52 protein-coding genes and 3 pseudogenes are annotated in these 57,671 nt (G+C 54.7%); 21 read left to right on the top strand and 34 right to left on the bottom strand.

The window, feature by feature from the left end; all coding sequences use genetic code 11:
* Positions 1-198: 198 nt before the first annotated feature.
* From rpmI to RBB80_RS10185, 3 genes are all read right to left on the bottom strand, one after another.
* Entirely contained in the window at positions 199-396 is a 198-nt protein-coding gene (rpmI, locus tag RBB80_RS10195; protein WP_179636493.1) for a 50S ribosomal protein L35, read from the bottom strand.
* Positions 397-557: 161 nt separating this feature from the next.
* Positions 558-1,088: a GNAT family N-acetyltransferase gene (locus RBB80_RS10190; protein ID WP_433969608.1), complete on the bottom strand. Its 531-nt coding sequence runs from the start codon at positions 1,086-1,088 to the stop codon at positions 558-560.
* 9 nt (positions 1,089-1,097) lie between these two features.
* A complete protein-coding gene (locus tag RBB80_RS10185; protein ID WP_433968074.1) occupies positions 1,098-1,508 on the bottom strand; it encodes a hypothetical protein in 411 nt (136 codons plus the stop codon).
* A gap of 291 nt (positions 1,509-1,799) precedes the next feature.
* Here RBB80_RS10185 and gyrB point away from each other — a divergent pair, with 291 nt between their 5' ends.
* Positions 1,800-4,451, top strand: a complete 2,652-nt coding sequence (gene gyrB / locus RBB80_RS10180) for a DNA topoisomerase (ATP-hydrolyzing) subunit B (RefSeq protein ID WP_433968073.1) — start codon at positions 1,800-1,802, stop codon at positions 4,449-4,451.
* A gap of 525 nt (positions 4,452-4,976) precedes the next feature.
* On the opposite strand, the gene RBB80_RS10175 is transcribed toward gyrB, so the two are convergent.
* Entirely contained in the window at positions 4,977-5,537 is a 561-nt protein-coding gene (locus tag RBB80_RS10175) for a hypothetical protein (protein ID WP_433968072.1), read from the bottom strand.
* Between the two features lie 324 nt (positions 5,538-5,861).
* Here RBB80_RS10175 and RBB80_RS10170 point away from each other — a divergent pair.
* Positions 5,862-5,924: pseudogene (locus tag RBB80_RS10170) on the top strand (YopX family protein); the annotation flags it as partial.
* On the opposite strand, the gene RBB80_RS10165 reads toward RBB80_RS10170, so the two are convergent.
* Positions 5,921-6,391 (bottom strand): hypothetical protein, encoded by a 471-nt coding sequence (locus tag RBB80_RS10165; RefSeq protein WP_433968071.1) that lies wholly within the window; start codon positions 6,389-6,391, stop codon positions 5,921-5,923. The pseudogene RBB80_RS10170 and the gene RBB80_RS10165 sit on opposite strands and share 4 nt — an antisense overlap.
* 48 nt (positions 6,392-6,439) lie before the next feature.
* Here RBB80_RS10165 and RBB80_RS10160 point away from each other — a divergent pair, with 48 nt between their 5' ends.
* From RBB80_RS10160 to RBB80_RS10145, 4 genes are all read left to right on the top strand, one after another.
* Positions 6,440-6,721 (top strand): hypothetical protein, encoded by a 282-nt coding sequence (locus tag RBB80_RS10160; protein ID WP_433968070.1) that lies wholly within the window; start codon positions 6,440-6,442, stop codon positions 6,719-6,721.
* Positions 6,722-6,993: 272 nt separating this feature from the next.
* Positions 6,994-8,016, top strand: a complete 1,023-nt coding sequence (locus RBB80_RS10155; protein ID WP_433968069.1) for an AAA family ATPase — start codon at positions 6,994-6,996, stop codon at positions 8,014-8,016.
* Between the two features lie 787 nt (positions 8,017-8,803).
* Complete coding sequence (locus tag RBB80_RS10150; RefSeq protein WP_433968068.1) at positions 8,804-10,621, top strand: hypothetical protein; 1,818 nt, start codon at positions 8,804-8,806, stop codon at positions 10,619-10,621.
* A 204-nt stretch (positions 10,622-10,825) separates the two neighbouring features.
* Positions 10,826-11,806 carry an AAA family ATPase gene (locus RBB80_RS10145; protein ID WP_433968067.1) on the top strand — a complete coding sequence of 327 codons (981 nt, stop codon included), beginning with the start codon at positions 10,826-10,828 and terminating at the stop codon, positions 11,804-11,806.
* On the opposite strand, the gene RBB80_RS10140 is transcribed toward RBB80_RS10145, so the two are convergent.
* From RBB80_RS10140 to RBB80_RS10100, 9 genes are all read right to left on the bottom strand, one after another.
* Positions 11,772-12,911, bottom strand: a complete 1,140-nt coding sequence (locus RBB80_RS10140; protein ID WP_433968066.1) for an NAD(P)-dependent alcohol dehydrogenase — start codon at positions 12,909-12,911, stop codon at positions 11,772-11,774. The two genes, RBB80_RS10145 and RBB80_RS10140, sit on opposite strands and share 35 nt — an antisense overlap.
* A 12-nt stretch (positions 12,912-12,923) precedes the next feature.
* The gene (gene wrbA, locus RBB80_RS10135; RefSeq protein WP_433968065.1) at positions 12,924-13,523 is read right to left on the bottom strand and encodes an NAD(P)H:quinone oxidoreductase; all 600 of its coding nucleotides are present in this window, start codon (positions 13,521-13,523) and stop codon (positions 12,924-12,926) included.
* A gap of 64 nt (positions 13,524-13,587) precedes the next feature.
* Positions 13,588-14,580: an amidohydrolase family protein gene (locus tag RBB80_RS10130; protein WP_433968064.1), complete on the bottom strand. Its 993-nt coding sequence runs from the start codon at positions 14,578-14,580 to the stop codon at positions 13,588-13,590.
* A 69-nt stretch (positions 14,581-14,649) separates the two neighbouring features.
* Positions 14,650-16,104, bottom strand: a complete 1,455-nt coding sequence (locus RBB80_RS10125) for an aldehyde dehydrogenase family protein (RefSeq protein ID WP_433968063.1) — start codon at positions 16,102-16,104, stop codon at positions 14,650-14,652.
* A gap of 148 nt (positions 16,105-16,252) precedes the next feature.
* Positions 16,253-16,618, bottom strand: coding sequence for a cupin domain-containing protein (locus RBB80_RS10120; RefSeq protein WP_433969607.1), 366 nt, complete (start codon positions 16,616-16,618; stop codon positions 16,253-16,255).
* Between the two features lie 14 nt (positions 16,619-16,632).
* Positions 16,633-17,115, bottom strand: a complete 483-nt coding sequence (locus RBB80_RS10115) for a carboxymuconolactone decarboxylase family protein (RefSeq protein ID WP_433968062.1) — start codon at positions 17,113-17,115, stop codon at positions 16,633-16,635.
* A 37-nt stretch (positions 17,116-17,152) separates the two neighbouring features.
* Positions 17,153-17,614, bottom strand: a complete 462-nt coding sequence (locus tag RBB80_RS10110; RefSeq protein ID WP_433968061.1) for a nuclear transport factor 2 family protein — start codon at positions 17,612-17,614, stop codon at positions 17,153-17,155.
* Positions 17,615-17,686: 72 nt separating this feature from the next.
* Positions 17,687-19,405 (bottom strand): GMC family oxidoreductase, encoded by a 1,719-nt coding sequence (locus RBB80_RS10105; RefSeq protein WP_433968060.1) that lies wholly within the window; start codon positions 19,403-19,405, stop codon positions 17,687-17,689.
* Positions 19,406-19,551: 146 nt separating this feature from the next.
* Complete coding sequence (locus RBB80_RS10100) at positions 19,552-20,643, bottom strand: GlxA family transcriptional regulator (protein ID WP_433968059.1); 1,092 nt, start codon at positions 20,641-20,643, stop codon at positions 19,552-19,554.
* Positions 20,644-21,066: 423 nt separating this feature from the next.
* Between RBB80_RS10100 and RBB80_RS10095 the strand changes: the two genes are divergently transcribed.
* Positions 21,067-22,194, top strand: a complete 1,128-nt coding sequence (locus RBB80_RS10095) for a sensor histidine kinase (protein ID WP_433968058.1) — start codon at positions 21,067-21,069, stop codon at positions 22,192-22,194.
* Positions 22,119-22,937, top strand: a complete 819-nt coding sequence (locus RBB80_RS10090; protein WP_433968057.1) for a response regulator transcription factor — start codon at positions 22,119-22,121, stop codon at positions 22,935-22,937. Before RBB80_RS10095 ends, RBB80_RS10090 begins: the two co-directional genes overlap by 76 nt.
* 63 nt (positions 22,938-23,000) lie before the next feature.
* On the opposite strand, the gene RBB80_RS10085 is transcribed toward RBB80_RS10090, so the two are convergent.
* The 5 genes from RBB80_RS10085 to RBB80_RS10065 all read right to left on the bottom strand — a co-directional run bounded on the left by RBB80_RS10085 (position 23,001) and on the right by RBB80_RS10065 (position 27,632).
* A complete protein-coding gene (locus tag RBB80_RS10085; RefSeq protein WP_433968056.1) occupies positions 23,001-23,132 on the bottom strand; it encodes a hypothetical protein in 132 nt (43 codons plus the stop codon).
* 204 nt (positions 23,133-23,336) lie between these two features.
* Entirely contained in the window at positions 23,337-23,546 is a 210-nt protein-coding gene (locus RBB80_RS10080) for a winged helix-turn-helix domain-containing protein (RefSeq protein WP_433968055.1), read from the bottom strand.
* Positions 23,450-23,926 carry a response regulator transcription factor gene (locus RBB80_RS10075; RefSeq protein WP_433968054.1) on the bottom strand — a complete coding sequence of 159 codons (477 nt, stop codon included), beginning with the start codon at positions 23,924-23,926 and terminating at the stop codon, positions 23,450-23,452. Before RBB80_RS10075 ends, RBB80_RS10080 begins: the two co-directional genes overlap by 97 nt.
* A gap of 279 nt (positions 23,927-24,205) precedes the next feature.
* Entirely contained in the window at positions 24,206-26,038 is a 1,833-nt protein-coding gene (locus tag RBB80_RS10070) for a hypothetical protein (protein ID WP_433968053.1), read from the bottom strand.
* A gap of 970 nt (positions 26,039-27,008) precedes the next feature.
* Positions 27,009-27,632, bottom strand: coding sequence for a carboxypeptidase-like regulatory domain-containing protein (locus RBB80_RS10065; protein ID WP_433969606.1), 624 nt, complete (start codon positions 27,630-27,632; stop codon positions 27,009-27,011).
* Positions 27,633-28,194: 562 nt separating this feature from the next.
* On the opposite strand from RBB80_RS10065, the gene RBB80_RS10060 reads away from it, so the two are divergent.
* Both RBB80_RS10060 and RBB80_RS10055 read left to right on the top strand, forming a co-directional pair.
* Complete coding sequence (locus tag RBB80_RS10060; protein ID WP_433968052.1) at positions 28,195-28,515, top strand: alpha/beta fold hydrolase; 321 nt, start codon at positions 28,195-28,197, stop codon at positions 28,513-28,515.
* Positions 28,516-28,640: 125 nt separating this feature from the next.
* Entirely contained in the window at positions 28,641-28,988 is a 348-nt protein-coding gene (locus RBB80_RS10055) for a ferritin-like domain-containing protein (protein WP_433968051.1), read from the top strand.
* An 852-nt stretch (positions 28,989-29,840) separates the two neighbouring features.
* Here the strand turns inward: RBB80_RS10055 and RBB80_RS10050 are convergent.
* The 9 genes from RBB80_RS10050 to RBB80_RS10010 all read right to left on the bottom strand — a co-directional run bounded on the left by RBB80_RS10050 (position 29,841) and on the right by RBB80_RS10010 (position 38,977).
* Positions 29,841-31,493 (bottom strand): c-type cytochrome, encoded by a 1,653-nt coding sequence (locus tag RBB80_RS10050; RefSeq protein WP_433968050.1) that lies wholly within the window; start codon positions 31,491-31,493, stop codon positions 29,841-29,843.
* A 51-nt stretch (positions 31,494-31,544) separates the two neighbouring features.
* Positions 31,545-31,838 carry a DUF1259 domain-containing protein gene (locus RBB80_RS10045; RefSeq protein WP_433968049.1) on the bottom strand — a complete coding sequence of 98 codons (294 nt, stop codon included), beginning with the start codon at positions 31,836-31,838 and terminating at the stop codon, positions 31,545-31,547.
* Positions 31,748-32,449 (bottom strand): DUF1259 domain-containing protein, encoded by a 702-nt coding sequence (locus RBB80_RS10040; protein ID WP_433968048.1) that lies wholly within the window; start codon positions 32,447-32,449, stop codon positions 31,748-31,750. Before RBB80_RS10040 ends, RBB80_RS10045 begins: the two co-directional genes overlap by 91 nt.
* A 9-nt stretch (positions 32,450-32,458) precedes the next feature.
* Entirely contained in the window at positions 32,459-33,385 is a 927-nt protein-coding gene (locus RBB80_RS10035; protein ID WP_433968047.1) for a YncE family protein, read from the bottom strand.
* A gap of 168 nt (positions 33,386-33,553) precedes the next feature.
* On the bottom strand, positions 33,554-35,641 hold the full coding sequence (locus tag RBB80_RS10030; RefSeq protein ID WP_433968046.1) for a TonB-dependent receptor: 2,088 nt from the start codon (positions 35,639-35,641) through the stop codon (positions 33,554-33,556).
* Positions 35,642-35,778: 137 nt separating this feature from the next.
* A complete protein-coding gene (locus tag RBB80_RS10025; RefSeq protein ID WP_433968045.1) occupies positions 35,779-36,117 on the bottom strand; it encodes a carboxypeptidase-like regulatory domain-containing protein in 339 nt (112 codons plus the stop codon).
* Between the two features lie 32 nt (positions 36,118-36,149).
* Positions 36,150-37,445 (bottom strand): sensor histidine kinase, encoded by a 1,296-nt coding sequence (locus RBB80_RS10020; protein ID WP_433968044.1) that lies wholly within the window; start codon positions 37,443-37,445, stop codon positions 36,150-36,152.
* 121 nt (positions 37,446-37,566) lie between these two features.
* Complete coding sequence (locus RBB80_RS10015; RefSeq protein WP_433968043.1) at positions 37,567-38,250, bottom strand: response regulator transcription factor; 684 nt, start codon at positions 38,248-38,250, stop codon at positions 37,567-37,569.
* A 106-nt stretch (positions 38,251-38,356) separates the two neighbouring features.
* Positions 38,357-38,977, bottom strand: coding sequence for a class I SAM-dependent methyltransferase (locus tag RBB80_RS10010; protein WP_433968042.1), 621 nt, complete (start codon positions 38,975-38,977; stop codon positions 38,357-38,359).
* Positions 38,978-39,060: 83 nt separating this feature from the next.
* Between RBB80_RS10010 and RBB80_RS10005 the strand changes: the two genes are divergently transcribed.
* The 7 genes and pseudogenes from RBB80_RS10005 to RBB80_RS09975 all read left to right on the top strand — a co-directional run bounded on the left by RBB80_RS10005 (position 39,061) and on the right by RBB80_RS09975 (position 46,049).
* Positions 39,061-39,339 carry a metal/formaldehyde-sensitive transcriptional repressor gene (locus RBB80_RS10005; protein WP_433968041.1) on the top strand — a complete coding sequence of 93 codons (279 nt, stop codon included), beginning with the start codon at positions 39,061-39,063 and terminating at the stop codon, positions 39,337-39,339.
* 83 nt (positions 39,340-39,422) lie between these two features.
* A complete protein-coding gene (locus RBB80_RS10000; RefSeq protein ID WP_433968040.1) occupies positions 39,423-40,643 on the top strand; it encodes a TolC family protein in 1,221 nt (406 codons plus the stop codon).
* On the top strand, positions 40,640-41,851 hold the full coding sequence (locus RBB80_RS09995; protein ID WP_433968039.1) for an efflux RND transporter periplasmic adaptor subunit: 1,212 nt from the start codon (positions 40,640-40,642) through the stop codon (positions 41,849-41,851). The genes RBB80_RS10000 and RBB80_RS09995 overlap by 4 nt, the downstream gene beginning before the upstream one ends.
* A gap of 2 nt (positions 41,852-41,853) precedes the next feature.
* Positions 41,854-44,953: pseudogene (locus tag RBB80_RS09990) on the top strand (efflux RND transporter permease subunit).
* Positions 44,954-44,962: 9 nt separating this feature from the next.
* Positions 44,963-45,256, top strand: coding sequence for a hypothetical protein (locus tag RBB80_RS09985; protein WP_433970151.1), 294 nt, complete (start codon positions 44,963-44,965; stop codon positions 45,254-45,256).
* A complete protein-coding gene (locus tag RBB80_RS09980; RefSeq protein ID WP_433969605.1) occupies positions 45,208-45,555 on the top strand; it encodes an EamA family transporter in 348 nt (115 codons plus the stop codon). Before RBB80_RS09985 ends, RBB80_RS09980 begins: the two co-directional genes overlap by 49 nt.
* Positions 45,556-45,881: 326 nt before the next feature.
* The gene (locus tag RBB80_RS09975; RefSeq protein WP_433968038.1) at positions 45,882-46,049 is read left to right on the top strand and encodes a hypothetical protein; all 168 of its coding nucleotides are present in this window, start codon (positions 45,882-45,884) and stop codon (positions 46,047-46,049) included.
* 32 nt (positions 46,050-46,081) lie between these two features.
* Here RBB80_RS09975 and RBB80_RS09970 read toward each other — a convergent pair whose 3' ends face one another.
* Positions 46,082-46,417, bottom strand: a complete 336-nt coding sequence (locus tag RBB80_RS09970; RefSeq protein WP_433968037.1) for a hypothetical protein — start codon at positions 46,415-46,417, stop codon at positions 46,082-46,084.
* Positions 46,418-47,171: 754 nt separating this feature from the next.
* Here RBB80_RS09970 and RBB80_RS09965 point away from each other — a divergent pair.
* Positions 47,172-47,342 (top strand): annotated as a pseudogene (locus RBB80_RS09965) (IS110 family transposase); the annotation flags it as partial.
* A gap of 354 nt (positions 47,343-47,696) precedes the next feature.
* On the opposite strand, the gene RBB80_RS09960 reads toward RBB80_RS09965, so the two are convergent.
* From RBB80_RS09960 to RBB80_RS09950, 3 genes are all read right to left on the bottom strand, one after another.
* A complete protein-coding gene (locus tag RBB80_RS09960) occupies positions 47,697-48,656 on the bottom strand; it encodes an IS5 family transposase (RefSeq protein ID WP_433964127.1) in 960 nt (319 codons plus the stop codon).
* Positions 48,657-48,956: 300 nt separating this feature from the next.
* Positions 48,957-49,931 carry a TniB family NTP-binding protein gene (locus RBB80_RS09955; protein WP_433968036.1) on the bottom strand — a complete coding sequence of 325 codons (975 nt, stop codon included), beginning with the start codon at positions 49,929-49,931 and terminating at the stop codon, positions 48,957-48,959.
* Positions 49,931-50,602 carry a hypothetical protein gene (locus RBB80_RS09950; protein ID WP_433968035.1) on the bottom strand — a complete coding sequence of 224 codons (672 nt, stop codon included), beginning with the start codon at positions 50,600-50,602 and terminating at the stop codon, positions 49,931-49,933. Before RBB80_RS09950 ends, RBB80_RS09955 begins: the two co-directional genes overlap by 1 nt.
* Before the next feature lie 950 nt (positions 50,603-51,552).
* On the opposite strand from RBB80_RS09950, the gene RBB80_RS09945 reads away from it, so the two are divergent.
* Both RBB80_RS09945 and RBB80_RS09940 read left to right on the top strand, forming a co-directional pair.
* Positions 51,553-51,732, top strand: a complete 180-nt coding sequence (locus tag RBB80_RS09945; RefSeq protein ID WP_433968034.1) for a hypothetical protein — start codon at positions 51,553-51,555, stop codon at positions 51,730-51,732.
* Between the two features lie 51 nt (positions 51,733-51,783).
* A complete protein-coding gene (locus RBB80_RS09940) occupies positions 51,784-51,969 on the top strand; it encodes a hypothetical protein (RefSeq protein ID WP_433968033.1) in 186 nt (61 codons plus the stop codon).
* A 94-nt stretch (positions 51,970-52,063) separates the two neighbouring features.
* On the opposite strand, the gene RBB80_RS09935 is transcribed toward RBB80_RS09940, so the two are convergent.
* Together RBB80_RS09935 and RBB80_RS09930 are read right to left on the bottom strand one after the other, a co-directional pair.
* Positions 52,064-52,825 (bottom strand): hypothetical protein, encoded by a 762-nt coding sequence (locus RBB80_RS09935; RefSeq protein WP_433968032.1) that lies wholly within the window; start codon positions 52,823-52,825, stop codon positions 52,064-52,066.
* A gap of 615 nt (positions 52,826-53,440) precedes the next feature.
* The gene (locus RBB80_RS09930; RefSeq protein ID WP_433969604.1) at positions 53,441-53,653 is read right to left on the bottom strand and encodes a helix-turn-helix domain-containing protein; all 213 of its coding nucleotides are present in this window, start codon (positions 53,651-53,653) and stop codon (positions 53,441-53,443) included.
* Positions 53,654-54,307: 654 nt separating this feature from the next.
* Here RBB80_RS09930 and RBB80_RS09925 point away from each other — a divergent pair.
* A complete protein-coding gene (locus RBB80_RS09925; RefSeq protein ID WP_433968031.1) occupies positions 54,308-56,275 on the top strand; it encodes a TniQ family protein in 1,968 nt (655 codons plus the stop codon).
* Positions 56,276-57,671: the final 1,396 nt, after the last annotated feature.

The raw sequence follows: 57,671 nt of genomic DNA, 5'->3' as shown, positions 1-57,671 counted from the left end.
GTGGGTGTCCTGAAGGGGACTCGTGAGAACGACGATGGTGGCCTCTTCACTCGCTATGCAACTTCAAGTCTCGGTGGAATCGCTAACGCGATTCCAGGGGCCGGAACGCTTTGCTGGCCCTTTGCTTTTGAGCGGCTCGACTTGAAAACTTGTGCTTCTTATTTCCGAGGGAAAGACCGTTTTATGGTCTTTCTTGACTCAGGCGTAAGGAAGCATCCGGGCAACCTTGTGATGATCCGCATCGGAGATAAGCACCGACCCGCCTAGCTTGCGCTTGGTTTTGGTGGCCTTCGATGTGAGGATGTGGCGCATCTTGGACTGGCCACGCTTGAACTTGCCGGTGCCTGTCTTATGAAAGCGCTTGGCTGCGCCGCTGTGTGTCTTCAACTTTGGCATGGTGTTCCTGACGAAAACTGTGTTCTGGACAACTTTCTAAGTATATACGAGGGTTGCGATTACAGGCCGATCTATTTGGACAGCAGTGCGAAGCACTCGAGCCTACCACCGCGAAGCCGTGAAAATAAAAGACTTGCTTGATAGTTAGACTTCGTGGTGAGTTAATAAACGAGGGTTTTCTCGAATACTTCGAAGTTCAGGTCGTCACGAAGCGGCATCCCGAAGCGTTGATCTCCGTATGGGAACGGCTCTGTCTTGCCGGTGCGACGATATCCGCGGCGCTCATACCACTCGATGAGCGTATGACGAAGCCAGATCACGGTAATCCTGACTCGCTGCGCTCCACGGGCTTTCATATAGTCCTCGGCATGAGACAAAAGCGTCCGGCCAAGTCCGTCAGCCTGACGTTGAGGGTCTATTGCAAGCATCGAGAGATACCAGACTGCCGGTTCGTCAGTAGGCTCAAGCGACACACACCCTGCGAGCGGGGCCTTGTCGTCGTCCCGCATCAATAGAACGGTGGTTTTACCGCTTGCGAATGTCTCGGCAAGCATGGTCGAGTCGATTCTCTGCCCGGCTATCACCTTAGCTTCGCTGGCCCAACCAGCTTCAGAACTTTTGCCTCGATAGGCACTGTTGACGAAGGTGACGAGTTCGTCGACGTCAGCATAAATAGCAGGAACAAAGATCATCTCCAACAATTATGCCTTCTTCCGGCTGGGAAGCAGGCTCTGGATGAAAACGGAGTTCGTGCCGGAGCAACAAAATGACCCTCCGAAGAGGGTCATCGTTGGGCTCTCGCGAGCGTTTGCCAGGTGGTTAGGATTACGTATTCCGTTATCCCCCTTCGGACCAGTGGAGGGTGGGGTGGTAGTGGAACCGCCGCCACCAGTGCTGCTGCCACCATGTCCAGGGCAGTTACCGCCGCTACCGGTGTTGCCTCCGCCGTCATGTTCGTGGTCGTGATCATGGTCGTGGTCGTGATGGCACCAGCCGAACCAGGACCACGAGCTGCCACTGTCGTGATCATGATCACAGGCGAAGGCTGAGCTGGAGGTTGTGAGCAGTGAGAATCCAACGATCGACACAGCGATCAAACGGTTCAATTTCATTGGTTCACCTCGGGGAGTTACGAGCCGAAGCATAACAAGCCGCATGGGTTAGAGGAGTACAACTTTCGGAGCAGAGGCGCTGGTTACCGATGGGCCAGAGATTGCACTGCGGGCGGGATCAGCGCAGGTGCCGGGAGGGGTACAACACCTCTTGTGCGTGCTATACTTAAGACACTGAGAGTCAGGCTAGAACGTGTGTAAAGCGCTGTAACGGCGCGGGTTTTCGCGGATCGCGCGGACACGGGACGGGCTGAAAATCCTGCAACTTCAGCAACCGCTGAACGGAGATACATGGCATCGACTGCAATCCCCACCGAAGGTGCTCTTTTAGAGCTTGAAGCCGGCAAAATTAAGGACGCTCCTGCAAAAGGAAAAGAAGGCGGCGGCTATTCGGCTGAGAACATTACTGTTCTGGAAGGTCTGGCGGCGGTTCGGCTGCGACCGGCGATGTATATCGGCTCGACCGGTGAGCAGGGGCTCCATCACCTGGTGTATGAGGTGGTCGATAACTCGGTCGACGAAGCGCTGGGTGGGCATGCCACGAAGATCGATGTGACGATCCATGTCGATAATTCGATTACGGTGGTCGATGATGGCCGTGGCATTCCGGTCGACGACAAGGTGATCAACGGGGAGAAGATGCCGGCGGTGCAGGTGGTATTGACCATGCTGCACGCAGGCGGTAAGTTCGACGCGTCGAACTATAAGGTTTCGGGTGGTCTGCACGGTGTTGGCGTGAGCTGCGTCAACGCGCTGAGCGAAGAGTTTGACGTCGAGATCTGGCGCGATGGTCATGCGTGGGAGCAGGACTACTCGAAGGGTGCGCCGATCAGCAAGCTGCGTAAGATGGGCTCTTCGACACGGAAGGGCACGAAGGTTCATTTTCTGCCGGACAAGTCGATCTTTACGGTGACGGAGTTCAACTACGACACGCTGGCGCAACGTTTGCGGGAGCTCGCCTTTTTGAATAAGGGGCTGGAGATCCACCTGACGGACCAGCGGACGACGGACTCGAAGACCGGGGAGTACAAGCACCAGGAGTTCAAGTACATTGGCGGCATTGCGGAGTTCATCAAGCACCTGAACAAGGGCAAGGCGGTGCTGCATGACAAGCCGATCTACATGGAAGCCGAGCGGGACAACGTGGCCATGGAGATTGGGCTGCAGTATAACGACGCCTACTCCGAGACTGTGTTTACCTTCGCGAACAACATCAACACGGTGGACGGTGGAACGCACCTCTCGGGCTTCAAGACGGCTCTGACCAGGACGATCAACGCCGCAGGGCAGTCTCTGGGTCTGTTCAAGGACGTGAAGGAGAACCTGAGCGGCGACGATGTACGCGAAGGTCTTGTTGTTGTGATCAGCGTGAAGCTATCGCAGCCGCAGTTTGAAGGGCAGACGAAGGGTAAGCTGAACTCGGATATCGCCGGTACGGTGCAGGCGTTTGTGAATGAGCGGCTGGGTGCATTTCTCGAGCAGAACCCCTCGGTTGCGAAGAAGATCATCAATAAGGCGATCGATGCGGCGCGAGCACGTGAGGCTGCGCGCAAGGCTAGGGATCTGACTCGGCGTAAGGGGGCTCTCGATGGCGGCGGGTTGCCGGGTAAGCTGGCAGACTGCTCGGAGCGTCAACCGGATCGGTGCGAGCTTTATCTCGTCGAAGGAGAGAGCGCCGGCGGAACGGCCAAGCAAGGGCGCGACCGGAAGTTCCAGGCGATTTTGCCGTTGAAGGGAAAGATTCTCAACGTCGAGAAGGCCCGTTATGACAAAATGCTGGGCCACGAGGAGATTCGCGCCATGATTACGGCGCTTGGCTGCGGCATCGGTAAAGACGACTTCGATGCGAGCAAACTGCGGTATGGCAAGTTGATCCTGATGACCGACGCAGACGTCGACGGATCGCATATCCGCACGCTGTTGTTGACGTTTTTCTTCCGTCATATGACGGAGCTGATCAAGCGTGGACATGTTTATATTGCTCAGCCGCCGTTGTATCGCATCAAGAAGGGCAAGTTCGAGCAGTACATCAAGGACGATCGCGAGTATGTGAGCGTGATGGTGAAGCGTGCCTCGGACGGCATGGTGATTCGTTACGGCAACGACGGCGGCAGGCTCGAAGGCGCTGCCCTGACCAAGTACATGGGTCAGTTGAACGACTATCTCGGCTTCTTCGATAAGGTGCAGAAGCGGTTGCGGAATGATGACGTGACACAGGCGTTCGCTGAGTTGTTTGCGCATGAGGGCAAGGATTCTGTGCGACGCGTAGACTTCGAGACACCCGCCAAGGTGGAGGCCATGCGGCAGCGGTTAGCCAGTATGCAGAAGACCTATCAGTTCAAGAGTGTTGGCGATGTCGTGATGGATGAGGAGCACAGGAGCTACTCGGTCAGCTTTACCGACGCGCAGGGCGCAGTGAGAACGATCGACTGGGCGCTGGCTTCCGCTCCGGAGAGCAGGCAGATGCTGGCCAAGCATGCACAGATCAAGGAACAATTGGTGGCGCCGTTCTTTATTGAGTATGCGACGAAGACCAAGGCCGAGGCTGCAGCAGAAGAGGCTGAGGAGATTGCTTCGGAAGAGGGCGTTGCTGAGATCGCCGCGGCCCCGGGAACAGTGGCTGAGGTGAAGCCGTCCAAGAGGGTAAGCAAAGCATCGCAGGATCCAGTGGAGAAGAAGACGGCGCGCGATGTGTTCGAGTATGTGATCGAACAGGGCAAGAAGGAGTATCAGGTTCAGCGGTACAAGGGTCTGGGCGAGATGACGGCTCCGCAGCTATGGGAGACGACGATGGATCCGGAGCGACGTACGCTGCTGCAGGTGAAGCTCGAAGACATTGCGGCCTGTGAAGAGATCTTTACGACCCTGATGGGTGAAGACGTAGAGAGCCGGCGCAAGTTCATCGAAGAAAATGCCCTGGACGTGAAGAACCTGGATATCTAGCTTCTCGATATGCATGGAGGCAGTCAAAAATACTGCAATTCGCGTCAGATTAAATGCAACTTTTGCGCCAGAATAAATGTAAGTCTAGCGAAACATAGCAGTTATCGATGCCTGCATGCACCGAATCGAGTGCATCGCAAGCATCTTGCTTTCGGCTCGGTCTGGGGTGTGAGGTGGAGCAATTTTGTAGGTTGACACATAACCTGGGATTATTGACACATAAAGTGGGATTCCTTGACCCATAAAGTGAGATAAACCTACGAGCTGCACAGGGGGACACATAACCTGGCGCACGGAGCTGATTTGAGGAAGGCCAAATCGACAAATCGACTCCCGTCGCCCTGACAGCAAAAGTGCAACTCACTGAGCATTCTGAGCCAACGCTCTACGCCGACATTCTCTCTCAGGCCGCTTGCTTTCTTCTGTGTCAGGTATTGCAGAAAGGGGTCCCGTCAGAAAACGGACACTAAAGCACGTTTAGCGTTTCCTAGTCCGAAGCGGCGCGCCTCACGGCCGCGTGTCTTTTCAGAATTTTGCGGCTTCAGCAGCCTTGTTGCGCGGCGTTGCGTTCACTATAGCTTGATCGCGCCAAAGGAGCCTAAAATCCATCATCTTCATCACCAGATGAATTGGCGCTCCATAGCCGCCCTCAAGCATTGCAGAGAGGCTTTCTAGTTCTCGGGGATTTGTGCCGTTGTTGTCCGTAACCATTGCTTGCAGGTCCCAATCAATCGGGCCACCTGGAAGCATGTTGCTCTTCGGTGGACCGAACTTTTCGGTCAATTTGCTGGTCAAGGTAGCCGCAAATGTGAGATCAGGCGCAAAGGAACCAAGCGGCTGATCGGAGTCGATTCTGTAGAGGTGGCCCAGTGGCGAAAAGCCAAGATCGAACTCGGTGTGATTGAACTCTAGCTTGAAATCGCCGCGTCCTAGAGGGCTAAGACGGGCGTGAGTGAGTTGTTCCACCTCACCGGGCGTCATGTCGAGTCGGATGCCCCGCAAGTCGCGTGCTCTGAAGCCCTGTGCTCCGCACACGTTCGTCAAAATCGCAAAAACTCCGATAGCGGCAAAGATGACTGCCTTCACTGAAAGTGTCCCCTTCTATAGAAAAGGCTAATGACCGCTGCATTCATATCCCACGAAGGTGTCAAACGTGCTTCCCTCATTTACGGAAATGAAAGGCCTCGCATTTCTGCGTTGTCGGAGGATCGGCGAACTCAGTTTGAAGGTCGCCAAACGATAGAGGGGTGCCGTTAGAAAACGGCCAGCTGACACGCTGGTTTCCTGTGTTCGACCTTCTCAGCTCTGAGAAAATTAGAATACTCACTCATCAATAGCACCTCGATCCGTCCCGGTGCTGCATTCAATCCGATCCCAACGATACTCAGCTTCAAATAGGGCCACTTCCGGCCCTATGTTCCGTTTGAGGTCATCGGCAACATCCACGAGAACCCTGAACTTCTAAAACGCTAGTTCGCCCATGAAGGCTTGTCTTTCGGGTATTCGGAGTAATAAGCCTTTCCGGTACTATCTTCCGCCATCGCGCGGATCTTGTCCCAATGCCCCTTATGCTCGGCCATCTGGTCGTAGTTCACCGTGAACCCTTCAGGCTTATCGCCTTCATCGAGCCGCTTACCTTTTATCGAATCGTTGAGGATCATTGCGCGGTATTTATGGTCTGCATTGATTTGCAAAGCGACAATACTGAGATGTACCGGGCGTCTGCCCACATTGGCCACCTTCACAATTCCCATCATTCGTCGAGTACCGATCTCCTGCATATCCCATTTGAGCGTGACCTTGAGCTGCGGCTTGTCCCGTCGATAGTTCAAGATCGAGATGACGAGGGCCGCGCCACCGAGCAGCGAGCCGAGAATGCCCGTGATGAGGATACCACCTGCGTAGCGTATGTCATAGAATTGACGGCAATTATAGCCCAATAACGGGTAGCGAAGACTATACTTTGTATATCACCGAGGAGATCAATCGTGGCGACAGATGTCATCGAAGGTAAGGGAACGCTTCGCACAACGAGCGGCGAAGCCAAAGAGTGGGCAGTTACCTATCGGTTTATCGTCCACACGAACATTATCCAGCGACCCGGATTCCCTCCCGCCGTGGGAAAGAGCAGGTCGGAAGGTGCAATTTCAGCGGTGGACGGCGATGCCATTCCCGCAGGGTACTTTCAACTGACTGCCCAGGACGGCGAGAGTCTGCGGGTGCAGAGTCATGGCTTTGGTCTGTGGTACATACTTTCGCCTATGGCGTAGTCATCTTCCGAGATCCTTGCCGAAGTAGAGAATGACAAGTACGCTGGGATTCTGAACATGGGCTGGCGCAATCGGCGTTTAGCGTTACCCGATTCTTAATTCGGAATAGGTGCAATGGTAGCCGAGATCGGCATCCCGCCATAACCTCCCTTTTATGTGTTAGATAGGCTTTTATGTGGTACCATTTGCGAGATTATTCCTCCGGACAATTAGACAACCTGTTATCGAACAGCCGATCTCATCGCGGAGAATTCAGGGAGGCAAGAGGCTAGATGAAACTGGTTAGTTTCCATGTGCGCGACTTCAAGTCGATTTACGACTCGGGCCCTATCGATGTTTCGGATGTCACTTGTTTGGTGGGAAAGAACGAATCAGGGAAGACCAGCCTCTTGCAGGCCCTTTACAGGCTCAATCCCATAATCCCCGAACATCAAAAATTCGACATAACCGATGATTATCCTCGCGCCGAGGTAGAAGACTATCGGCAGGCAGTTGAGGCGAAAACACGTAGGCACAGCATCCCGATTTCTGCAACATTCGAGGTGGAAGATCAGGAGTTACATGCGATCGAAACGGAGTTCGGCAAAGGGGTCCTGACACAGAAGCAATTCAAGTATGAACGCACTTACGAAAACACAAGCCTCGTAAGTGTTTATGTCAATCAGAAGATCGCTGGTGCCACGCTGCTCAAGCATGCGGGCATGGAGACCGAGGTTCCTTCAGGGACCTGGATCGATTTAGAGACTCTGCTTAAGGCTTGGAATCTTCGGGCGGAACAGAAGACCAAAGACGCCACCGCTGCGATGGCAGCAGCAGCGGGTATTGTGGATGCAGATCAGAAGAAAGCTGCCGAAGCTGGTGCAAAGGCCCAAGAAGAAACGAACGCGTCGCAAGAAGGACGGGCCGCTCTCCCCAAGATTGTTGAGCGGGGATTGTCGTTGCATATCTGGGACAAATTTCTGAAGACAAGACTTCCGAAGTTTCTCTACTTCGACGAGTACTACCAGATGCACGGTCATGTAAACATCGAGGCGCTCAAAGCGCGTCAGACCAGCAAGGCTTTACTGGACTCAGACTACCCGATGCTTGGGTTAATCGATCTGGCCCGCCTAAAGGTCGATGAACTGCTTAGTTCGAAAAGAATTTCGACATTGGTCCGGAATCGTACCGGGTCCAGCGTACACCGGCGCAGGTGCGACCGCGCCGGCGGGGTAATGGTACTACGGAAGATCCACCCACTGCGACGCTCTGGGGGCGGACGGGGGTCATCGATCCGAATGTTGAGGGCGAAGTAATAGCCTCGCAGCCGACAAACGTGACGGCCAAGGTTACTGAACTGCTCGGCTTCGAATGCAGCCAGTTCCGCCAAGTTGTTCTCTTGCCGCAGGGCGAGTTCAGGAAGTTCCTATCAGCCACGTCCCGTGAACGCGAACAGATACTGGAAGTCCTGTTTCAGACCGAAGCTTTTCGCCATATCGAAGAGGAATTGAAGTTGAAGGCGAAGGCGTTGGAGGAAGAGATCCAAGCGGCGCGACAACGGCAGGGTAACTTCCTTGAGGCTGCTGAGGCTCAGTCGGAGGACGAACTGCTGCAGCGTCGGAAAGCTGCGCAGTTACGGCTGCAGGAACTCGACGGTCCGCTGGAAGCCGCCCGCAGAACCGAGATCGCTGCTCAAGAGGCATCGGAAGCGGCTCGCTCGGCCGCCGAAAGGCTGGGGGAATTGCAAGCGGCCGAGAATGCATCCTCTACCGTGAAGGAACACGAGACCGAAATAGCCTCCACTCGGCTTAAGCTGACTTCCGCAAGTAAAGCGGAGCAGCTGCTGGATCTGGAGCGTACAGTTCTTGAGCGTGGCAAGGAACATGCTAGCGCAGTAGAAGAGCAAACTGATCGCCAACGGGAACGTGCCCACGCGGAACAAGCTGAGTCGAAAGCTCGGGAACGCTTGGCAGTCGAAGAAAGATGCAGCGAAGAACGGGGGACTTCAGCCCGTGAGTTGCAGCATCTCTCCGACATGGGGGTCGGGTGGACAAGATCGCCCTTGCTGCCACCGAGGCTACCGCGGCTGAGAAGGCGCATGGCATGGAAGCCGCCGAGCAGGCGCGCCTTGACCGCGAAGTGCAGCGGCTTGCTCAAACAATCGAAGCGCGTGATCAGCGCATCGCAACCCTTCAGGTTTCTGCGCAGCGGGTCGACTTCCTCTCGCTAACAGTACAACAGCTGGAGGTGTTGCTTCAGAATCGGAGGCGGCTGGACCGGTCAACCGAGGAATTCGGCGGGGCGCGCGACCGGTTTGATCAGACGAGCGCTGCCCTCTCGACAATGCATGCCAGCCTGCTGGCGGCCCGACAGCGGTTTGATGAGATGCAGACTGACTGGCTCTCTGCCCAGGCGACAGTTTTGGCAGCTAACCTCATGGTTGGTGCTCCCTGCCCGGTCTGCGGATCGGTTGATCATCCGATGCCGGCAACTTCTGAAGTTCCGCTCCCCGAAGAACGGGAACTCAAGCTGTTTCAGAAATGTGTCCGGCAACTTGAGGCCGAGTCCGCCTCACTGCGCGACAAAGCCGCCATCGCGCAAAGCGAAGTTACCCGTCTTGAGACAGAGACCGGCAATCTCATTACTCAGCTCGGCGCGGCCGCGTCCACGCCTCTGTCCCAACTGACGGGTCAGCTTCAAGACGCACTCAACGAGTTAGCCGCTTCTCGCAGGGCTGCCGAAGAGGCCGGGCGCACCACGGAAGAGCAGAATAGTGATCGCGCCAATCTGGCAAGCCTGTCTTCCCAATTGGACGCAGCCCGCTCCCGCATGCAGACAGCTTCCAATCGCCTGGCCGCTGCGCACCAGGCACTTGCTGAGCGTCAGGACGGGGTGCCTGAGTATCTTCAGACGCCGTCGTTACTTAAAGTCGCGATTAGAAATGCCTCCGGTCGTGTAGCAGAGTTGACAACAGCTTATGAAACCGCTCGCACCGAGGTCGAGGAAACCAGCCGCGCGACTACTGGATGTGTCATGGCCCACAGTTCCGCGCAGGAGAACGAGCAGACAGCGGCAGATCGGGCGCGTCAGGCCCGAGAAATGTTCTCGGAGCGATTGGTGCAAGTCGGCTTCAATACCCCGGCTGATTTCGATTTCGCGAAGACGGAAATCTCGAACATCGGCCGAATGGAAGGAGAGATCAAACAGTTCGAAGCCGACCTTTCCGCCGCCCAGTCTCGACTCCACCGTGCCCGCCAAGCAGCCGCCGGGCTTGTGCCGCCGGACCTACCAGCTATTGAACTGGGATTGTCGATCGCGAAAGAAGAGGCTGCAGGTCTCGTACAGGAACAACACCGGTTATCGGAGAGCGTCCGATCCGCCGAGCGGTTCCTTGAACAGCTGAACGAGGCGCAAAGGAAACTCCGGTTGCTTGAGACTGCCCACAGTGTGTACGGAAAGATCGCCGGCGTTGCCTGCGGTGACAACCAGATGCGGGTCACATTCCAGCGCTACGTTCAAGGTGCGCTTTTCGAAGACGTACTTCAAGCTGCTTCATTGCGGCTGCGCAGGATGAGCAAAGGTCGCTTCGAACTTCAGCGTGGAATCCGCATTGGCGACGGGCGCCAGTCTGGTGGTCTAGACATTGTTGTTGTTGATAGCCACACCGGAACCACTCGCCCGGTCTCCTCGCTGTCCGGGGGCGAGGGATTCATGGCGTCACTTTCACTGGCGCTGGGTCTCGCAGATGTCGTGCAGAACCACACGGGGGCGTGCGGCTGGAGTCCCTATTTATCGACGAAGGTTTCGGGTCGCTCGACTCCGAGGCACTCGATCAGGCTCTGCAGGTTCTTACCGACCTGCGTCAGAGTGGTCGGTCCATCGGCATCATCTCGCACGTCACTGAACTCAAAGAAAGGATAAGCACCCGTATTGAGGTCGTACCCCATGCGAGGGGCAGCTTCGCGCGAATTGTTGGAGGCATTCTAGTGACTCCCTGAAGGAGTCTGTCGTGGGTTATTTTCAGCAAATGGGCGAACGTACCCGTCTGTTATTTATCCTAGTTTGATGGATTCTCCTAACGGCGATCCGATGGTAGCTCACACAGAGTGATAACGAGGATCATCATTGAAACTTCGAAGAGCACGCGTTTCGAATTTCCAGTCGTTTGGGCCCCAAGCCACAGACATCAGATTCGACGATTTAACTTTCCTGATAGGACCGAACGGTGCCGGAAAGACTGCGGTTCTTCAAGCACTGTGCAGATTATTTGCCTTCAACCCCGCCTTGAGGCGCATCCAGAAGTCGGACTTCCACACGTCCGGACAGAGCGCGGGGACGACCACTCTCGAAGCGAATTCGATGTATATCGAGGCAGAATTCGAATTTCCGGAGTGCGCCGACGACCATGAGGCGAATCCTTCGATTCCACCGAACTTCGCTCATATGCGCCTGGACAGCGCCGACGGTATCCCACGGGTGCGGTTCCGACTCGATGCCAGCATCGATATTGAGGGCGAAATCGAGGAAGCGCTCAAGTATGTTCTCGAAATTGATGAGGACGGCAATCCGCTGACAAGTCAGCCTGTGCCCCGATCGGACAGAAACAACATTCACGTACACTACCTTCCAGCCCGCCGCGATCCAACCGAACAGATCTCATACACTGCCACGTCGCTTCTGGGGCGTGCGCTTCGTTCAGCCGACTGGCAGGCACAAAAGAAGGTCGTAGCAAGACACACGAAAAAAATCAGCGACAGTCTAATCGCCAATGAAGCTGTATCATCTCTCAGCGCACAGCTCGCGTCGAGGTGGAAGGACCTTCACAGAGGCTCGTTCTTCTCGGATCCTGAAATCACATTTCTGAATAATGAGATCGAGACCCTCCTGCGACACTTGACCGTCTCATTCTCTCCGGGGCACAACGAGAAGTTGGTCGATTTCACTCGGCTCAGCGATGGCCAGAAATCCATGCTCTATCTGTCAGTAATCTTGTCCATGCAATCGATCGGACATGATGCTCTCAGGGGTAAACAAAAGGCATTCGATGTTGAAAAGCTGAAGCCTGCGATTTTTACCATGGTCGCAATGGAGATAAAGGCGTACTGACTTTCAACACTGCTTTGATCGTTTGGCCCTTTTTGATGTCTTCGATAGCCTCATTTATCTCTGCGAAATCGTAAAAACGAATAAGTCTGTCGAATGGAAACCGGCCGGCTTGGTAGAGATCGATCAGTTTGGGAATAAATAACCGTGGGACAGCATCACCCTGAATGATGCCTCGTACCGTCCGCCCATTAAGTAGTTGATTCATGTCGATTGAGGCCTCGGTGCCGAGAGGTGCGCCTCCGATCAATGCGGCTGTGCCCTTGGGTGCGAGAACATCGACGGCGAGCTTGAGCATCTCAGGACGTGCTGTTAACTCCAGCACATAATCGAGGCCAATTGGCACAATGGACTTGATCTGTTCTGAACTGGATTCCCGTTTGCTGTTGATGGTATGCGTTGCTCCTAACTCACTGGCTAAAGTCAGACGTTTGTCTTCTATGTCAATGGCGATGATCTTAGAGGCTCCGGCCGCTTTCGCGGCCATGATGGCAGCGAGTCCCACAGCCCCTACACCAAAGACTGCGATGCTCGAATTCACTTGGACACGCAGCGAGTTGAATATCGCCCCCGCGCCAGTCTGAAATCCACATCCCAGCGGTCCCAGAAGCTCCAGGGGTGCATCGTCCGGAACCTTAACTACGTTACTTTCCAGTGCGATGGAATAAGCTGCAAAAGACGACTGGCAAAAGAAATGACCATGTACTGTTTCTTTCTCGCCTTTCGTGGAGAGACGATGCAAAGCATTACTGCCGTCGAGCCGTTGACCGCCGAAACAGAGCTCGTAGGCGTGCAAGCAGTAGGCTGCGCTTCCGCTCAGGCAGGGACTGCAATGACCACAGGACGGAAATGATAAAACTACTTTGTCGCCAGGCTTGATATCACTTACACCCGGACCAACGTTCTCGACGATGCCAGATGCCTCGTGACCCAACACGATCGGGAATGGCACTGGATATTCCTGATGCTGCATATGAATATCGGTCTGGCAAATGCCTACCGCAACGATTCTAACCAGCACCTCGTTTGCACGAGGGGCATCCAACTCCAATTGTTCAATGGTGAATGGAGCACCCTTCTGTTCAATTACTGCGGCTCGTATACGCATATCGTTGTTTCCTTACCCGAATATCTTCGCCGCTGTTTTGGCGACCAGCATGCCCTGGTGACGTGCACCGGCGAGATCAATCTCTGTCGGCTGTCGTGATCCATCCCCACCAGCAACGGTGGTTGCTCCATACGGCGTGCCTCCAACAATTTCGGTTGTGCTCATCATGCCTTGATGGCTATAGGGGAGGCCCACGATAATCATGCCAAAGTGCAACAGATTGGTAATCAGAGAAAACAGTGTGACTTCCTGACCGCCATGCTGGGTCCCCGTTGACGCAAATGCGGCGCCAACCTTGCCATTCAAGGCGCCGCGCATCCAGAGAGAGCCTGCCTGATCGAGAAAGGACGCCATCTGAGAGGAAATACGTCCGAAGCGCGTACCTGTACCAACGATAATCGCGTCATAGTGTTCGAGATCGGCAATCGTGCCAATAGGTGCTGCCTGATCTAGCTTGAAGTGAGCGCTTCTGGCGACATCGTCAGGCACGGTCTCCGGCACCCGCTTAATATCCGCTTGAGCCCCGGCACTGCGAGCGCCTTCAGCGACTGCCTGAGCCATCGTTTCGATGTGGCCGTAGGTTGAATAGTAAAGAACAAGCACTTTTGCCATATTGGGTAGCCTTTCGAGTGAATCGAGAGTGAGGGTTAGTTATAAAAAAGAGTCTGTCGTGGTTTTACAGACGGAATAGAGTCTGTGCGTTAGTTCGACCGATCTTCTCTCGATCATTTGTGCTGAGAAGCGCGTTATCGAACCACTGACTCGCCGTGACCATGCTCTCGTAGGGATAGTCCGCCGAGAAGAGTAAACGGTCGGCGCCAATTTCGCTGATCGCATCCAACAAGCCTTTCGTGTGAAAGTGGCCGCTGGTGGTCAAGTAAAAATTGCGACTGAAATAATGACTCACGGGTAACTTGGCACTGCCTAATCCCTGACCATCCCGTTGCATCCAAAGCCGATGCTCAAGGCGCGGTAACATGAGAGGCAGACCTTCTCCAAGGTGTCCGAGAATGATAGTCAAGTTGGGATATTTGTCGAACAGCCCACTCAACATCAGACGGATCGCATGAGTTGCCGTTTCGTGTGCGAAGCCCCACGCCGAACCGATGAGGGAAGAATAGCCCTCATAAATCCGTCGCTGATTAGGCAGCGGTTCACGGGGATGCAGATAGACTGGGACGTTTAGTTGAGCGACGCGGTCCCAGAACTCCCATACCGGCGGTTCATCCAGATACTGCGCAGTATCGGCATTTCCGATGTTGGTGTACCCGTTTATCAATGCTCCCATGAAACCCAGGCTGGTAACTGAACGCTCCAACTCGTCTGCCGCAGCTCTAGGTGATTGCATCGCGACGGTCGCAAAAGCGCGAAACCGATCTGGGTGTTGAGCGAGGAGATGTTCGGCGATATGATCGTTGGTCTGTTTGGCGAAATCGGTTGCTTTTCTCGTATCGAGTAACGATTGCGCTCCTGGTGAGGTAAGGGAGAGAATGGCTATGTCAATGCCACATTGATCCATCTCCACGATGCGTCGTTCGGTATCCAGCAGCTTACCTTCGACATCCTCCATGTACGCTTTCCCGTTACGTGCAGACTCTCCAGACGCATCCCAAAGACTATTGTTTAGTGCCGTTGTGAGGTGCTCTTCAAGAACGATCTTGCCTTTCATTGCTTCTTTCCTCCTGGTGTATGTGAGTGAAATCGCAGCTTGCATAAGAAGTCGCCTGTGCCGACGCAGCTAATCAGCGGTGGAAAGCGTAATGTGCTTGTACTCGATGAAATCGTCAATCGCAGCGACGCCGTTGAGGCGCCCCAGACCGGACTGACGATAGCCACCCTCTTCGAACTCGTCGTAAACTTTGGCCCAATCGTTGATCCAGACTGTGCCGCTTTGTAGTTCTCGCGCTACCCGGAATGAGCGTTGTATATCGCGCGTCCATATACCAGCAGAGAGACCGTATTCGCTATCGTTAGCCAAGGAGATTGCCTCGGCCTCGGTATCGAACACCTGCATGGTAAGCACTGGTCCGAACGTTTCTTTCTGCACGATATCCAGATGTGGGTCGTCTACCTCCAGCAGAGTTGGTCGATAGAATGCGCCCCGAGCGAGTTCCCCTTCTACGATTGGGCCACCACGCACCACGATGCGGGCACCTTGAGCGATGGCCTCCTCTACCGCGTGATCGACACGTGCAACGTTGGGCTTGTCGATCAGAGGGCCCATGTCGCTTCGCGGGTCGGAGGCCGGACCCACTTTCAAATCGAGCAAACGGTTAGCGAGTTTCGTGCGCACTTGATTCGCTACCGCTCGTTGTACCAACAGACGCGATCCGGTCATGCAGAACTGGCCAGCGAATACAGTGAGTGATTTCTCTAGCACCGGCAGTGCCGCATCGATATTGGCATCGTCGAAAACTAGATGTGGTGTTTTACCGCCCAGTTCCAGGCCGAAGCGTTTGAGATATTGTGCGCCCACTGCAGAGATTGCGCGCCCCGTGGCGGTGGAACCCGTAAAGCTGATTACTGGCACCGCTGGCGAGGCCACCAGGTGCTTGGAGCCTTCTGCGCCCAATTCGCTGAAGAGATTTATTACGCCGCACGGAAGCGACGGCGCTTCCGACATGACCCTTGCGATCAGCGCATTGGTCTGCGCGGTCTGGCCTGGCATTTTAATCACTACTGTCGTGCCAGCGGCCATAGCAGGAGCTAGTGAACGGATCATCAGCACTACAGGAGAATTCCAAGGTACGATGATGCCCGCAACCCCCATCGGTTCACGCAAAACGATGGACAATACATCTGGCCTGGGGGTGCCGCTGTGCCCGCGTTCGACGCGGGCCAGCGCGGCATAGTAGCGCAGCTTGGACGGCACCATATTGACTTCAAAGGATGCCTCCGGCCTGACCTTACCGTTCTCCAACGCAAGTTGCTCAACCAAGGAGTCGGTATGCCGCTCAAAGGAAGCTGCTAGCTCCTCCAGAACTCGTGCACGCAGTGAAGCGTCACGTTTCCATTCGGTCGTTTCAAAGGCGCGACGAGCTGCAGCGATCGCCGCAGCAGCTACCTCTACGCCGCCATCGGCGTAACTTCCGATTACCTGATATGTGGCTGGATCGATGGACTCTCGATGCGGGCTCGAATCCATCCACTCTCCGTTGATCCAGTGCATCGCAATTTTTTGTGTGGTCATCATTTGTCTCGGTCGAGGTGGGATGTATCTGTTAATGTCCGACTCTCATTTCTCCTAAGCAAGTTTCGTAGCTGGAGAGTGATTGAGGACGCTGCCGGCGCCGATGCAGACCTGAAGGGCATGGCAGACTTACGGGCCACGGGTAACCGCTCTATTGAGCGGGAATAAGAGACGGAGCGCCCTTATCCTTCACAAAGAAAACAAGGAACTTCGCGTGTTTCGTCTTACTGGCGTTGCGACCCACGACGTGTACGTCCTGTGGACTCTCGTAGAAGGTTTGGCCTGGGACAAGCGTTACTTCCTTGCCGCCTCGGACTTGCATCACAACCGACCCTTCAAGAACGTAGACGAAGACATGGGCGTTATGACGGTGGATCGCGTCCGTAGCTCCTGGTGCGTAGTCAACCGTAATCATCAGGCCTTCCTTCCCAGGAATTCCGGTCAGGTCCTTCGACAGAAGCGGCGATACCTTTAGTTCTTGAGCCACCAGTGTTCCGGTCAGAAGAATTGAAACCATAAGTATGCGTTTGATCACTTTGAGGTCTCCGTATTATGCGTTCTTGGCTGGTAGTCTCCTGGCACCGATCGAAATGAAATCGCGAGACGGTTCCAACCGTTGATAGTGATGACAGCCAGTGTGAGATTCACGAGTTCCTCATTCGAGAAACTCTGCTTCGCTAACTCATAGATGTCATCCGGCACATGGCCCTCCGTAATTAAGGTCAGCGCCTCGGTCCATGCTAGAGCCGCGCGCTCTCGTGCGCTGAAGAATGGTGTCTCGCGCCATGCGCTAAGCGCATACAGACGCTGTTCCGTCTCGCCCTCGGTGCGGGCATCTTTGGTGTGGATATCAATACAGTAGGCACAACCATTGATCTGTGAGGCGCGAACTTTCACGAGTTCGACAAGCGATGGTTCGAGTTTGGATTCTTTTCGAACAAACATCTCTAAACCAATCATGGCTGCGTAAGCCGCTGGAGATGCTTGCTGAGCATTAAGCCGTGCTTCCATCATGAGTTCCTTTCTTTAGCGCGTTATTATTCGATCCCTATCAGATCTCGATCTCCTTTCCGTTCGGATCGCTATGAAATATCGAACTTCCGCCGGATTTGAAGCTGGCTGCCGTCGCGAAGGTGTCCTCCATGAACTGGAAGTAAACGATCTTGCCATCGTGCACGCGGGAAAGAATCGAGAAGGGAGATTCGACAGTTTTCCCCTGTGTCTTCGATTTGTAGGTGAATCGGCCAAAGACGGCGACGTTTTCACCAACACCGAACAGTTCTTCGGGAGAGAAAGCCAGAATCTGCCAGAACTGACTGACGCGCGTAAACGTGTCAATGAACGCCTGTGGACCCTTGCCCGTGCCGGCCCACGGCATAATCTTTTTGAGATCGGGATTGTCATAGTTGAGGGACACGTAGGTCGCATCCTCTGCAACGAGACGTTTGACAATCGTTGGATTTGTGGTGCTCGCCAGGAATTGCCTTACGACTTCTGTGGGGGTCTGAGTCATTGTTTTGTTCCTCTTTCTTTTTGGTATGGACGGTCCGTTGAGGGTGCGAAAGTCGGAAGTTTCAATTCACTCTCAAGCCGAAAGCATTTCTGCCATACGCTCGCCGATAATGACGCACGGCGCATGGGTATTCCCTGTGGTGACTCGTGGCATGATGGAGCCGTCGGCCACCCTGAGGTTCTTAACCCCATAGACACACAACTTCGAGTCGACAACGGACATATCGTCCGTGCCCATTTTTGCAGTGCAGGTCGGATGATGCATCGACATCGCTCCGTCCCGAATAAGCGCGTCGAGCGCTTCGCCGTCTACATCGCCCGGTAGAATCTCGCGTTTCCTGAAGGGGCGCAGCGCTTCCGAGTTCCCGATCTCGCGACATAGTTTTATGCCAACTCGAAGCGCGGCGATGTCCCGTGGATCGCTCAACAAATTCGCGTGAATTGCGAGCGCCTTGTGAGGATCGGCGGATTGGAGGCGCAGAAAGCCGCGGCTCTCGGGCCTTACCAAGCCCGGCGAGATCGACCACGTTGCGGGTACAGCGAGTTTGCCCGTCACCTCCGAGGCATAAGGTCCTTCGATATGCCAGCAATGTAGATCGGGAGTCAAAAGGTCCGAGCTACTCTTCGTCAGAAAATTAGCTTCTGCGCTATTGTTGCGTCCTGAGATCGGCTCGTCGCCCTCCCACATGGCGCTTCCGATGATCGGATGATCCTGGAGATTCTGGCCGACGCCTGGACGATGCGAGACAGTGGGAATACCGAAGCGACCGAGCTCAGCCCGATCTCCAATACCTGAGCGCATAAGGATTCCCGGCGTGTTGATCGCGCCTGCGGAAAGAATGACTTCAGTGGACGCACGGATCGTACGCGTTTCGCCTTGATACTCGAACTCAACTCCGGTTGTTGTCGCATCTTCGAAGGTGATGCGGCAGACATGAGCCCCAGTCAGTACCGTGAGATTTGGTTGGTGCATGACCGGATAGAGGTAATCGGCCGGAATATTGCGACGGCGGCCATCGCGAATTCGGACATTGGTGATGGCCGCACCCCCGTCCCCTTCCAGCAGGACTCCATTTTGATCGTCGAAGGTCGCGATCCCATGCGCAGCAGCTCCTTGCAGAAATGCATGAGCGATCGGATGAGGATCGGGTGCGGGCTGCACGAAGACATTGCCACCCGTTCCTCGGCGGGACGGATCAGCTGGGCCTTGCCAAGCTTCAATGCGCTTGTAGATCTCAAGAATATGGTTGTAGTCCCACGCACTATCGCCAACTTCCTTTGCCCAGTAGTCGAAATCGTTCTTGTGGCCCCGGGCCCACACCATGCCGTTGATGCTGCTGCCTCCGCCAAGCACCCGGCCCATGGCCTGGTGTATGGAGCGGCCATTGACGGAATCGCTGCGCTCGGCATTGAAGCTCCAGTCAAATTTTCCGCCTTCGTTGGTAAACCAAAGGACGGTCATCAAAATTTCCGGCTTGAGATCGCTTCCTCCATCCTCAAGCAATAAGACCTGTGTAGCGGGATTCTGAGCAAGGCGCCCCGCGACTACAGAGCCAGAAGCTCCTGAACCGACCACGATGTAGTCATAGCTCTTCTTCAGCGATGCTCGTAGTTGGGACTGATTCGAGGCGATTGCCAAATACCGGTCAGCTTCGGTCATCGCTGTTGGGGACTGTACGCCCAGGGATAGAGCCGCCTCAACAAATGTCGACCGCTGTATCTCGCCCTCCATGAGTTGGGCTTCGAGGAGAGTGAGTTTCTGTCCATCTAGACTGCTATTTGTGAGAATCATGTTCAATCCTTTCCGTTTTCGTCGGCGGTTGACTTGAGCTGCCTATGCTGTGCGCTCGACTTCAATCTAAGTTCGAAGTCGGATGGCAGCAATGACAAACATCCCATAATTTCTGCCATGACGATGCTAAGCCGGCTTATGCTCGCTCACGAGGCAAGCACACCAACAGTCAACCGTTGACGATTATGTCTTTTCGATCGATAGATCGAGTTCGTTGAATAGGGCTGGACTCGTTTCGTTGCCGGGCTCGATCTATTTTCGTCTCTTAGCGCTCGCCGAGGGAGTATTGAAAAACGCCGACGATAATCCCGAGGTGATATAGCCAAATGCCGTTTGAAGGTCGCGCGCATCCGTTCTTCGTCGCCGAACCCACAGCGCTGAGCGATCTCGTCCACGTCGAGTTTGGCATCTTCCAGTAAGCGGCGAGCCGCTTCTACCCGGAAAAGTTCAAGTGCCTTGGCCGGAGTCCGTCCGGTCCTGGTCTTGTAACTTCGAGCGAAGTTTCGCGGGCTCATATTCACTTGTGCTGCGAGCATATCTACAGTCAACTTCCGGTCTTGCAGATTCTTCGCAATCCACAGGTGAAGTTCATCAAAGATTGGAGAATCGGTGGTCTGCGATTGCAATAACTCGCTGAACTGCGATTGCCCTCCAGGCCTCTTCATATATACGACCAACTGCTGGGCCACCTGCATGGCGACACTATGGCCGCAGTCGTCTTGCACCATCGCCAAAGAAAGGTCGATGCCGGCGCTGACTCCTGCGGACGTCCAGATGGGATCGTCGCGCACGAAGATAGCATCTGGTTCAACCTTCAACGAGGGATAGCGCTCTCTCAGCAAAGCGCATGAGGCCCAGTGGGTTGCCGCGCGACGCTCGTTCAACAGGCCTGCCTCGGCCAGCAGAAATGCTCCTGCACAAACGGATGCCATCCGTCGCGTTTTTGGAGCAGTGACACGTAACCAGTCCACCAGTCGGCGGTCGTTTAGCGCTGGCTCCATGTCGAGCGCACCGGGCACAACGATAGTGTCGATCGCAGCGCGCGCAAAATCCGAAACCGGCACGGTGGCAATACCGACCCCTTCCGCCGTGACAATAAGACCCCCGTCAATGCTAACTGCGCAGAAAGAGTAGCCCGGCCTTCCTTGCTGCTTCATAAATAAAGATGCTGACCAGAAGACAGTCGTCGAACCACTCATGTCGAGCAGTCCCATCCCCTCGAAGGCCACAAAAAGCACAGTCCGGGAACCTGTCTGTTGTCGACGTGTTCTTGGCAGAAATTCTGGGATATTTGTCATTGTGGCCATTCAATCTTACGCCTAAATTAAAAGTCTAATGCGATGTCGGCTTCGCCCTGATCTTCGCTCTGGCGAACACTTTCATCAGGCGTCTCGTTGATCGAATTCGCCGATCGCATTCAGTCCCATACAGCCTTCAGAACTACTCAGGTTTTTCGTTTCGCGAAGCCCAAAGTGATTACACTTCAGAATCAAATTAGGAGGTCGAAAATAGTCCATATAAAAGTCATATGAGAGCCGGTGCATCGATTCAACTATGCCCTGGAAATGTATGTGATGCAGACGCCCTTCCCCTAACCTGAGATCAGCATGCCGCAGTCGATCAGGATTCTCCGAAGTGCCGAATTATTCCTTTCCAAAAGCGTGATAAGGCGAACTCTGGCATCGAGCACCTTCCTTGCTCTCCTCGTGCTCCTGCTGGCTCCTCTCCAGGGCATGGTCAACACAACGACAATCGGATTTGCCCTGCTGCTCGGGGTGCTGTTTACGGCCATTCACATGGGGAGCAGAGCAGCCATCGCCGCATCTGTTGTGGCAATGCTCGGCTATAACTTCTTTTTCCTTCCTCCGATTCTGACACTGACGATCACTGATCCGCAGAATTGGGTTGCCCTTGCAGCCTTCACGGTCACGGCTCTTGTCACCGGCCAACTTTCCGCGAAAGCAAAAGAGAGGACGCTAGAAGCGTTGGCTGCCAAGGAAGAGATTGAACGGCTTTATATGGAGTTACAGGGCGCTTTCGAAAAATCCAGCCACGCAGAGGCGATCAAAAGAAGCGAGTTGATGAAGTCCGCGTTATTGGATGCGGTGACGCATGATCTGATGACTCCTCTGACGTCTATACGCGCGGCGGCGAGCACGCTGCGGAAGGCCGAACGGACGAGCCAGACACTCGATCCTGAACTTAATCGCGAACTCATCGAACTGGTGGATGAAGAGAGCTCCCATCTCGATCAGATCCTCAAGGGATTTATGGAACTGGCACGCATCGAAGGGGGCGATCTGCTGCTTCAGACTACCTGGGGGGCGCTGAACGAGGTAGCGCAAGCGGCTGTCAAACGCGCTCAGGCGTTGCTGGTGAAGCACCGTGTCTATGTCGATATTCCGGATACTCTTCCACTGATGCACATCGACGTACGAGCCCTGGCCGAGGTGATTTACACGCTTTTGGACAACGCGAGAAAGTATTCGCCGGACGCATCTGCAATCAGCATCACGGCTCGACAGGTCGAGGGAGACGTCGAGGTTTCGGTTTCGGATCAGGGGAGTGGAATTCGGACGGACGATCTGGCGAGGGTTTTCGAGAAGTTCTATCGCGGGAAGGACACGAGGAATTCCAGAACGAACAGCCCGGGCGGTCTGGGGATCGGTCTGTCGATCGCGAAAGCAGTTGTAGAAGCGCATAGCGGATCGATATGGGTATCGGAGAGTTCGCCGTTAAAAGGAACAACCATGACATTTCGCATACCTATCAAGGAGGACGAGGAATGAACGGCCCCAATATTCAGAGAGCGTCCCCTCGGAACAAGATTCTGGTTGTCGATGATGAACCCGCGATCACCAGAGTTCTTCGCGCCAGTTTTGTCGCGAATGGTTACGACGTTCGGACGGCGCACGACGGTCTTTCCGGCTTGCACGTGCTAGAGGATTGGGGGCCGGACCTGATCGTTACCGATCTAACAATGCCCGATATGGACGGCGTCGAACTATGTAAACGGGTACGAGCTGCCTCTCTTCTTCCGATCATTTTGCTGTCGGTGCGCGAAGATGTGGAATCCAAGATCCGTGCTCTTGACGCTGGCGCCGACGACTATGTCACAAAGCCCTTCAGCATCGAGGAACTTCTTGCTCGGGTTCGCACTTCTCTCCGCAGATTGGAATCGATACGCGCTCTTGCTTCTCAGCCAGATCAGGAAGAAGCGATATTGCAGGTGGGGGATTTCAACGTCGACCTGCTAAAGCGGCAGGTTAGCATCCAGGATCGAGAGATCAAGCTGACGCCAAAAGAGTATGACCTCCTCCTCTTTCTTGTAAGAAATGCCGATCGCGTCCTGACGCATTCTGTCATCATCCATTCGATCTGGGGGCCGCACAGTACACACCAGCCGGAATATCTAAGGGTACTTGTCGCTTCTCTGCGAAAGAAGATTGAACCGGACCCGCTTCGTCCGCGCTACCTGCTTACCGATCCCTGGGTTGGCTACAGGCTGACTTCTTCTGAAGAAGAAGGTTAGTGGGAAAAAGGCACAACACCAGTTTGTGGAGTTAGCAGTGACAAGAATTCGACGCATGATCCTTTAGGCCAGGTGCAGGGCTGTAATAAACAAGTCAATGAGCTTGATGCCGAGAAACGGCGCTCCGAATCTGAACATTGCCGGAATGATGGCGAAGTATTTGGCTACATCATTGGCGATGGAGAAGGTGGTCAATGCGCCACGTCGGAGCTCAGGGGCAACTGATCATGCCGAGCTGCCATCCGGCAATCGATCAACGTGATGGCGGAACAATCACACTATTGCGATTACGGATCTGGATCGTCTTACAAGGGCGAAAATGTCCATGTAAAGTCGTAAGTATTTCGTTTTTTCTGGCATCCTCCAAGCCACCCGAACCTGGCCATCAGACAGGATTATTCATTGCGTTGCTGCGGTATGTGCGGCACGAAAGAAATATCCAAAATGAGAGTGCGTCATCAGATAAACCGGATGTGCCGGGTCATCCTCAAGCTTTTTGCGTAAGGTACTAATCAACACACGCAGATGCTCCCGCTGGCTACCACGTTCCGGCCCCCAAAGTAAGCTCTGTAACGAAGAATGCGTGACTGGTTTACCGGCCTGTGCCATGAGTATGTGGAGCGCACGGAACTCAAGGGGGTGAGGAGTATCTCGTTGCCGGATTTTTCAATGATTAATTTGTCCGGATCGAGCCTGATTTCTCCGACAGCCACGCAGCCGTTAGTGCCGATGGCAGACGCATGAAACCGACGAATGGCGGATCGAAGTCGAGCGGTCAATTCGCGTTCTGAAAAAGGATTGACAACATAATCATCGGCTCCTGCCTCCAGCGCATTCACCTTGGAGTCTAGAAGATCAGAGTCGCTCAGGATCAGAATGGGGATGCGGGGATGGAACCTACGGAGTTGACCGCAGGTCTCGATCTCTTCTCCTACCTGCTTCGAAAAGCCCAAAAGAATGGCATCGTAATCAACCATCCGCAAGCGCATAAGCGCGTTGTCACCAGGGAAGCCTCACCTGGATCGAATCCGGAGGCCTCAAGGGTCCTCCTTAATTGGGAGCGTTGCGAGGCCTCATCAACGACGACAAGAACCTTATCCAAATTGTTATTCATCGGTTGAGCTCATCTGCATTTTCGTTTCATAGACGATGCGCCTTTTTATTGGAGTCGCCACTTGCTGCCGAAAGGAGTTATTTGAAGTGGCCAACCTATCGGTAGCATCCGATAGGTTGGCCATCAGGCTTTCTGTAAATGGCTAAGCGCTCAACTAGAAATCGATACGAAGCGCCGCCTGTCCGGTACGATTTCCCGCATTGTTCGCCGTCTGCACCGACTGCAGCACACCAAACGTACTGGGATTGCTTACGTCTGTGGCTGGTATGGCGAAGTTGGAGTGATTGATGATGTTAGTAAATGTTGATTCGAAGCGCATCTTGATTCCCTCATGCAAGGTAAACACCTTGGCGAGGCCACCCGCGACAGCAATGGTTCCGGGAGCTTCGAGAGAACCGACTGCGGCGTTCCCGGTCTGACCAGGCTGAGTGCTGGTGGTGAAGGCGTTGATGTTGAAGTAGTTGGAATTGCTGCGATGAGCAGGAGTTGTGGAAACGCCAGGCACTCGATCCGGACGCGCCGTCGTTCCGCGTTGCGAAATGCCAACACCGGACGTATCGTTGCTTGGGCTCATCGTTGGAGTCAGCCATGGACCGGTCTGGAGGAGTGAGATGGTATTCACATTCCAGCCGCCGAGAGCCTCATTCACGAAGCCGTGCCTACTGCTCCACGCACGACCCCGGCCGAACGGGAGTTCGTATGTTCCCGTAGCCAGAAAACGTTGACGCGGCGTACCCTCGGCGTTGCCCCGAAGCGCATTGATGTGGAATCGATCTGAAACAGCGAAGCCATAGTAGCTTTCAATGGCGAAGCTGGTGGGCGCGTCTCCCTGCACATCGCTCAGACTCTTCGTCCAGCTATAGTCTCCCTGGAAGGTCAGGCCATGCGACATGCGATGCGTCACTCCCAGTTGCAATGAGTGATACGAGGTGGAACCAAGGTTTGCAGACTGGAAGATCTCCGACCAGCTCTGGAATGGTGCGCGGGGATCGACCCATCCGCCCGCCGGGACGTTATATCCTTGGGTGTTTTCAGGGATCTGATTGAGATCAATGGTTACATTTTGCCGGTGTCCTTCCATTCCTACGTAGCTAATGCGAGCAGCCGTAGAAGACGTGATCTCTCGTTCGACCGTGAGATTCCACTGGATTACCTCAGGGTCACGATAGTTGGGAGCGTCGCCCTGCTCCAACTCGCCGCCGCCATACTGAACGGATTGGCTTGGAGTTGAAACCAGTGGGAACTGGAACTGTGGCGTTCCGTTGTTATTGTTCTGATACGTGTGAACAGAGGCAGTAGGATTGCTCGACATATTGAAGGCTAGCGGTCCGAGATTGCTTACAGTAAAGACCCCAAATCCAGCGCGAATTACAGTCTTGCTATCCGAAAAGGGACGATAAGCAATACCGAGACGTGGATCAAAGTTGTACTTGTAATTCTGCCTCAGGCTTTGCGGCATATGAGCCTGGCTTGCCGTCTGAAAGTTCGAGCATGCCAGATTCATGTTTCTTCCTGGCAGCGTGCATGAGTTGAAGGACTGCAGAAAGGCAGGGACTGCTCCAATACCGTTCGCCAACCTGTCCGGAATAATGACTGTGTTCGTATCCGGAAGGAAGTTCGCCATGTTGCCAAGCTGATCCTGGAAGCCTGGAAGATATTCATACCGAAGTCCGGCATTCACCGTGAGATGGCTGTTGACCTCCCACTGGTCCTGACCATAGAAGCCATATTGGTGCGCCGTTCCATCGTCGCGAGGACCCGTAACCGCGAAATAAGTGATGTTAGGCAGTCCTAGCAGTAGGTCACCGAAGGAGCTGCCGGTGAAGACATTTTGATTGAAGGTGAACTGACCAAAGTCGTCGGATGCTGTCTCCAGCGATGGAGTAACGTAATTGACGATACGGTAGTCAACTCCGGCGCGAATGGTGTGATGGCCACGGCTAAGAGTGATGTTGTCCGTGAGTTGTTTCGTGTTCGACTCCCCCACACCGGTAATGTCTCGACCGATAGTGGAGAATCCGCTTCCATCGGAGAAGTTAATGCTGGGAAAGCCCCTTGCGTTGGATGGTTAGTGGTGTTGATCTGTCCCGGTCCGGTACCAGTCTCGAATCCCAACCCATTCAGCGCCTGAGTTCCCTGAATCGGAAAATTCGGATTGATCAAAGAATGTGTGAAGCCAAAACGAAACTCGTTCACAATTCTGGGTGTGATCGAATAGTTGTGTGAGACTAGGAAACTCCGATCGTGTTCCACGTCCTCATCGTTTGGAAGCAACTGGTTGTACACGTTAGTCAGCAGGTTCTTCCAGCTGATACGCGCATAAACCTGCTGTTTGCTGTTAATGTTCTGATCGATACGGGCATCGAATCCATTGCTGTTGCCAGGAATCGGAACCAGAGCCTGATAATTGAAAGCGCCCGTAAGACCGGGTGTGGGTAGCGGATAGTACTTATTTAACAACGACAGGGCGACCGGGTTGATGCACCGGGTAGGAATGAAATTATTCGTAAAGGCCGTGCCAGCACATGTAGATCCTGCAGGAAGCGGATTGGTAAGCATACCACTTGCATTTCCAATGGGAAGATCACTCAAATCCCCCGCGCGTTGCTGGGCAGTTGGAACCACCAGGAATTCTGGGGTAGAAGTGCTCCTGCGGTTGCCTTCGTAGTCCACGAAAAAGAATGTCTTGTCCCTGCCGTGATAGAGATGCGGAATCGTAACCGGGCCGCTCAGGCTGAAGCCAAAGTCGTTATAACGCTTTGGTGCCTTGGTGTCGAAACCATAAATCTTCGCATCGAGAGCATCGTTCTGCAGATATTCAAACACGCTGCCGTGAAGCGCATTCGATCCGCCTTTGGTGGTAAAAGTAACATCACCAACCTGGGCGAACTCTGCGCTGTTGTTGAAGTCAGTAGCCTTGACCTCGGCTATGTTTTCCTGCGAAGGATACGCGTTCTTCAACGCGCCATTGTGGAAGATATCCGCAGTCGAAATACCATCGACCGAGTAGTTGACCATGTTCGCTGTCGCACCAGCCAGAGCAATGTTTCCCTGATTATCCTGCTGTACGTTTGGTAGGAGAGAGGCGAAGATAGAGGGCTCGATGTCGAAGCGCGTGAGTTCAATGGCAACTGCACTATCGCTGCATTGTCTTTCGACGAATCGAGTGTGGCCTTGTCTGTGCTGATCATCGTGGCGCTGGCCGAGACTTCGACGGTCTGCTGACTTTGCAACGTCATCACGACATTGACTCGAGCGGTCTGGCGTGGCGCAAGGTCAAAAGCAGTGACCTTGGCATCAGCGAAACCGGTAACCCGGGAAGCAACGGAATACCGTCCCGGTTTGAGGTTGACAAACTGAAAGTCCCCTGTAGGGCCTGAGGTTGTTACGCGGTCGCTATTGTCATCTTCGCTGTGCAACGTTACTGCTGCTCCAGGTACCACGGCCTCGGTTACATCCTGTACCGTTCCGACAATACTGCCAAATGTGGATTGAGCACGAGATGATGCCACCAAAACGAATGTGAGCAGGAACACAGCCCACGCCGTCCTTGGAGCGTTGGAAAAATTACGGACATGCATTTTTGTTACTCCTTGCGCGAACTGACCAGCCGCGAATTGAAACAGTGTGATTACATCGCAAATCAGCCTTACAAGATCGAAAGAGGTTCGTATAAAAGTCATATAGTCGAACTGCAGAAGTGTTGCGTAAGCTGGTCATGCTGCCATGCGGTAGTAGGGACGGAAGAAAGAAGACGCAGCAAAGTAAAAAACTCGATTTAGCTCGAACGACGTTTGCATCGGACCTGCGTCATGAGGATGATCACATTTTGAAACGCACACTGCTCGTCATCGATGCTTGGCCCAGTTTTCCTATACCGGTAGAAGTTGTGCATGGAATTAGAGAACTAAGCGCCATCCTCCCAATTGTGGCTACGGTCGAAAAGATATGATGAATCCGCGACGTCCTTTGCCTGAGGGAAGGGGTAGGAGGAAGAACTCAACTGCTGCCGGGTTACTGGCGAGCGAGGGACGGTCAATCCGGTCAAGATCGAACAGATTGGAGTTCGACCTCACCTTGACGTGTCGCTGATGGGCGTCTTGGTGGGACGCGACTACTTCGAGACTCGTGAGAGTCTGGAGCGTGCCAACAGTAACACTGAAACCTGTGTGTTGTGATCGGCTCTGCTCCATGCATCCAAGGCTTGAGCCGGATGATGGGAAAGTATCATGTCCGGTTCTTTGGGTCGCGAATAACGCGCAACTGGAAGCCATCAAGCAGCCCGTTCTTGTAGTTAACGGCAATGACGACCTTATCGCACCCACCGTCAACTCCTATGTCCTCTACCAGCACATTCCCGGCGCCCAGCTCAGTCTTTATCCTGATTCCGGCCACGGCTCACTCTTCCAATACCACGCTCTCTTTGTCTCGCAGGTGAACACCTTCCTTGACGGAGTTCGCTAATGCCGACGATTTTCCTTCCAGTTCCGCATTAAAGCAGAGCTAACCGGAGTCACGCTCAACACACTGCTCCGTACCCGAGCCACCTCTCTCTATTCACAGGAAGTGCATTTTCAGGAGATAACAGTATGAGTAATGCAGTACACCGTCAGGATCGCGATGCTAACACGGTCGAACAAGCTCTAGCCGCCAGAGATGGCCGAATCGTGAACCGTAGAAATTTTATGATTGGAGTAGGAATGGCAAGCAGCGTTTTAGGAGTCGCACTAAGCGGGTGCAGCGGAAGCAATCCTTCGGAAGACACTGTTCTTGCCGCTGGTCCCACTGAGACGGATGTGCTGAACTTTGCACTAAATCTTGAGTTCCTCGAAGCAACCCTCTATTCCTTCGCAACACAGGGTACGGACCTGCCTGATTCCCTTATTGGAGGAAGTGGCTCCGTCACGGTTTCCAACGTCGACTCTTTGGGCTTTTGAATGAGACGAGTAGGCAGAATTGGTGCACGACACTTGGCACCTGGCGGCACCTAGGCAAGCGCGGTAGGCAAAAATGTCGCACCAACCAGGTCTCGGCTGTGCTTTTAAGTCCTTTGGATCACGGCATCGAGTAGGCGGAACTATTATTCAGTTTCAACCACCACTTGGTCCTGTACATCAATGTCGGCCACTGTGCACCACTGTTAGCCACTGTTCAAAGCTTTGGCCACTTTGACATGTATGTGATTGCAAAGATTGCGGCGATGCAGCTATGAATTCTGGCCGGGAATCCAGCCAGAATTTGTGTCAAAAACACCATAATTTGGCCAAATGGCCAGCTTATGGTGTTTTTTTCACGATAAAGCAACGCTTTCGACTTCGCATGGAAAACTTATCAGGCCGACTCGACACCTGCATCTTGGAAACGTCTCTTGGATTTAGATTGAGTTTGTGCGTGCACTCTTGTAGAGCTCTTGGAAGGCGGCTTCGAGCGTTTGAGAAGGCGACGATCCCAAAGTACATCCGGTTTGCCGAACTAACGGCGATTCAGCTTGAGGCCAACTGCGGCTTAGACACCCCGGTATACAGGGAAGATTGGCGCGGCCTTACCAGTTCGACGCGCAGCATTCATCGAACCGATGAAATGCCTGCTGTAGAAAAGCTGCCTGCCGGGGCAAATTGGAGGTTCGAGGTTTTATGTTGATCAGCACATAAGGTGTCGTAGAACAGGCTGCGAGCGCCTTAGCCTTCATTTCCAGATCCACTTCTGCATAAACATTTGTGGTGTTGACCGAGACGTGGCCTAGCCGTCCAGGTTCCAGCTCAACAAGCCGTGGAACCTACAGTCTCTCTTCATTGCCCGACTCGCCAAGGAGATGTCGTTTTCCAGGTCATCAATTCCTTCGTTGCCCAATCCGTAGACTTGTCCGTATGGCAGGACGTGCAAGGGTTCGGAATCTTGTATTTGTCTGTCATCGCCGGCGAGATGAATTTGAAGGTGTGTGAACTCACAAATGTACCGGGAACACCCTGAGTTTCGATCTTCGGCATATGACAGGCTACGCACTGACTGCCGGGGCTGCCATCCTTGTGGTGGGTGTGTTGCTCCAGAGTCGCGGTGTGTGGACCATTCGGCGACGTTGGTCCGTGACAGTCCAGGCAGAGCTTGTCTACGGGCTTTCGGAGCTGCGCGATGTTCTCGGTGCCGTGAACGTCGTGACAGGAAGCGCAAGTGACACCGTGCTCGTACATAACGCTCTGCACGAAGTCATTGCCCTGCATTCGATTCTTGTGTGCCGTCCCATCAGCGAAATGAGTGAACGTCGTCTGGCCTAATGTGATGTCCTCGAGCTTCCAATAGTCCTGAAGGTGTAGACCGACCTGGTATCCGACCGGCCAGTCGTAGGCTTTGCCCACGATCTGTTTGGTGAGGGGCTGCCCCTGTGAATGGCATTGAATGCAGGTGTCGTTCGCCGCTACGTCGTCCATCTGCGCCGGATTGAGAATATTGTTCCGCGTGGGATGGGCGACGTGCTCGCTGCCGGGACCGTGGCAGCGTTCGCAGCCGACGTTCCATTCCGTGACCTGTTTGGTGTGGATGTCATAGTTCACGGAGTGGCAGCCATCGCAAGTTGGCCCTGTAGGCCGCTGCATGTTGTCCGAAGGATAGAAGGCTGTCCACCAGTCGGCGCCTGTATCGGGGACGTGATATTTGAGCCACTTCCTGTTGTGGATGTCCCATTGCGCGGGGAGCGGGTAGTAGTCATCGCCGACCTTGGTGAAGTACCGTTGCTTCCAGATGCTGCCGTAGACCAGAGCTACTTGGTCCTTCGTAAACTTTGAGACGTTATTCGTGTTGAGATCGGGAATGATCGCATCCGGGTGCTCTCGCGGATCGCGGACCACGTTCGCCATCGGCGTCTTCTTCCAGTGCTCGTAAATGTCCGCATGGCACTTCTGGCACGCCTGCGAGCCGGTGTAGTGGGCTGATGCCAATGTATTCGCTTCGGCGGCTTTTTCGTCTCGCGTGGGAGTACGAAGGCTCCGGATGTACGCTACGAGCTTCCAGCTCTCCGCAGCGGATTCGTGGTGCGGACTGGTCATCGCGGGCATACCTGTCAATTCAACGCCATTCTCGATGATGTAGTGGATTTCACCGTCACTGAGGTTCTGTGTGGAATCGGAGTGCAAATCCGGGACACGGGGATAGACGTTGGCGCCGATGGGGGTTCGTCCACGAGCATCGACGCCATGACAGGAGGCGCATCGAGAGAGGAAGTCTTCGCGGCCCTGCTGGATCGCAGTCCAGTCATCGGCGTCCGGGTTTGTCAGGCGGCTTTCCTTCCCCGGAATCGCAAAGTCGCGGATCGATCGGGCCGCGACCGTTTCAAAGGCCGATGGCGTTGAAGTGGCACGGAAACCGTGCCACTTCAACGCACCCACACCAAGCAGTCCTATAAGGAGGACTGAAAGAAAGGCAATAATGAGAGTTTTTCGGGTCTTCATCTCTACGCTCCTCCGATGCAAACGATCTGCCTTCGAGAGACTCTACTGCGCTTACTTCACTATGGGCTTCACAGAATTGGTCTCATCCAGCGCGGCTCGTAGCCCTTGCGCCAGCTTCACCGCGTCGTCGTTTGCCCAGAAGTGCATGAAGTAGAGATGGGGTTCATCGAAAAGCATGTGATTATGCATCGCCTCAACCTCGATTCCATTAGTGCGGAGCGCGCGGATGACTGGATTGACTTCTCTTGCGAGCATCACAAAGTCACCTGAGATTGCGGCTCTGCCATTGCCTGTCGGTTGGAAATTGATTGCGGTTGCGGTCCCCATTGCGGGGGGCACAACCATTCCGTTGTCAGTGATTGTCTCCACACGCGGTATGCCGAACTGGAGAATTCCCCGTTGACTTTCCCGGAGTACCCAAGCGCCTGCTCGACGGCCTTTGTATCCAGATCGATTGGCTTTGAAGGGGAGGAAGGAGATGAGGAAGCACCTGGAGTTTTTGTCAGAGCAAGTGCAGACGCAAGCGATGAAGCAAGTTTTGCTGCGTCACCATGACCTGCGATGTGCATGTAGATGATGTGTGGCGTCTCGCCCAGAAGATGGTTGTGAATCGATGTTTGCTCAATTCCTTGCTGTTGCAGCTTCAACATAACAGGCTCGATCTCATCCTCGGTGAGGACCAGATCGCCCATTAACATCGTCTCATCTCCCATCGTCTTGAAAGCGACCCAGGAACCCAGGGCGAGTCCAGGCGCGACCGTGATACCGTCCTTCGTGACTATCAGATCCTTGCGCGGCATTGCAAATTTATAGACATCTCCCGGTTGCATCTGTCCGGATCGCCCAAGTGCGGCATCAACTGCTTTCCAACTGTTGTCCGTACCAGCTTGCTGCGCGTAAACAGGGATAGCTAGATTGGCGGCGACTAAGATCGTGGAACATAGATAAAGCTTCATTGAATATCCTTATTGTTTTGATTGCGTGGTTACGACTGGCTGCATGATTCTCAGTAGAGGGTGACCGTCTACGTTCTCCAGCGGGAAATAGACGAGGTGAGTCTTTGGATCGACCGACACTGTATGCGCGTGAGGCATCTCGAAGGAGCCGAGCAAAGTAAGGCTCTTGCGATTGTTTTGGAAGATCGTGACCGTACCCGACTCGGCGGAGACATACAGGCGCTTTAGACCGGGGTCATAAGCCAACACGTCGGGATCTTCGCCCACCTGATAGGTGGAAAGAACCTTCATCGTCTGGAGATCGACCATAGCAAGTGAGTGATTTTCTTCGCCTGCGATGAAAGCAATACGGTCGCGTGTATCCAGGGCTATCCCATGTGGGTTTTTGATCCCCGCCAGCGGTATGCGGCTGATGATCTGATTCGTCGCCGGGTCGATAACGGCAAGTAGATTCATGCCATGAACCGAGACCAGGACGTGGCCAGAGACGGAATCGTAGACGGTGTTTCCTGCGCCGCCGCCTAGAGGAATGTTGGTGATGAGCTTATTGCTCCTAGCGTCGATGACCGCATCGACCCCGCCGTGTTCATCGGAGACGAACACCTTGTTCTGCTTTGGAGCGTAAGCCAAGCCGTCCGGGTAGGTGATCGGCCCGGCGATTCCCAAAGTCTTCAGCGACTCGGTATCGACAGCAGTGACCTGATGATTCCCGGTCACGGACGCATAGAGGCGATGAATCTCGGGCGCAACGGTCACGCCATGCACCCGCTTGAAGCCGTCGAGATTGGCGACAACCTGTCTCTTCGAGGTGTCGAATACAACAAGTTGATCGGCGTTCATGTGCGCGATGTATAGCCGGCCACTCGATGGGTCGAAGGTTTGGTAGTCGAACCTCACCGCAGGGCCAGGCATCGGGACATCTGCGATCTTTTTCAAGACCTCTGTTTCGTTTTTTGCATCCTGGGAATAGCTCACTGCGGACACCACAAAGAAGCCCGCGACTAGACAGCTGGTGATCCGGCTCGACATTTGATACTTCGATCTCATTTTTTCTGACCTCGCTTGAATGGTACGGAGCAGCGGACCGTCCGCGCTCCCTCACAGCTAAAACTTGAACTCCAGATCCAGTTGCAGACGGCGCGGTGGCTGGGCTGCGACCGCGTGACCAAAGAAGGGCGAGCTCACGACGCCGACATAAGTCACATCATTCGCGTGGTTGAGAACGTTGAAAGAATTGACGGAAAGGGTGGCAACAGGCCCGTCCTTTCCAGTCTTTGTAAGAATGAAGTCGTGCGCCAGATTCAGGTCCAGGTCGATGTAGCCTGGGCCATGCATCGCGTTCCTCGGAACGCCGACTGGACGATCGATGGCGAGGCCATCATGGTTGTCATCGTTGCCCGTGGTGATGTTTACCGGCTTGCCGGAGTACAGGGAGAGTGCGGTTCCAAGGTCGAACCATTTGCCCGCTTCCAGAGTACCCAGCAGGTCAAACTTGTTGCGCTGGTCATTATCGGACCGTGACCAGTCGGAGTTCGGGAAGTAGCTATTCGCAGGGAAGTAGGTGATTCCGCTCGTGTTGTTGTATGTCTTTCCAAAGGTGTATTGAGCCTGTCCTGTGAAATAACTTACTGGCCTGCCGCGAAAACTAACCTGAAGCGAGTTGCTCTTCTGGTATCCCTCTGATTGGAGCTGTCGCTCCTGTCCAAGATTCGGATTTGGCCGCGCGATATAGTCGGGCGGGGCCGGTGCGTTCGCGTCCACCGAGCGAAACAGATCGATCCCTCTAGAACCGAGGTAGTTGATCGACAGAGAACTCTTTGCGTTCAGTTGTTGCTCGATACCTACGCCGAACTGGATGGTGTAAGGGATGCGCTGGCGCGGATCGAGCACCACAACACTCGTAGGCACACCAGCCAGCTCAGGGGCCGTAACCGGGTAAGTCGGATTCTCCAGAATGAACCTCTTAAGACGGACTCCATTGAAATGCAGGAGGTCAGAGATCGGACTGGGCCCTGTACGGTCGAAGAAGAATCCCGCACCGCCGCGAATGACCGTCGTGCCCTTTGCGGCGGGAGCATAGGCAAAGCTGAGCCGGGGTGCGAAATTGTGCGCAATATCGTGAAAGTAGTTTTGCCAGTAATAGCGGACGCCTGCCGCGACGGAGAGATTCGATCTCAATCGGATGGTGTCTTCAAAGATACCGGCAACCGTCTTTTCGAGAAAGGTCACATGCCCCTGCCCGCTTTGGACCAGATAGGAAAATGGATTGGATGCCTCATAGTCGGCGAGGCTCGCAAAGGAGTATGTGCCCGCCTGGTTGGTGAAATCGTCGAAACCGCGGCGGCTGATGTCCGGCACATCAACTCCGAACTTGATCTCCTGCTTGCCCGCCGAATACGTGACGATGTCGGTTCCGTCGAAGTGATATTCCGTTCTCCGAGCATCTGCCTGTGCTCCGCCTCCGGTGAAGGCTCCCGACACAGCTAATTGTGGATTTTCATTCAAGCTGTGGGTCTGATTATCGAAATGACCGACCAGGAAGTGGAGTTGGTTTAAGAGCTTTGGCGAGAAGACATAGGTATCTCCGACATTGACCTCATGCTCGAAGAACAGAGTGTTGGTGCCCGCTTCCTGAATGACTGTGCCGCCTACCCCCTGATTCTGTACCGTTTTGTGCTCATAGGAGTAGCCCACCCAGAACTGGTTTCCCTGGCCGTAATCATGAAAGACGCGGCCTGAAAGGAAGTAGTGATGCGTCGGATTGGGAACGTTCGCATTGATGTCTCCATCCGGGCCCGCTGCTACGACGATCGCTTGTTGGTTGTCATTGTCCCTGTCGAGCGCCAGGAGAAAGGTCGTCTTCTTGCTGTGACTCAAAGGACCTGTGAGCGATCCTTCATAGTAGGTACGCTGCTCTGATGGCTTAGTGACGGCGAATGCGTTCTGGGCATCGAAGAGCGCGTCTCGGTATAAGAAGTTTGCTGATCCGTGGAACTGTGGAGTTCCGCCTTTGGTGGTGATCTCGATCCGGGCGCGTCCGGGGCGAGAATATAGAGCAGTATAGGGGTTCTGATTGATCTTCACGCTCTGGATCGCCGACGCTGTCACGCCTGGCCCGTTCGCTTCGATACCATTGACGACAAGCGTGACTCCATTCGTGCCCGTCGCATCGGAGTCTAAGAACCGTGACATGGTTGTGATGTAATCCTGATCAAATACTGGAAGGCGATCGAGCGCATCGCGGTCAACGGTATTTGAGTCCTGGTTTTGTGAAATCTCGGTACTCACCTGCGCGGAGCTGTCAGGAGCCCTTACCATCACATCTTGATTTACCGACGCGACTGACAGGACGATGTGGATCGCCGGACGGCCCCCGAACCGGCCTTGATCGGCTGCTTAACCTCCTGAAATCCCGCTTGGGTTACGTCGATTGAGTAGTTTCCCGCAGTTATGTTCGTAAAACGAAAAGCGCCTGAACTGTCAGTAATTCCTTGCGCAACGATCCTTCCGTCCTGGGTTGTCAGACTGACTTGCGCTCCTACGATCACGGCTCCGCTGGTATCCTGCACGCCTCCCATGAGGCCGAGCGAGTTCGCGCCGCTCTGCGCCTGCGCGAGACCGATCACCGAACCAAGCAGAAGAAGAACGAAATGAAATCGACACCGCATACCACCTCTGGACGAAATAAGAGACTCGGTTCTCAGCGCACTGCCACGGACGAAACATGTTTCGGTAGACAAATTTGAAAGATTGATCCAGATCCAGGTTCAGATTGAACTTCGATCGTTCCGCCATGCGCCGAGACGGCCCATTGCGCGATTGACAGGCCAAGCCCTGCTCCTCCAGCTGCGCGTGTGCGCGATTTGTCCACCCGATAGAATCGCTCGAAGATGCGCGTGCGATGTTCGGGCGCAATGCCAGGACCGCTGTCCTCGACTTCGACAATCGCATCCTGCTCCGTCTCGTGGATGCGCAGTCGAATTTCGCCATGCTCGGGTGAATACTTCACCGCATTGTGGACAAGATTCACAAGGGATTGTCTGAGAATCGTCCGATCAGCCTTTACGGTTGTGGAACGGTTGCCATCGATCAGAATCGTCTGTTGCTTCTCCTCCGCAAGAACTTCGAGAAGCCCTACCGTCTCCCCCGCAAGATCAAAGAGGTTCACCTCAACCCGGTGCAATTGAATGCGGCCAGCATCAGCGCGAGCCATCGTCAGAAGACTGTCCACCAATTGGGTAAGGCGATTCGTCTCTTCGAGCATGCTTCCGATTGTGTCCCGGTAGTAGCTCACATCTCCTGGCATCTTCAGCGACACTTCGCCGACACTCTGTATGGCAGTCAGCGGGGTTCGTAATTCGTGGGAAGCATCGGCGGTGAACCGACGCAACTGATCGAAAGACCTCTCCAGCCGTGCCAGGGTATTGTTGAATGCAGCGCCCAGCTGACCCAATTCGTCTTTCGGGTTTTCGATTTGCAATCTCTCATTCAGCTGCTCGGCGGTAATCTGCGCCGCACGCTGCGCCATCGAGTCCACCGGCTTGAGCGCGCGAGCAGCAACCAGGTATCCAGTGAGAGCAACGAGAATTACTGTAAGCGGAAGACCGATGCCAAGGACCGTCGCCATCTCCCAAAATTCATGCCAGAGAGGTTCCTGACTGACAGCCAACCGGACGATTACCGCATTGCCATCCGCCAGACGATGAACGCGGCTGATGGAACGCAACCGCATGCCCGATGCGAGCCGGAGGGAATGTGCGTGTTGCCGATTGGAATCTGCGCTACCTGTTGGGAGCGGGCCGAGCGCCTGACCGCGCAATTGTTCACTCCGATAGAGCAGCTTGCCGTCAGCGGACCAGACCTCCAGAAGATAACCGCGGTCGAGATCGTCTTCGTCTGCCTCGCCTTCACGAGAACTGATCTGGAGCCTGCCATTCCGATCAGCGGAAAGTGCCCCTTCAACGGTCTCTACGTCTCGATGGAGGCTCGAATCCAACTGTTCCTGCAAATTGTGAAAAAGAAAATCGAAACCACACAGGCATAGAGGAGCAGTGCGACCCCGAGCAAGGACGCATAGAGAACGGTCAGGCGTGTGCGAAGATTCGCCTGTAAGAGTTTCACGAATTGTCCTCGCTCAGCGTGAAGCCGACCCCTCTCACGGTATGCAGAAGCTTGGTCTCGAATGGATCGTCCATTTTCCGGCGTAGCCGCGCGATATGCACGTCGATCACGTTGTCCAGAGGCGTTGCTCGATCCGTCTCCTGCCATACATCGCGGGCGAGCATCTGGCGAGAGACCACCCTGCCATGATTGCGGGCCAGGTATTCGAGCAGTTCGAACTCTCGCGCCGTGAGATCAATGCGATGGCCCTCTCGGCTGACGATTCTTCTGATCGGGTCGATTTCAAGCGCCGCGATGTTCAATACTCCGCCGGTCTCTGGCTTGTTGCGACGAAGGAGAGCGCGGAGACGCGCAGTTAGCTCCGCAAATGCAAATGGCTTCACCAGGTAGTCGTCAGCTCCGGCATCCAGTCCCAGCACACGATCCTCAATCGCGTCCTTTGCGGTCAGCAGAAGTACCGGTGTCTTGGCGCCCTGCTTCCGTAATGTTTCGAGCACTTCAATGCCATCCCGCCCTGGCAGCATTACGTCCAGAACAATCAGATCGAACCCCTGCGAGCTGGCATGAAAAAATCCTTCCTCCCCGGTCTGCGCCCAGGTGACTTCGTACCCTTCCGCCCGAAGTCCTTCGCACACCGCGTTACCTACTTTGATCTCGTCCTCCACGAGCAGAATCCTCACGATGCCACCTCTCTTCTATATAAGCGTATTCAGCTCTGGGGCCACTGAAGTGTTCCTGAAGATTTTCTGACTAAGAATTAAGGAATGAGTGCTGAGAAGAATGGAGTTACTGCTCCGGCAGTGGGGCCGTACTATATGAATCTGCGGCGTAGCCTTTCTTCCCAACGAATTCGACGACACCTTGATCACGGACGGGCCGCTCTCGGTGGTACATCACACGTAAGTCTGGAACGAGCGACAAAATTTCGTTTCTCTCTAGCGGATCGGTGCTGGTCGAAATGGATCTCTCATCGGAACCCCAGCGCAGGCTGGTCTTACAAAGAAGGAAACCGCCGGGTTTCAGAGCGGACATGATCTTGCCGCAGAGACTCCGGTCCAGGTGGTAGAACAGCACGATCAGGTCGAACTTTGCCGGTTCAAATTGGTATTCCGTTGCAGCTATCGCAAAAAGGTCCAGGGGCAAATCGAGTTGAAGCGCCGTCTGATGTAGCCTGCTGATCGCCACCTCGGAGATATCTACGACACTCACTCGCCATCCCCGGCTCGCCAGCCATAAGGCATGTCTGCCGAGCCCACCAGCCAGGTCCAGAACAGCCCTGGCGTTCAGGAAGGAATCCTCTACAAACTGCTTGTAGGCCGACAGGAAGAATGGATCGGGCTTGGTCAGAGAGGGCATCTCCTCCTGATACTTCTGGTCCCAATGCAATCGCTGTTCTTCGGTCTTCATGATGGGCAATTCCTGTGTTCGTGATGTGAGCGCTATTCCAAATATAATATAGGGGTGTATATTATTTTCTTTGAGAGGTGCTCATGGCCCATACCACGAAAGATAAGAAAAAGCTCTTGTCGCGTATTCGCCGCATCAAGGGGCAAACCGAAGCCATCGAGCGCGCTCTGGACGGCGAGGGAGAGTGCGAGGAGATCTTGCAGCTCGTCGCGTCTTGCCGCGGAGCGCTCAATGGGCTCATGGCCGAGCTGATTGAGGGGCATCTGCGGTTTCATGTACTCGACCCAAACCAGAAGACTCATCCCTCGCAGCTTGAGGCCGCGGACGAGCTGATGTCCGTGGTCAAACGGTATCTCAACTAGATCTTCGTGAACGTGTTGCTGGCACTCATTGGATTTGCTGCCAGAGTAGCCGTCTCTCGCAAATTCCAAGCAGGACTCTATCGATGAAAAGGCCTTTGTTGTTTGTATTTATAGGAATGCTCCTGTGGGCAAAGGTCTGTAACGGACAGACGATTCTCTCAGCCCAGGATGCAGTTGCCTATGCACTTTCTCACCGTCCGGAACTGCGGGCGGCGAACGACCGCGTCAGTGCGTCGGAACGTCTGCGCTCACAAGCTGGCCTGATTCCCAACCCGCGTCTCCTCTTCCGCAAAGAAGACTTCGTCGATCACCTCAATGTCGGAGAAAACTCTCAAACGTATTGGGAGGGATCACAACTTCTCGAAACCTCCGGTAAACGAGGAGGCCGCATCGCCGTCGCGCAACAGGGTATGGACCAAAGCCGCCTGCAGGCCGAACTGGAGCGGCGGCAGATCGTCTTGAACGTGCGCGAAAGCTACTGGAAAGCAAAGGCGGCGCAATCGCTCGCTGCCTTATATGCACAAGACTCTGACTACTTCAGGCAGGTCATCGAGTATCACGAAGCTCGCTTCCGCGAAGGCAAGATCGCGGAGGTGGACCTGTTGCGAGTACGCCTGCAAGGGGAACAGATTCGCGCTGCGGCGGCGAACGCAAAGCTCGACTCCGAGAAGGCGTTGTTGATGCTGGCGCAGGAAATGAACACCGCTCCGAACAGTTCGTGGCTGCTCTCCGAGGGCTTCGAGACGCTGGAGGAACCGAGGCCCCTCCCTCCCGGAACAGACGCCACTTCGACGCGAGTCGAAGGCCAGCTTGCCCAACAGGCGATTGTGGGAGCGGAAGCACAGACGCGGTTGCAAAAGGCAAACGGCAGGCCCGATCTTCTTCTCACTGGCGGCTATAAGCGAGACGTGGATATCGATACGCCTGTGGCCGGTGTGCAGTTCGATCTTCCCCTCTTCAATCGAAATCAGGGAGCGGTCGCGGCAGCGCACGCGGAGGAAGACGCGGCGCGAGAGGACTATCAGGCCACGCGCAACCAGCTCGCGGCTGAACTCGAATTGGCGCACCGGGAATATGAGATGCGACGTGACCAGTATCTTCAGACGTTCAAGCCTCTGCGGGAGCAGGCTATCGAAATCTCGGATATAAGCCGAGCGGCCTATCAGGCCGGAGGACTTGATCTGCTTCGGATGCTCGATGCGGAACGGGCGCGCGTAGACGCGGAACTCAGCTACGTGCGGGCATTGGAAGGCTTTCATCTCAGCGTTGTCGCGCTGAACTATGCGGAAGGAGTGGACCAGTGAGGATTACAAAAGCAGCCGCATTGATATGTGCGATGACGTTCTGCCTGCTATGCGGATGCCATCGCCCACAAAAGGATACGACGGGCGAAGCGGCCACTACAGCCCAGAGCAAAGGTGCGTCGGACGAGGTGACGCTCTCGACGCAGGCACAGGCCGAACAGAAGATCGAAATTGCGCCAGTCGAGTTGGGGAGCGCCGTTGTGAACCAGCGTGCCAAAGGCCACATCGCTCTTCCAGATAACGCAACCTGGCGCGTCGGCGTTCTCGCCGAGGGTAGGGTCGAAAAGGTGTATTTCAACCTCGGTGACTTTGTGCGGAAGGATCAGGTGCTTGCCCGGATGCACAGCCATGACGTGCATGAGACGCGGGCGGCTTACGACAACGCCGTAGCCGAACGCTCACGCCTCCAGGCCGCCGCAGCTCTGGCCGAGAAGAACTACGAGCGCAGTCAGCGGCTCTACACACTGAAGGCTGAATCGGTCTCGCAAGTCGAGACGTCGAAACAGGAGTTGGTGAACGCCCAGAGTGCGACCCGTGAGGCCGACAACGACGTGCATCGTGAGCAGGCCCACATGGAGGAGATCCTTGGGATCAAAGCCGACGCGGCAGCAAACGAGTCGGGCGACGCCGATCTCATTCCTATCAAAGCCCCCGCAAGCGGGCGGATTTTGCAGAAAAGTGTAACGCCTGGTTCTACCCTCTCGACTTCCACGGACGCTTTTGTCATCGGCGATCTCAGCCGGTTGTGGATGTTGGCCTCGGTCGATACTGCGACCTTGTCCAAGTTGCATGTTGGGCAGACGGCGACGGTTACATTGCCGGACGTGCCGGACGCAACCTACACCGGAAAGATTACGAATCTCGGTCAGGAGTTCGATCCGGTGACTCGACTAATACAGGTACGCATCGAGATCAGAAATCCAGACAATCATCTTCGTCCCGAGATGCTGGCGAGTGCCGAGTTCGCAGCGGGAGCAGGCAGCTCCGCTGTCCTAGTACCGCAAGAGTCGATTCAACAGGTCAATGGACAGGACGTCGTCTTTGTACGCCTGGCGGCGGATCGGTTCAAAGTGCAAACGGTACAGACAGGCGAAAACGTGCGTGGCAACGTCCGCATCCTTGAGGGGCTAAAGCCGGGTGAACAGGTCATCACCCACGGCAGCTTTATCGCTAAATCGCAGCTTCTCAAATCCACGATCGGAGACTAGGCATGTTGAATCGCATCATTGACGCCGCACTCTCTGCTCGCTGGATCGTATTGATGCTGGTCCTCGCTCTGGTCGCAGCCGGTGGATACGCCCTCTACACCATGCCTGTCGAGGCATTTCCCGATCTTACCAACAATCAGGTCACGGTCGTGACCGATGCTCCCTCGATGCCACCAACCGAGGTTGAACAACTCGTCACCTATCCCATCGAACAGGCGATGATGGGGATGCCGAAGCAGCAAGAAGTTCGCTCGCTCTCGAAGCTGGGTCTGTCCATCATCACGATCGTATTCGACGACTCCGTGTCGATGTACTTTGCACGGCAGATGGTGAATGAGCGGCTGCAACAGGTGACGGACCAGTTGCCGAGAGGGATTCAGCCACAATTGGGCCTACCCGCGACGGCCTTCGGCGAACTCTATCAGTACACGCTCAGCGGTCCCATGACTCCAATGGAACTCAAAGACCTGCAGGAGTGGCAGATCAAACGTCAGCTCCGCACGGTGCCCGGCGTGAGCGAGATCAATAACTGGGGCGGTGAGGTCAAGCAGTATCAGATCACCGTCGATCCCGCCTTGCTGACGCAATACGGGCTAACTCTGCGGGATGTCGCCGACCGGGTCGCTGAAAACAATACCAACTTCGGCGGCGGCTACATCGAACACAACGACGAGCAATACACGCTACGAGGCGAGGGCCGCGTCCAGAGCATCGAGGACATCGGCAACATCGTTCTGCTTTCGAGTCGCGGTGTCCCCGTCTTGTTAAGCGATGTCGCCAAGGTAGGGATCGGTCCAGCTCCACGTCTCGGAGCCGTACTGCGCAACGGCGAGACGATCTCAGGCATGGTCATCATGCTCAAGGGCGAGAATGGCAAGCGCGTAATCGCGGCAGTGAAAGAAAAAATCAAGGGCATGCATTTGCCAGCGGGCGTCAAGATCGTTCCTTTCTATGACCAGTCAAGCGTGATCGACGGAACGATTCAAACCGTCAAGAAAAATCTCTTCGAGGGGTTCGTTCTTGTTACGGTTGTACTCTTCCTTTTCCTCGGCAACGTCCGTGCTGCGCTAATTACGGCTTCGATTATTCCTCTGGCAATGCTCATCAGCTTCATCAACATGCGTCTCTTTGGCTTCAGTGCCAATCTCATGAGCTTGGGAGCCATCGACTTTGGCATGATCGTCGATGGCGCAGTGGTCATGATGGAAAACTCCATCCATCGCTTGGAAGAACGACGGGAAGGCGAATCAGGGCTTGCCGCAGTTCGCGCAGCTGCCCATGATGTCGCCCGACCTATGGCCTTTGGTGTCCTCATCATTATTGCGGTGTATGTCCCGATCTTCTTTTGGAGGGGTTGGAAGGACGCATGTTCCGGCCGATGGCCTTTACCGTCTGCTCCGCTCTTCTCGGCGCTTTGCTTCTGGCGCTGATCGCGATCCCTTCCTTCGCTTCGTTTGCTTTCAGCAAGGGCTTGCCGGCGAAGCGTAATGACGCAAGCGCGGGATGGATGGATCGTCTGGCCGATCATTACCAGCGTCTGCTGGCGACTGTCATCCGGCACCGCAAGACGACCGTAGCGGCTGCGCTTCTCATCCTGGTGGTGGCTCTCTGGTCGCTCACTGTCATTGGCACTGAGTTCATGCCGCAATTGGATGAAGGCTCGATTCTGCTGGAGACGCGCAAGTTGCCAGGTATCTCCCTTACCGAATCAGTTGAAATCAGCAAGCGCATCGAGCAGAGGCTGCGCGCATTTCCTGAGATCGCCGATGTCGTTATCAAGATCGGACGCCCGGATTTTGCGACCGAAGCAATGGGCATCAACGAAGGTGATACTTACCTCCTGTTGAAACCGATGAACGAATGGCATCGCTTTCACACCAAAGAAGAGTTGATTAGCGCTCTCGATAAGGAACTTGCTCAGATTCCGGCCTCGCTTACGACTTTACCCAGCCGATGGCGATGCGCGTCGATGAGACTGTTTCAGGGGTCAAGGCCGACCTCGCTATTAAGATTTTCGGAGACGACTTCGACACACTCGATTCACTCTCGACGCAGGTGCTCCGGGCCGTCTCTGGCGTGCGTGGGGCAGCGGATGCACAGATTCAACTTACCTCCGGCGTGCCTGATCTCACGATTCGCATTGATCGCGGCGCGTTGGCACGTTACGGCCTGAATGTCTCCGATGTAGAGCAGGCGGTGGAGGCCGGTGCTTCCGGGGCTGTCATCTCGCAGCTCATTGAAGGCCAGAAACGTTACGACATCGCCATGCGCCTACCGGAGTCGTATCGGGCAAATCCCCAATCCATGCAAGAGATCACGTTGCGTTCTCCGGGAGGGGCACAGGTCAAACTCGACCAAGTCGCGCAAGTAAGGGTGGTACGCGCGGCTATTGAGATCGACCGCGAAGAAGGACAGCGGCGTATGGTTGTCATGTCCAACGTGCGCGGACGCGACCTCGGCAGTTTTGTCCAAGAGGTGCAGGCCAACATCGCACGCCAGGTAAGGCTGCCCGCAGGTTATTCGATCGAATACGGTGGACAGTTTGAAAACCAGCAGCGCGCAACCAAACGGCTGATGATCATTATTCCGATCGTTATCTTCCTCATCTATATCCTCCTCTACCTCACCTTCAAATCCTTCAAGCAGGCATTGCTTGTGGTGGGCAATATCCCGTTCGCTCTGGTCGGTGGCATAGCCGCCCTCTGGCTGCGCGGCATGAACCTCAATCTCTCCGCATCGGTAGGTTTCATTGCTCTGTTTGGAGTTGCCATGTTGAACGGAGTCGTTCTGGTTAGCTCGATTAATCAGGCGCGTGAGGCCGGGCAGACGACCTACGCGGCCGTGCTTGCTGGAGCGCGCCGCAGGCTTCGCCCGGTGCTGATGACCGCTTGTGTGGCGAGTTTCGGTTTCATCCCAATGGCTGTATCTACTTCCACCGGAGCCGAGGTCCAGAGGCCACTTGCGAGTGTAGTGATTGGCGGATTGTTCACTTCAACCCTGTTGACTCTGTTGCTCCTTCCTGTCCTCTATGAATGGATATTCGAGAAAGAGAGTCCAATCGAAATAACACAAAATGCAGAAGAACACCCGGCGAGAGCGTAGGAGGCTGTCATGGCGCAAACGGAACAACTACGAAAGAATCTGACGCAGCCCGGCATCCTCGCCGCGCTAGGGGCTGTCCTGCTTTTCGGGAGTGGAACGCCTCTTGCCAAGCTGCTGCTCGCAGATGTAAGCCCGTGGCTCATGGCGGCGCTCCTTTATCTTGGCTCTGGAATCGGGCTTACGCAGTACCGTCTGCTGCGAAGGTCTCCCGCCGTTCGTCTTCCACGGGGGAATGGCCTTGGCTTGCCGGAGCCATCTTCACCGGAGGTGTTCTCGGTCCTGGCCTACAGATGCTTGGATTAACTCGTATGCTCGCCTCGGGAACATCGCTCCTCCTGAACCCAGAGAGTGTGTTCACCGCTCTCCTCGCATGGTTTGTCTTCAAGGAGAATTTCGACAGGCGCATAGCACTTGGCATGGGAGCGATTCTCGCTGGGCTGCTGATTTTGAGCTGGCCGGGCGAGGCGAAGTTCTCCGGCGTAGTACCTGCCTTGTTTTTGCTGGGTGCCTGCCTCTGCTGGGCGGTCGATAACAACCTCACACGTAAGGTACCCTCTCCTTCACGGCTGCCGGTAACAACTTTGAGCTGGCTATTGCCGTAGCGGTGGCAGTCTTTGGTTTGAACTCTGGAGAGGCGTTCGTCGGTGTCGTGGGCCCACTCATAGAGGTGCCAGCGTTGATCGGCTTGGTCAACGTGGCCTTCTGGCTAAGACACCGGTATTTTGGGTCGGAGGGCGCAGGCTTTCATGTGCGCCCAGTCGAAGACGCCCAAAAAATTGAGGCGGTGATGCTGAGACAATTTGCAAGCGGTGAGCTTCGACCGTTGTCTCCGCCGGTCAAGGGCTGCGATGGTAGAGCGTAGGCCGCGGTTGGAGCGCAAATGGTCTATCGTGTACACACTCTGCAAGGAATAAAGCGATGAGGGAAGTTGTCACTGACCGGCGCACCGGGCATCGAGCAGGCGACGCACCTGCTCCAGGCATGGCTGGCCGTGTTGAATCATATAGTCGACCGGCGCCTCGCCGGCGAAAATGGGATTCTCGTTCGGAAGCTTGACCCAGCAATCTGCCAGATGCTGTCCGTAGCAAATATTTAACGCCTTAAAGATCCCAATCAGAAATGAGATCCTCATGAGCGTGTCCTCGTCGAGTGTTGTTCCCTCCATACCGGTCTTCCATTCAAGGAGAGTGGAGGGGTGACAACGCCGAGCAGCCCAAGCGCCTGGACATCATTGAGCGACCATACGGTGGCAATGTTGACGAATGCCCCGACCGCTGCCGGGCTCAGCCGCTCTTGCTCGACCGGGTCCGACAGGTCAGGGTGGTTCGTAAACGCTCGCGGTTGGGCTGCATCGCTCATGTGACCCTTCATGCTATCGCATTCAGAAAGGGTTGGAATGAGGAGGTTACTGGTCAGCATCATGCTGCCACGCTCATAGCCCTTGGCCAGGAAGGTAAACAGCACCTCAATCTCCTCGAAATATTTGGAACGTGATCCGCGCAAATCAGTGTGTGATCGGCCGACGACATGCCAACGTATCATGTTTTGAATCAAATGGATAAGGTGATAGTTGGGCGCATAGATGTCACGGTTTGGCTCCTAAGCTTGGACCAATGCGCTTTCAGTTGGGCGAATTTGCTTAAGGAGAGATATAGAGAGGGCCAAAATCCCAATGTTTCGAGGTCGATAGTTGGGCACATAGATGTCACGCATCAGCCGCCGTGGAACTGAATAATAGTTCCGCCTACTGTACAAATAAACTCCCTACTGTGTATATAAACCGCCTACCGAAGGCATGCGTGAATTGACTAATATTGTGGATATTTGCGTCTGTAAACCCAACAAAATCCGCTGCCTACGCTCGTCATACGCGCGAAAAAACCCAGCAGCGATGGATGGCCTGCAGATCCAGCCGGTCGTCCGTCTTGATCGGGACCTGCGAATCAAATAAGGAGTTAGAATTAAAACCAGATCCGTGGAGGGTTGAATAATGCGTAGAGGTGCAGATATCGTCGGCTGACTTCGGTCTGCCGCCTGACGGAAATCAAAGCTGAGTAGGCTTTTACATAAGCCTATCCGTTCGGCTGCCATTCATCCAGAGCCTGGAATTCTCTTACGAGAGTTTCCCGGCGTCTTGCTTATTGGGGGAGACCTGCTGAATGTCGGCTGCAGTCGGGAACTTGTCCACTGCGTGCTGGCCGCAACGTTATGCCGCCACTACCTGCGCAAGATCCTGATCCATGGTGCCAGATCGGCCGTGCTGCGGATCAAGCGCGACCGAGCGCCAATCGGAGCCTGGCTTGATGCACTTGACCTCAGGGCACACAAGGACGTCGTGGTGGTTGCCACGGCAAACAAGCTGGCGCGCATCGCCTGGGCGGTGTTGTAAGACTCCAACCTGCTTCTTGACCTCGTTTGGAGCACCTTGCCAAGAGGTAACTAGTACATCGGCAGAAAATGGATTTCCTGCGACAGTGCCCACCGACAACGTTCCTACAGGTAAGCTGCACACGCTTGCATGGGCTAACGGTGTGAGGAGAAGAGCTAATCGGAGACAGATCTTTAGCCAGCGATACGCGCGATCAACTAGCATGGACAATCCTCTAGGGAACCTCTGCGTAGGCGTCTGACTTTCTGGGGTCAGGGAGTGGGCATGGAAGATGCGCGGGTTTTGGTTGGTTTGATGCTGTTGGAGGGCTAATTGGAACGCGCATCCGCCCGTTTTCCGGGGCTTCCAGGCGCACTACTGCCCAAGGACTGCCAGACGTTTGCGGTGCAGGTACAGGTTCACCAGCGCGAAGTTCGCGCACAGGCGGTGATGGTTCTTCGCGATGCCTCTGTATCTCACTTTGTCGAAGCCGAAGATGCGCTTCAGGATCCGGAACGGATGTTCTACCTTGGCCCGCACCCTCGACTTACTCCGGTTCTTCTTTTTCTGTAACTCGTCGACATAGTTTTTGAACTTCGTCCGCTTGCAGGTCATGTCCTGTGCCTTCGGAGCGGCCTCTTGGATGGCGTCGGTCTGGCCCTGATAGCCGCCGTCGCCCCACACCTTACGCTCTTGGCCGTGCAGCAGTTCCGGTAACATGTGGCAGTCCGCCACGCTGGCTGCGCTCGTCGCCACAGAGTGGACGATGCCCTCCCTCGCGTCCACGCCGATATGCGCCTTCAGGCCGAAGTACCACTGGTTGCCCTTCCTGGTCTGGTGCATCGCCGGGTCGCGCTCGCCACTCGCGTTCTGGGTCGACGAAGGCGCATGCAGGATGGTCGCATCGACAATCGTGCCCGTCGCGATCCGGATGCCCCTGGCATCCAGATGCACGTTCACCGCATCCAGCATCAACCCGCCCAGCTCGTGCCTCTCCAGCAGATGACGGAACCGCAGGATGGTCGTCTCATCCGGCGCAGGCGCAATCCCAAGGTCCACGCCAACGAACCGCCGCAGCGCCGCAGACTCGTACAACGCCTCTTCCACCCCAGGGTCCGACAGATTGAACCACTGCTGCACAAAGTAAGTCCGCAGCATGATCGCCAACCCTACCGGCTGCCGTCCCTTGCCCGCCTTCGCATAGTGCGGTCGTACCAGGGCTTCCAGCGCAGACCATGGAACCACCTGCTCCATCTCGTCCAGAAACAACTCCCGCCGACTCTTCCGCCCGTACTTCTCAAACACACCCTGACTCGACAGACTCTGCTGCTTCATCGCAATCTCCTCGCAGCTATCAGATTAATCAATCAGGCAAGCGATGCAGAACTTGTGCAGACTCTCCCTAGGGTGCCATTGTGCTCCCAGTTGAGACTAGCTGCAAGCCTTCTTGAAAGAGTAGTTGGGATGTTGAGTAAGATTCTTTTGGTGTCATCAGTGTTCGATTTCAGCGAAGTTGTCAGTTGATGAACTGAAAGGTACCGAGTAGGAAACGTATGCGAATCGACAGCTGATCAGTTGAGGATGCACTTCCGTGGTCGCAGGCTGGGAGAGCATAACCTCAGCGCACCGACACCATCAGCATCGTTGCTTTCTCTTTTGGTTATGCTGTGAGCTTGAGTCGAGGGGGCGGCCGCTGATCGGATCGGCCGGCGCGGGGAGCAGTCGAACCGGCGGCGCATCGACTTTGAACCCGTTTGAGAATGGATTAGGACCATTGAGGTCAGCCGTACCAATCTCTTGATTGAAAGCTGTCTCAAGATCCTTCAGGCTAATCTCCCGACGGCGAGCGCGCCGTGCGAGCTTGGCTGCCCTCCGAACGATCTTCATGGTGTATCCGATCAGCCCATAGGATGCCCAATGAATGCGCCGCGCGAACGAGCAGTCCTCTCCGGGAAACGTAAACTCCGAGAGATCCTTTTTCATCGCTTTAATGAATGCACGAAAGTTTATCTGGTCTGTTTCTATTTCCCACTCGAGCGGACCAAACTTGATCGGAGTTCCGAACCGCCCACGCAATTGCTCATTCTGCTCAAATACCGCAAGGCTCCGCTCCAGCCCTGCGGCCACTACAGACAGGTTTGCTTTATTGTCTTGGGATCTGACCAGCAGGTCTTTTAGGAAGTCCGCTGCTTCTCGCGGCACGTTCGAGCGTGTATCAACAAGATGCTGGAAGTCATCCAATGCAAGGACACGGACCTTACATTTTTTACAGATCTCCAGAATTCGAAGTTCTTTCGCAAATGTGTTGCCCCGGGTCCAAAGTGGATCTCCGAGCGCGTAGAGAATTCCTTCTGCAAAGCTCTTTGTAGTGGGGCTGGGGGCAACCGGCACGTAAGGTACAGGCATTTCCACGAATTTTCCACGGTTGATGAACGGATGATTGGCGCGAAACTGTTTGAATAGCCGAGTTTTTCCGCTACGGCTAGGCCCATAGAATGCCCTGCACATGGCGTCGGCCGTAGTACCCACACTATCGAAGCACGCCTCGAGTATGGCAAGCCCGTCGTTGAACGCAGGATGAAAAATGAGCAGTTCTTCTTCCTTCTGCATCACCGCTTACCGTGTTTTCCGGACCTGTGCCGTACGGTGAAGTCTTGTTCAACAAAGGCACGCCACATGCGCTCCACGCTCTGGTGGAAGTGAGGACAGTTATCCACCACGAGGGCCATCGGGAATCTTGGTACGGGAACTCCGCCCTCGTCTGCGCTGGATTGCCCGCACCGTCGTAAGTACTGTTGGATGGCTCTCGACTTGCCCATCCGGCCGGGACCTAGGACCGTGCAGATTATTTCAGGTGCCTGCACATTGCCTTCTTTGCTGTCTGGCCGTTCGTCTGTACGAACCACGCTGGAGTTCCGGTCACCCTTCGGGTTCTTAAGCTTCCATTTTCTTATGACTCTGTGCTGCCATAGACTCAGACCCTTCGCGTACTCGTTGTAATTCAACGCATCTACGCGGAAGTACTTGCCGTTCCCTGGGTTCAACACGTAGATGTAGCCGATATTCCCCCGATCGAAATTAACCTCAACATCTACGCTCTTGCTGAGGCCTGTTCCGAAGCGCTTGCGCACTTCGCCAAGTTGCTGGTTGTTGTACCGCAGACGGAAGATGTCGATTCCGTAGTGGAAAGCTGTCCGAAACGCGTGCTCGCCGAGGGCCGTATTGAGAAAATCGAGGTCGTCCGGAATGTCCGGGGAAAAGCTCCAAAATGATCCCGCCAACGGCAGGCCGGGATGTCCTCCATGCCGCGACGTGGATTTTGCATATAGAAATCAACTGTCCAGATCATCATGATTCTGCGGAATGTGCTGCGCCGGATTACGCCATTTTTCACCGGGTTATAATCGCCGCGTCGGAGCACATTTGAAAATGTTGTACCTGGCAGAGACTGAAGACATGATCGGTTCACGAATCCCAGGAATTCCTCGATCAGGCCGCGATACCATGGCATATTTTTGGGACCGTACTTGATGTCGCATCCGAGTTGAAGCGCCGCTCTCTGAAGGTGATCAGAGTGGAAGTGCATCGCATTGTCCCAGAGCAGAACCTCCGGAACTCCGCAGCAATCCCATTTCTTTTTTACCTCTGGGAAGTCCTTCAGAAGTCGATCTTTCGGCAAGATTGCCCTTCGAAGAGAGCGCGCAACCGTCGACGAGCTTTCGTTTGCAAATTCGTCCCCAATGTCGAGAATCCCTTGGGTGTAGTTGTCGACAATTGCGGTTAGGTTGAGCCGCCCGAGCGGCAGGAACATCTCGTCGTCAATCACAATGAGATCGGAGGGCGTATGGTCGGCCTGAGTGATCTCGAGAGGCCGAGTGGTTCTAGTACCTTGCCCAGTGTTACGGAACTCGATGTTCGCTTGCCGCTCTCCCTTGTGCGCTAGTGCAATCTCGTATTTGGGAATTCTGGAGATTTCTCGTGCTACGGTGCTCGGGCTCGGGACTGGCAGTTGAGACCTGGGGCCGCGGCTCTTGTTCTGTTGCTCGATTTGCCGCCTGATTTCCAAATGGATGTCTGATATCGAGCTATATTCCGGCAACATGTAGAGTTTCCCGATCACCATCATCATCGTTGTGCCAACAAAAGGAATGCTGGAAAGGGAATGCCTGCCTCGATTGCAGTAAGCCGGTATCAACGCTCTAATATCTTTCCGTGACGCAATCCAAAGGCGGTGGCAGCGGTAGACCCGACTCCAGCCTGGGGGACTGGCGTCATCGTTCTGCGCAGACACTTCGGCGATCATCGCGGTCAGATGCGCGGCATCCAATCGGACCTGCCGGGAGTCCACTGCCTTCACGTACATGAGCATCCGCTTTGCCGCGTCGACCAGGTCTTCGCGGTAAGTACTTAGATCTCTGGTGAGCCTTTCCTTCATAGCAGCTGAGAGCGGGTATCGGCCGCCTTGATCGTGCAGGCCGACGAGATCTCCATCGCCGTACATCACGCACAGATCGCTGCAGCTGCGGGTGATGGTCATCGCAGTCGCGACTTTGCGCAGAGTACAAAAGCCATCTTCCAGCAACTCCGCGACAACGTATTCTTCACCCTTGATTGCCAGATGCAAACCGTATTGGAAGCGGAACACTGACATTGAGGCTCCGGAGCGAACTGCGTATCATTACTCGGCAGGTCCGCTATACAGGTAGTCAGAAACGAACGTTGGCCGTCCCCAACAGCGCTTCTCAGGCGCAATATCGGGCTTTGAATGTCCTCCTCGTCCGCAAGTGCCACCACGCGAAGTTACCTGAAGCTGCATCGCGAACCTTGTTCACAGACATGCTGGCGATGATGCTCCCGGCAAGTGCAACTGCGTGTTTATCCAACGCGACTGGATTGCGACTTTCTCGTGCATCATCGTCTAGAGAGCTGTCCGAAAGGTCAGCCTGTGGCGAGGGCCAGACCTGGTTCCCTATGGGCACTTTACTCACAATTTGGTCCGCACCAAAAGGAACGAACCAGTCTACGAATAGCTGCCCCTCCAACACGAGCCGTCGGAGGACTTGTATACGAACTCCAGACCGGACTGACAGTTCGGCAAAGGTCATCGACGTGCCATGGCCGATAGCGGATCTCACGGATTCGCACTCACTTTCAGAAACCGGCGTTCGCCGATACTTCAACATGAGGGCTACGTTAGTCAGCCTGGGCTCTTGAATGATCGCCGAACGGTGCCAAAGGACAAATTTATAGCCGTGCTCCGCCAAAAGCGCCTGGATAAAGCGAAAATAGGCTCTGATGCCGGGTTTTGCTGCTTGCTTGTCGGATTTGACTTCCACCACGATCCGGTCGGCACCACGGAAAAGTAAGAAGTCCGGTGTATACCGCCGAAACCTGCCATTCACCTTGAATTTCAAGACGAATGGCTGAACCACGCATTTGTCGTGAAGGGCTACGGCGACGATCAATCGCAACCCATAGAATTCATTGATCGACTCCGCCTTCAATGTACATTCGTGCCTAACGTCTGCTACCTTTCCGCACCCGGTCCGCTTAGAAGGCGTAATCGGCCGTCGGACAGGCAGAATTTCGTCTAGATTCAATTTCGCACAATGGTCGGGAAGATTGAAGACGATCGTGCTTGTGGCCGAGTTGAGTTCAAACGTCATCAGAGAACCCACCCGCTGAAGCATCGCGGCGGAGGCTAATTGATCCAGGCTGATGCCATCCCGCTCCCGTTTCGCATTCTCAATCTGCGTCGCGGTGTTTGGTTAATGCAGTTTGACGTGCACATTAATATACGCGTTGCTTTGAGGCTTCCACATTCATTAATGATCGTGTCAAAAAGCCGTTATTTGTGGACGTAAAAAGATCTGATGCGCCGTCTGGCCCACATCGCCCCATTGTGGATCTTCTCGTCTTCGAGAGGTACTCATCGATCCACTCGTCACGAGTGGAAATCCTGTTCAGCGCTCACGGTTGGAGAGACAACGATCTAGCAAGTTCGCTGATTCGATTTCGATGTGGATTATTGGTCGATCATTGCACGGAATCATGCGAGTCTGCGATGCGCGCCCGTTCAGAATGTGCCGGAATCGGCACATTCCCAGGATCTATCATGATTAGCTCGACGAACTGCGCACGCGCAACAGGATCTTGTCAACGCCGAGGGCACCGAGAATTTGGATCAGAGCGATGACTGAAGGCACTACTTGGCCACGCTCTGCGCGCGACAGATAAGTTCGGTGAATTCCGGTGAGAAGAGCCAATTCCGCCTGGGTTATGCCGCGCCGGGACCTCAACCGTCGAATGAGCCTGCCAACCTCTAACCGCATCGTGCTCAGACGTTGAGAATTCGGGCGAGCAATAGGATTTGAAACGAAGATCTCGATATAGGTAAGACCCAACGAACGATGGCAGCGACGGCATTTACCATTTCCAGGTTCAAATTGGCTCAGTTGGCAGACGGGACAGACCAGGGTTTCGCGAATTGTTGAAACGTGCAAGGGTTCTCCGGAGGCAAGGCTGCGCCACCGCAGAGTGCGACTCTGCCGGGTTGGGCGCATCGTGAATGAATTGAGCACTGAAGACAGAATTAAGGAGGATGAAGGAGGTGGAACGACAACTACGCGCGGGAATGTGCCGATTCCGGCACATCCCGAACTGTTGCACTCGCTGCGTGAACCAGGATGTGGGGGATGATCAATTAACGATGCTCATTGTGATCGAAACAACGATCTAGTCAGATCGTTGTTTCGACTCACGCAAGCGCTGGGCCGGCATCGTTGCTGCTGATCGGCTGCGGGATTGGCGCCTCCTATGACGAAAGTCTCAGGAGTGCGATCCTTGCCCACCTACGGGCGAGCGAACAGGAAACCGAAAGCGGAGAAGTCGTGCGCCGAAACGCCGAATAACCCACCACAGTAGTCAGAGCCGACTACGGGCCCCTGAACACTACATGGCGAAGTAAGAAAGGAAGATCGCCAGGCATGACGGGAAGGAGCAAGACCACGTCGACTCCCGATGATCCGGGTGAAAGCCTCAGTGAGCCCTCCCGAAGGAGGATTCCATTCGCAATCGATCCAGAGGCAGATGAGAGCCCCCGAGGGTATCCGTGTCGCGTAGCGTACGACTATCGTTACCCTGGACCCGGCAGCATCGCTGAGCTGGCCGGGTTGAATGGGGCTGCTGACCTCGAAGATGGAAGGTGCGCTCCGCAGATCGATTCCGCTTTGCGCCTGGATGCCGGCAAATGGGCCGCGATGTCCTACATGCGTGTTGGCGGGCAGATTGGCTTCAAAAAGAGGCGCTTCAATGGTCAGATAATCGATGCTGATCGTCTGAATTATGGACGACCCCGAGTGTGCCCTCGCTGCCTGGCGGAGCGCCCCATATGGCTGGGCCTGTGGGACTTGAGAATCGTCAGCGCATGTCCGATCCATCGATGCATGCTAATCGACCGTTGTCCCCGGTGCCGGAAATACTTGACGTGGTCTCGTCCCGGACCCCACCTCTGCCGATGCGGCTACGATCTCAGAAAAGCGCAATCAAAAGAAGCTCCGGTCGAAATCATGGCGATTGCGAACGCAATACGAAGCGCAGCCGGATTCGGCAGAATCGAAGCCACAGATGTTTTCGCTCAGCTGCGATTTCCTCGAGAACTGTCGGGACTGTCTCTTAATGTACTTCTCGAGCTAATTCTCCTTTTGGGAACCTTGCGCGTGAAACACGTACTCAAGCAGACCTCCGTTATGCTCACGAGCCTTTCTGAGGCAAAGACCCTTTGTTGGCGGGCGGGTCTTCTCCTTAGGGACTGGCCAGCCCAGTTGAATCGTTTGCTTGAAACCATGCAGGCTCATTCAACCAGTCCAAGCAATCTGAGTCTGAAGCATGCGTTCGGACCGTTATACCTTTACTGGTTGAGCTCACGCGGAAATCCCGATTTGAGCTTCTTCATCCAGGCATTCGAGAATTGGGTTCAAGAGCGCTGGCTTGGGCTCATCCGGGGCCAAAACACGGCGTTCGCTTCGAACCTGCGTGACCATCTGCGATGGATGTCGGCTCCTGAAGCTGCCAAAGAGGCGAATCTGGTCATCTGGCAAATCAAAGAACTTGTACGACAGCAGGTGATAAAAGGTGTTTTGATCAGTTCACCAGAGAGTTCGCGAAGTGAGTGTTGGGTCCACCGCCAGTCTCTGGCCAATTGGACTGTCCAGCGCGATCAGAATTTAGCTGGGTACATGACTGTGAAAGAGGTCCGGTGTGCTCTGGGGCTCAGTTCATTGACGCTGAAGACAGTAGCTGCCACCGGCATCATCCGAGGGGCGCAAGGATGTGAGAAGTGGTACCCCGACAATGGGCCGTACTATGAACGAGCCGATGTTGAAGCAATCCAACAGGCATTTGAGAATCACGACGGTCATTGCGGAGCGACCGCGATGAATGATCTGATACAGCTTCGAAGCGTAATAAGACTGCATTGCGGCCGTCGGGGTTTAGCTCGAATCATCGAAGCTGTAAGGAACGGTCAGTTGATCCCAGCAGGCAAAGTGGATGGTAGCACTGGACTCGGAGGCTACCTGTTCGTGAAAGCGGCGATCGCTGCATACTACCCTCCGAGGAAATTGAGCGCCATCCCGGGCGATCTCATCAGTTGCGGGGATGCGGCGAGACTTTTGGAGACAAATTCCGAAGTCGTTCGGAACCTCGTCCGAAATCGCCGGTTCTTTTCTCCTCCGGTGCTTCTGAATGGACGGAAGCTCATCCGCAAAATTGAGCTAGAGCGATTTGCTCGAGACTTCATTTCCTTGGCAAGCGTTGCGCATCGTTACAGGACACGCAGTAGTGCAATCACGCGGCAGCTCGCAAGACATGGAGTGATGGTTCTCTCCGTCAAGCTGCCAGGTAAGGGCATCAAACTCTTCGTGTCCAGAGGCGTTGTCCTCTCTCGAGGGTAGATCTTCAGACCTAAACAACTACCGTGGTGCATCAAGCCGGTTCGCCTGCCAGAACGCAGAGGCAACAGATATGGAGAAGCGAGTAGCTAGAAAAAGTGGTCATGGCCTGATGCGTCCGGCGGCGAGTACCGGATTCAGTCCGCGCACTAACTAGCAACGGCACAACAACTGGTACTGCGAGGGGTTGGGGCGCTCTACTGGCAACTATGGAGAGAGCCACATTTTATCCGTATGAAGAAGCGGAAAATCAACCAACGTCTGTCGGAGAAGCGGCCGCTGTGGAGCGACGGCGGATCGTACTGCGCAGGCTGTCGCAAATTCACCTTTCCGAACGAGGAAATCGCCTTGGAAAGGCTCGAGGACCTGATAGCGGCACCGAAGGTGCGAAAGCAGAAGCATTCCCACCTTCTCCACGTCTATGAGTGTCCGCGCGGTCGAGGCTGGCACATCGGCCATGATTACAAAACTGCTGAGGCAGGTAGAGAATAAGCAGTTGAGTGCAGTGCTTCCCAGAGTGGACCGCACTTTTCATTAACCGAGAAGAAGGATCACAAACCTTCGGAAGCCAACTCGGAAGGTTGATTGCGTTTTGGTGCAATGTGCTCCTCACACCGGGATCAAACCTGCGTCCCCGTCGATCTTATATTGATTGAGCGGGTAGCTCAGGTGGACGTGGCACAGCAATCTTGCATCGTTCCAGTGGTAGTCGCTTCCACCTGACCAAACCTGAATGCGGTCTTTGAGATGGTGTCTGGTGATCAGCAGCACGCACTGAACCGCGAGGTCATAGGGCCGGTAGCCTGTCTTGCAGTAGTCGCGGTACCGGCCATGTTTGACTTTGCGTGTCTCTTGGAATGTCCGAACGACCTGAAAAGTTTCGTAGCTGCAGTTGCCGTCGCAAGGTCCGATGCTTGATTAGGGTGCCCACCCCGTAGTACGAGCCTACAACAGCATTGATCGAACTGCCGATTCCCCGCCGCATCCACCTTCGGGAACGGAATAACGATCTCTTCATTCTTGACGTGACCACAGTCCCAGAGGCCATTGAAGGCAATATGGGCCGTGTCTATTTCTGGAAGAGCTTTTCCGAGGGGTCCGGCAAGCCGAACTCCCATATCGTCGAGAATTAAAATTATCCGGTGCACATCAGCGACGATGCAAGAGAAGGATTCCTGGCCAATTTCCTGCTCAAGCTCCCGGTAGTGGCAATACCCCATGCGAACACCCCGACTCCTGGGTCAAATTGTACCGATGTGCATGCGCCGGTTCAGTGACGACGTTCCTGGACCGTATCGATCAGAGTCGCCGCGCCCGGTGTCGACATCGGGCAGAACGAAAAGAATTACAAGCCGCCTGCTCTTCTCAATACCAGCTTACGTCGACCCCCGATGGCCGA

Source organism: Tunturiibacter gelidiferens, assembly GCF_051013345.1.
GTDB lineage: Bacteria > Acidobacteriota > Terriglobia > Terriglobales > Acidobacteriaceae > Edaphobacter > Edaphobacter gelidiferens_A.
This window is presented reverse-complemented; position numbering and strand designations above follow the sequence as displayed.

What these genes read in the sequence shown, in the direction of transcription:
- RBB80_RS09955 (WP_433968036.1), bottom strand. Translation starts at nt 49,931, where the DNA reads ATGCAGAAGGAAGAAGAACTGCTCATTTTTCATCCTGCGTTCAACGAC.
- RBB80_RS10010 (WP_433968042.1), bottom strand. Translation starts at nt 38,977, where the DNA reads ATGAAGACCGAAGAACAGCGATTGCATTGGGACCAGAAGTATCAGGAG.
- RBB80_RS10050 (WP_433968050.1), bottom strand. Translation starts at nt 31,493, where the DNA reads ATGAAGACCCGAAAAACTCTCATTATTGCCTTTCTTTCAGTCCTCCTT.
- RBB80_RS10110 (WP_433968061.1), bottom strand. Translation starts at nt 17,614, where the DNA reads ATGACTCAGACCCCCACAGAAGTCGTAAGGCAATTCCTGGCGAGCACC.
- RBB80_RS10005 (WP_433968041.1), top strand. Translation starts at nt 39,061, where the DNA reads ATGGCCCATACCACGAAAGATAAGAAAAAGCTCTTGTCGCGTATTCGC.
- RBB80_RS10185 (WP_433968074.1), bottom strand. Translation starts at nt 1,508, where the DNA reads ATGAAATTGAACCGTTTGATCGCTGTGTCGATCGTTGGATTCTCACTG.
- RBB80_RS10125 (WP_433968063.1), bottom strand. Translation starts at nt 16,104, where the DNA reads ATGATGACCACACAAAAAATTGCGATGCACTGGATCAACGGAGAGTGG.
- RBB80_RS10025 (WP_433968045.1), bottom strand. Translation starts at nt 36,117, where the DNA reads ATGCGGTGTCGATTTCATTTCGTTCTTCTTCTGCTTGGTTCGGTGATC.
- RBB80_RS10105 (WP_433968060.1), bottom strand. Translation starts at nt 19,405, where the DNA reads ATGATTCTCACAAATAGCAGTCTAGATGGACAGAAACTCACTCTCCTC.
- RBB80_RS10045 (WP_433968049.1), bottom strand. Translation starts at nt 31,838, where the DNA reads ATGGTTGTGCCCCCCGCAATGGGGACCGCAACCGCAATCAATTTCCAA.
- RBB80_RS10115 (WP_433968062.1), bottom strand. Translation starts at nt 17,115, where the DNA reads ATGATGGAAGCACGGCTTAATGCTCAGCAAGCATCTCCAGCGGCTTAC.
- RBB80_RS10055 (WP_433968051.1), top strand. Translation starts at nt 28,641, where the DNA reads ATGAGTAATGCAGTACACCGTCAGGATCGCGATGCTAACACGGTCGAA.
- RBB80_RS10080 (WP_433968055.1), bottom strand. Translation starts at nt 23,546, where the DNA reads ATGGCACAGGCCGGTAAACCAGTCACGCATTCTTCGTTACAGAGCTTA.
- RBB80_RS10000 (WP_433968040.1), top strand. Translation starts at nt 39,423, where the DNA reads ATGAAAAGGCCTTTGTTGTTTGTATTTATAGGAATGCTCCTGTGGGCA.
- RBB80_RS10150 (WP_433968068.1), top strand. Translation starts at nt 8,804, where the DNA reads ATGGAAGCCGCCGAGCAGGCGCGCCTTGACCGCGAAGTGCAGCGGCTT.
- RBB80_RS10130 (WP_433968064.1), bottom strand. Translation starts at nt 14,580, where the DNA reads ATGAAAGGCAAGATCGTTCTTGAAGAGCACCTCACAACGGCACTAAAC.
- gyrB (WP_433968073.1), top strand. Translation starts at nt 1,800, where the DNA reads ATGGCATCGACTGCAATCCCCACCGAAGGTGCTCTTTTAGAGCTTGAA.
- RBB80_RS09925 (WP_433968031.1), top strand. Translation starts at nt 54,308, where the DNA reads ATGACGGGAAGGAGCAAGACCACGTCGACTCCCGATGATCCGGGTGAA.
- RBB80_RS09985 (WP_433970151.1), top strand. Translation starts at nt 44,963, where the DNA reads ATGGCGCAAACGGAACAACTACGAAAGAATCTGACGCAGCCCGGCATC.
- RBB80_RS10120 (WP_433969607.1), bottom strand. Translation starts at nt 16,618, where the DNA reads ATGGTTTCAATTCTTCTGACCGGAACACTGGTGGCTCAAGAACTAAAG.
- RBB80_RS09930 (WP_433969604.1), bottom strand. Translation starts at nt 53,653, where the DNA reads ATGCGGTTAGAGGTTGGCAGGCTCATTCGACGGTTGAGGTCCCGGCGC.
- wrbA (WP_433968065.1), bottom strand. Translation starts at nt 13,523, where the DNA reads ATGGCAAAAGTGCTTGTTCTTTACTATTCAACCTACGGCCACATCGAA.
- RBB80_RS10090 (WP_433968057.1), top strand. Translation starts at nt 22,119, where the DNA reads ATGGGTATCGGAGAGTTCGCCGTTAAAAGGAACAACCATGACATTTCG.
- RBB80_RS10155 (WP_433968069.1), top strand. Translation starts at nt 6,994, where the DNA reads ATGAAACTGGTTAGTTTCCATGTGCGCGACTTCAAGTCGATTTACGAC.
- RBB80_RS10190 (WP_433969608.1), bottom strand. Translation starts at nt 1,088, where the DNA reads ATGATCTTTGTTCCTGCTATTTATGCTGACGTCGACGAACTCGTCACC.
- RBB80_RS09960 (WP_433964127.1), bottom strand. Translation starts at nt 48,656, where the DNA reads ATGAAGCAGCAGAGTCTGTCGAGTCAGGGTGTGTTTGAGAAGTACGGG.
- RBB80_RS10030 (WP_433968046.1), bottom strand. Translation starts at nt 35,641, where the DNA reads ATGTCACGGTTCTTAGACTCCGATGCGACGGGCACGAATGGAGTCACG.
- RBB80_RS10040 (WP_433968048.1), bottom strand. Translation starts at nt 32,449, where the DNA reads ATGAAGCTTTATCTATGTTCCACGATCTTAGTCGCCGCCAATCTAGCT.
- rpmI (WP_179636493.1), bottom strand. Translation starts at nt 396, where the DNA reads ATGCCAAAGTTGAAGACACACAGCGGCGCAGCCAAGCGCTTTCATAAG.
- RBB80_RS10140 (WP_433968066.1), bottom strand. Translation starts at nt 12,911, where the DNA reads ATGCGTATACGAGCCGCAGTAATTGAACAGAAGGGTGCTCCATTCACC.
- RBB80_RS10075 (WP_433968054.1), bottom strand. Translation starts at nt 23,926, where the DNA reads ATGCGCTTGCGGATGGTTGATTACGATGCCATTCTTTTGGGCTTTTCG.
- RBB80_RS10065 (WP_433969606.1), bottom strand. Translation starts at nt 27,632, where the DNA reads ATGCATGTCCGTAATTTTTCCAACGCTCCAAGGACGGCGTGGGCTGTG.